The following is a 57671-nucleotide window of genomic DNA, read 5'->3' as shown; positions in this document are numbered from 1 at the left end:
GCTGGTTCATCATGGCAAGTTCATGCCAGCGCGAAAAGGCCGTGTAATATTGCCGCGGGATCGGCAGGGTCGCCCCCATCGATTTATATTCCGACCCAAAGCCCAGACGCGGCCAGACGGCCTTTTGAATGATGCGATAGTCAAACCGGTCACCCGCAATGCCAAGACCGGTATGGGCAAGCGGTTGCACGCCGCGAATACCAAGACCCGGCGTAAAGCGGATCAGCGAAAAGTCACTGGTACCACCACCAAAGTCGGCCACCAGAACGGTTTCGGGTTTATCAAGCTCGCGCCCGTAATAATAGGATGCGGCAAGCGGTTCATACACCATGGCCTCAACATCAAACCCGGCCTGCTCATAGGCACCGCGCAGGCGCATTTCGGCAAAGTCGTTGTCGGGATTATTGCCCGCAAAGGCAACCGGACGTCCGGAAATCACCCGATGCCCCAGCCAGCCAAGGCTGTGCTGCGCGAAATGATGAATTTGCGTAAGAAACGTTCCGATCAGATCTTCGATCGAATAGGTCGTCCCGAAAATATCTGTACCTTCAAAATCCTTGGTCGCCAGATAGGATTTCATCGACTGGATCAGTCGGCAATCATGGCTTTCCTTAAGATATTCGGCAATCGCAAACGGGCCGGAACAGCTTTTGGTATGGGTCGGCGCACCCGGCGCTGTCAGCTCCTGCTCTTCCCAGAAATAAAGGATGGTGCGGTATGTATCAAAGCTGTTGGCACCGACGTCAAACTTGGCTGATTGCACGTTGCCTGCGCTGTCTGCGACCGCAAGAACAGAATTGGTCGTACCGAAATCAAGGGCGATAATTTCAGACATCAGGCAGGCTCCGGCGCTAGGTCAATGAATTGGGCCGCAGGGTTTAGCGCAACGCAGACAGGTATACAAGCAGCAAACTCACATCGCCTTTGATAACCCTAAGAATTTACGCATCGTCAGCATTATTCCCAGCCCAAGGCCATACAGCAGCATCCAGTAGGCAAAACTGTTGAAAAAATACAGGGACCAAGAAAACTGAAACAGCACCTTGGTAACAAGCATGGCGAGCACCCACATCAAAACCAAATCTGCGGCGACAAAGAGTACGGTACTTATTGCAAACAGCCAAAAGTCCAGAACAGAGATAGCTATCAAAGCTATCACTACATAGGAAATCCCCAACATGACGCCTGTTGGCGCATCTGCACCGGCCAGTCCCCAAGAATAATGCGCAAAAATAATGACGCTGGGCAGGAATCTAGCCGCATGCAATGCGGACATCCCGAGATATATTGCAATCTTCGTAATCATGTCAGCACCAAAGAAAAAGTCCCCGACTGAGCGGGGACTTTAAACATAGAATATATATGCGCAACATAAACCTTTGGTTGCACAGCTTACTTGTACCAGATTTTCCGGCTGAAATCGTGCACGGCGCGGACATAGCGCACAGTACCCGACTGCGAACGCATCACGATGCTTTCGGTTTCCGCACCATTGGCGAAACGACGCACACCGCGCAGCATCGCACCATCGGTGACACCGGTTGCCGCAAACATGACATTGCCCTTGGCAAGTTCGGTCAGTTTGTATTTGCGGCTAAGATCTTCGATGCCCCATTTCTTGGCGCGGGCAACTTCGTCGTCATTACGGAAAACAAGACGCCCTTGGAACTGGCCACCAATGCAACGAAGGGCTGCTGCGGCAAGAACGCCTTCCGGTGCGCCGCCCGTCCCCATGTAAAGATCAATGCCCGAGGTTTTCTGCGAGGTCGCAATCACACCGGCAACATCCCCATCACCGATCAGCATGATGCGTGCACCTGCTTCGCGGGTTTTGGCAATGATTTCCTGGTGGCGCGGACGATCCAGAATGCAGACAACCAGATCGGCAACATCACAGCCCTTGGCAGCAGCGAGGCTTTTCAGGTTCTCAAGCGGGGTTGCGTCAAGATCAACCACATCATCGGGAAGTCCGCCGCCAACCGCGATCTTGTCCATATAGGTATCGGGCGCATTCAGGAAGCCGCCCTTTTCGGCCATGGCAACAACCGCCAAAGAGTTCGGACCACCGGTCGCACAGATGGTGGTGCCTTCAAGCGGATCAAGCGCAATGTCGATTTCCGGACCATTGCCCGAACCAACTTCTTCACCGATGAACAACATCGGTGCTTCGTCGCGTTCGCCTTCGCCGATCACGACCGTGCCCTTGATATCCATGCTGTTCAACGCATTGCGCATCGCGTCGACAGCCGCCTGGTCGGCTGCCTTTTCATCGCCACGCCCCATAAGGCCGGAGCACGCAAGTGCAGCCGCCTCGGTCACGCGAACCGTTTCAAGCGCGAGATTTCGATCCATTTTGTCTTCCTTGTCTAGTGTGCAGGGTCTGGGGGCCCTGTCTCGTTGTTGTCTTCTATTTTTTGATTTTGTTGATTTTGCGTCGAAACTTTACAACAGCGCCCCGCATCATGACAGGTGCGAGGCGCGTATATCGTGATATTCCCGTTAAGATGCGAAGCTTTCGATCCGCATCAATACCGGCGGCTGCGAGTTGCTTTCAAATGCGGCGATATCATTCACCGCCCCCGACATTGCAGCTTCGGTGGTTTCATGGGCAACAATCACCACCGGCACAACACCGCCTTCGGTTTCGGCCCGGCCATGCTGGATCATCGAGGCCATCGACACACCATGCTTGGCAAGGGTTGCGGTCACTTCGGCCATGACACCCGGGCGATCCCACACCATCAGACGCAGGTAATAGGCACCGGTATGCTTTTCGAGCGACGCACGAACGTTTTTCTTAAGTCGTTCGGCCGGCACGCCAAATACCGGCGCGCTGCGCCCGGCAGCAATATCGACGATATCGGCAACCACGGCCGACGCGGTCGGGCGTTCACCGGCACCACGGCCCTGAAGAACCACCGGACCGACATAGTCCCCTTCAAGGGCAACCGCGTTAAACACGCCTTCAACCTTGGAAATCTGTGTTGCGCGATCCACCATGACCGGGGAAACGCGCTGTTCGATGCCTTCGGGCGTCTGTTTGGCAATGCCCAGCAGCTTGATGCGATAGCCAAGTTCTTCGGCCAACTGGATATCAAGGGCGGAAACGCTGCGGATACCTTCAACCGCAACCGCATCAAAATCGACCTCGACCCCGAATGCCAGGCTGGCAAGGATTGCCAGCTTGTGCGCAGCATCAATGCCGTCAACATCAAAGGTCGGGTCTGCTTCGGCATAGCCAAGTTTCTGTGCCTCGGCCAGAACGTCGGCAAAGTCACGACCCTGTTCACGCATGGTGGTCAGGATATAGTTGCACGTACCGTTCAAAATACCGGTGACACGTGAAATCGCATTGCCGGCCAGACCTTCGCGCAATGCCTTGATCACCGGGATACCACCGGCAACGGCGGCCTCATAGGCGATGGTAACATTATTGGCATCAGCAATCTGGGCCAGTTCAACACCCTTAAGCGCGATCAGCGCCTTGTTGGCAGTCACCACATGCTTGCCATTTTCAAGGGCTGCCTTGCAGACATCATAGGCAATGCCGTCCGATCCGCCGATCAGTTCGACCAGAATGTCGATTTCATTGTCAGCAGCAAGGTCACGGGCGTCGTCGTACCAGGTCAGACCTTCGGTCGAAAAACCACGATCACGAGTTCGATCACGCGCCGATACCGCTGTGACGACGATCTGGGTGCCCGAACGGTCAGCCAGAATGTCGCGATGTTCACTCAGCAGTTTAACGGTTCCGGCACCGACCGTACCCAGGCCTGCCACACCGATTTTGACGACGTCTTTCACGATAACTCCTTAGCACGTGGTTGTTTGCGCAAGCGCGCAGATGACCGCATCCGGTCAACGCGTCCTGATAAAGCAACGCCCGGGACATGTCCCGGGCGAAACACAGAATGCTTTATCGGATATCAGAAAGATTTCTTCAACAGTTCACGTGCAGATTTTGCATCCGGACATTTGGCAAAGAACTGTTTGATGTTCCGGTTGGCCTGCCGGATGCGGTGTTTGTTTTCCACCAGCGCAATTCGAACATGGCGATCACCATATTCGCCAAAGCCAAGACCCGGCGCCACAGCCACCCCTGCTTCCTGCAAAAGAAGCTTGGAAAAATCAAGCGATCCCAGTTCGGCAAATGCGTCCGGGATCGGGGCCCAGGCAAACATGGTTGCCGCCGGACTCGGAATATTCCAGCCCGCACTTGCAGCGCCTTCGATAAAGATGTCGCGGCGTTCGCGATACAGGTTGCGGAATTCCTCGACACAATCCTGCGGACCGTTCAGGGCGGCGGTTGCCGCGACCTGAACCGGGGTAAAGGCGCCATAATCAAGATATGACTTGATCCGGGTCAGCGCGTTGATCAGCTTTTTGTTGCCGGTGGCAAACCCGATACGCCAGCCCGCCATCGAATAGGTTTTCGACAGCGAATAGAACTCGACAGCAATGTCCTTTGCCCCCTTGCACTGAAGGATAGAGGGCGGCGGGTTGCCATCAAAATAAATCTCGGAATAGGCAATATCGGACAGCACATAGATTTCATGCTTGCGGCAGAAATCCACCACTTCCTGATAAAATGCCAGATCAACCACAAGCGCAGTCGGGTTGGCCGGGAAGTTCAGGACCACCGCACTTGGTTTCGGGACCGAGTGTTTGACCGCGCGATGCAGTTGTTCCATGAAACTTTCGGTGCTGAACGTGCCCTGATCATCATGACCGATCGGAATATGACGCAGGGCTGCACCGGCAATGATGAAACCGAACGCATGGATCGGATAGGACGGGTTGGGCACCAGGAAAATGTCACCCGGACTGGTGATCGCTGCTGCCAGGTTGGCCAGACCTTCCTTGGAACCAAGGGTCACAACCGTTTCGGTTTCCGGATCGATATCCACACCGAACCGGCGGTCGTAATAGGCTGCCAGCGCCTTGCGCAGGCCCGGAATGCCGCGCGACATCGAATAGCCATGGGTGCGCGGGTTCTGAACCGTTTCGACCAGTTTATCGACAATATGCTGCGGGGTGGCCGGGTCCGGATTGCCCATGCCGAAATCGATAATGTCCTCGCCCGCTCGCCGCGCCGCCGCTTTCATCGCATTTACTTCTGCGAATACATATGGCGGGAGACGTTTTATGCGGTGGAAGTCTTGGGACATTATCCTATATCCTCATCAAATTGCCGAATTTCGAATTTTATGCGAAAAGCACATCCTCGAATTCACGAAAATTGCGTTTAGGCCATAAAAAATGGCCCTGAGCGGCGTACAATTCGAAGGATGTACCTTTTATGGAAATCAGACTCAACGAATTATTGCGCACGATCCATGGTTAATTCGCATTTGCGGCAAGCCCGCGGCGCAAATTCGGTGATTTTCCCGGAAATCAGGATTATTTGCGGATGGATGGTAACCGGGCGCGAAACCGTCTTGAAACGACAACAGCGCGAAAGGATTGCTCCCTTCGCGCTGTCTGATTAAACGATCACCCGGTTGTCCCGGGACACGTGATCAGTAATCGAGATAGATTTCAACACGGCGGTTGCCGGCCTCGCCCGCCGGAACACCTTCGTAGTAACGCGGATCAGCCGATCCGTCCGCCCCGACAAAGATTGCCTCGCGCGATACGCCAAGCGACAGCAGACGCGAAACCACGGCTGCGGCGCGACCTTCGGAAACGCGGCGGTTAACCGCCAGATGATGTTCAAGCGACATATTGCCGGTCCGCATCGACGCATGGCCGATCACGCGCAGCACACCACCGGTCTGCTGCCAGGTATTGGCAACCTGTTGCAGAACCGAATAGTCCGATCCGCCCAGATTGGTCGAACCGTGGCCAAACTGGATCTGGGCGATCTGCATGCCATTGATGGCCGGCGGCAACTGATCGACCGAACCGACACCAAGCCGGGCCGCAAGCGCCCCGTTGGTCACGGTCATATCAACCGAACCGGATTCGCCATATCCCGCCTGGCTTCCACCAAACTGGCTTTCATCAACCACAACCGATCCGTCATCGGCATAAAGCGAATAGTCAAAGCCCTGCCCGGAATCGACCACAGCAGCCGGTTCGTTGGCGAACACGCCCTGCCCTTCGGCCAGACGACGCTGATACTGATCCATCACCGGATCACCAGATGACGCCTGTGATGCTGGTGCAGACGCGGATGCCGATGCGGCTGATGAGGATGTTTCAGCACCACCGCCCTGATTGGCCTGGGCGGCTTCAAAGGCCGCAAGTTGCTGTGCCCGGGCTTCTTCAGCGGTCATGCCCGCAGCACCGCCCGCCGCGGCACCGGCAACCACCGCCGGACGTTCAGGTGCGGCTTCCGGGGTTGGTACCGGACCGGAAACCGGGGATTTGGCATTCCATTGATCGGCAATCGACGAGCCCGTTGGCGCCGACGTCACAGCCCGCGTTGTCGCAGGCGCGCTTGGTGCGGCCATTTCGCTTGCTGCAACCGGGGTGGTCGGTGCCGGTTCAATGACCGGCTGTGCGACTGGCACCTGCGGTGCGGACTGAAGCGCATTGACCGGCGGGCTGCTTTGACGACGGCCGGACTGGGTGTATTGGGCATTGGCACGATCGGCTGCAAGCCCCGCGATCAGCGCATCGCGTTCGGCATCACCGGTAACGATCGGCTTGCTCGGCGTATCGGAAAGATTCGGGTATTCCCCGTCCTCGCCCGGAATCGGTTCTTCGGATTTGGCACCGGCGGTTTCGTCGTCGCCGTCAAACATGTCACCGACCGATTTTCCCCATTCGATCGGGTTGATTGCGTCAGGAACAGAAGAACAGGCGCCCAATGCCAGCACAACCGCCAGCGCAGAGCCGGTCTGCAGAACCATCCGCAGCTTCCCCCTTGCAGTTTCCTGCCACGACCACTGCCCTGTCGTCGATTTCAGAACGCCCATTTGTTTTCGCTGCTCCAAATTCAGTTGGATGACCTTTGCGTGAAAATATCCGCAGAAACGTCACCTTATAATTCTTGTACTACCCCTTGGCGACGCGCTAGGCTAAGACCATGATAAGCTTGGGATCAAGCAGAGTTTCAACCCGGAGCGCCATTCAGATACCGAACACATAAAACGTCAAAAGTCTTGCGATATTGCAAAGAACCCAAAAACGTTTTGAAGTCACAAGGTAACTGCGGCGGTATCATAAGGGAATGCCCCATGAGCGATCAACAGGCCATCGAAACCGAAATCACGCACCCGGATCCCGAAAAACTGTCTGCAGCAATGGCAGAAATTGCCGAAAGAAGTCAACGACTTGTGTCTGACTTCCTTGCAAAACAGGCAGAAGACCCGGAAATTTCCGACCCCGACCCGCTGAATATCGGTTCTGCATTCGCCGAACTGACCACCCAGATGATGCAAAACCCGGCCAAGCTGATCGAAGCCCAGATGGAACTCTGGCAGCAATATTATACCCTTTGGCACAACACCACCTTGCGCATGCTTGGCGAAGACTCCGAGCCCGTCGTCTCCCCGCAAAAGGGCGACCGGCGCTTCCGCGACGAGGCATGGGAAAACAATGAACTGTTTGATTTCATCAAGCAGTCCTATTTGCTGTCATCGCAATGGATGCAGAACCTTGTCCATGAAGTGGACGGGCTTGATGAAAAAACCGCCCAGAAAGTCGAATTCTATACACGGCAGTTCGTCGATGCGATTTCGCCGACCAACTTCCTGATGACCAATCCCGAAGTCCTGCGCACCACGATTGAAACCGGCGGGGAAAACCTGCTTAAGGGATTGCAGAACCTTTTAAGCGACCTTGAACGCGGCAAGGGCAAATTGCAGATCCGCATGACCGATCTGGATGCCTTCAAAATCGGCGAAAATGTCGCCACCACCGAGGGATCGGTCATCGGCAGAACCCCCTTGATGGAGTTGCTGCAATATAAACCCAGCACCGATCAGGTCGCCAAGCGGCCCCTGATGATCGTGCCACCATGGATCAACAAATACTATATTCTTGATCTGCGCCCTGAAAATTCCTTTATCAAATGGGCTGTCGATCAGGGGCACACGGTCTTTGTCCTGTCCTGGGTCAACCCCGACAGCAAGCTGGCCGAAAAGTCGTTCGAAGATTACGCCAAGGAAGGCATCCTTGCCGCTCTTGATATGATCGAACAGGCCACCGGTGAAAACGAAATCAATGCGATCGGCTATTGCCTTGGCGGAACGCTTTTAAGCTCCACCCTTGCCTATATGGCCAAGGTCGGGGATGAACGGATCAAATCGGCGACCTTCTTTACCACCCTGACCGATTTTGAAAAGCCGGGCGAACTTTCGGTCTTTGTCGATGATGAACAGATCGAAAGCCTTGAACGCAACATGTCCAAGGAGGGCTATCTCGATGGCCGGGACATGTCGATGTCGTTCAACATGCTGCGCGCCAATGACCTGATCTGGTCGTTTGTGGTGTCAAACTACATGCTGGGCAAGGATCCCTTCCCGTTCGATCTTCTGTACTGGAATTCCGATTCCACTCGTATGCCCAAGGCAATGCACAGCTTCTATCTGCGCAACATGTACAACAAGAACCTGTTGCGTGAACCGGGCGGCATTTCGATCCTTGGCGAACCGATTGACCTGCGCGATATCAAAATCCCGGTCTATTTCCTGTCGACCCGCGAAGACCATATCGCGCCCTGGCAGGCGACCTATGCCGGCACACAGCTTATGTCAGGTCAGGTCAAATTCGTCTTGTCGGCATCGGGCCATATTGCCGGGGTGGTCAACCCGCCGGCGGCCAAGAAATATTGCTACTGGACCTATAACCGCACCCCGGCCAATCCCGATGACTGGATGGCAAAGGCCACTCAGCATGAAGGTTCCTGGTGGACCGACTGGCAAAACTGGATCAGCCGCCGTTCAGGCGGCAAGGTTCCCGCCCGCAAGGAAGGTGATGGCAAGCTCAAGGTGCTTGGTCCGGCACCCGGTGAATATGTGAAAGTCACCCTGTCCTGACCGGCAGATCGCACTTTGTTGAAAACGCGGTCTGTGCAATGCTAGACCGCGTTTTTTTATTCCATAACGATAAACATCAATCATTTGACGGGGAAACACCATGACCAAGACAATCGGCTTTCTGGGGGCCGGGCGCATGGCATCGGCGATGATCAAACTCCTGCTTTCAAAAGGTTACCGGATACAGGTCTGGAACCGCAGCCCGGACAAGCTTGACCCGCTTGTTGCGCTTGGGGCGGTTGCCTGTGCCACGCCGGCCAAGGCAGCATATGGTGTGGATACCGTCATCTCGTTCATGGCCGATGACAATGCTGCACGGGCCGTATGGCTTGGTGAAAATGGCGCGCTTGCGGCCATGAATGCCGGGACGGTCGCCATTGAATGTTCCACCCTTTCACATGCCTTTGTGCTTGATCTGGCCAAGGCCGTTTCGGCTGCCGGGCATACCTATATCGATGCGCCGGTTACCGGCGTTCCTTCTGATATCGAAGCGGGCAACACGATCTTTCTGATCGGGGCCGAGGCATCTGACCTTAACCGTATCCAACCGATCCTTGACGATACCGGAAAACGCACCGTGCATTTTGGTCCGGTCGGATCGGGCACGGTTTATAAGCTGATGCACAATCTTTTGGGTGCTGTTCATATCGCTGCCGCGGCCGAGCTTGTGGCTGTTGCCAGCAAAGCTGGGCTAGATGGCCCAACCGTTGCCGAAACTTTTGCAATCGGTGCCAATGCCAGTGCATCCGGGCTGATTACCATGCCCGGCATGATCAGTGGCAACCATAACGAAGGCATCCATTTCACCACCGCCCTTCGCGCCAAGGACGCATCCTATGCCCTGACCATGGCCAGGGAATTCGGCATGACCGTTCCGGTCGGACAGGCGGCGGCAAATATATTTGAAACCGCCACAAAGGATGGCCTTGGCGACCTTGCCCAAAGTGCGGTGATCGAAACGCTTAAATCCTAATTCGCGGCTTTGGCCTGCTCGGCCAGCAAGGGTTCATACCGCGCATCGGTCAGCGTTTTAAGGAAGGCAACGATGGCCTTGATCCGCTTGCTGTCAAGGGCATCGCCCTGCTCCAGCTCCTTAAGCGAAATGGTTTCGGGTACTTCCGCATCGCCCCAGGGCTGACCGGTCTCCGGGTTGGTCTGGTTGGCTTTGGCCTTGCTGTTATATTTGTTATAGAACCGCACCACGGTTTCCAGATCGGCAAACACGCCATTATGCATATAAGGCCCCGTCACCGCGACATTGCGCAGCGACGGGGTTTTGTATTTGCCGCGATAGGCCGGGTCATCAATCGCCGGATTATCCAAAAGCCCGTTATCGGTAAAACCGACATCCTTGGCATTGGCCTTGCGGGTCGCGACATTGCGCGGCACACCGATATTGTGGAACTCGTAATTGGTGAAGGTTTCGCCTTCTGCCGTCGGGCTGGTTTTCAGCATGTGGCAGGTATTGCAATTGGTAAATTGCTGCGAAAAGAACAAAACCCTGCCCAGCTCTTCTTGCGGGGTCATTTTATATTCGCCGCGCAGGAACCGGTCATATTTGGAATCGAACGGGGCGAATTCGTCCCCCTGTTCAAAGGCGGCAATCGCCTGTGTCATCGCGCCATAGGCCGTCTCGCTGTCTGACCAGACATCATCGCCAAACAATGCCTTGAAGCCCGCGACATAATCCTCATCCTCCATCAGGCGCGCAACAACACTGGCCTTGTCGGGCATGCCCATTTCAATGGGATTAAGCGGCGGCCCACCCGCCTGTTCGGCAAGGTCGGCGGCACGCCCGTCCCAGAATTGACCACCCACCGCGATACCGTCATCACGTACATGGAATGTCGGGGAAAATTTCGCATAGGCCGCCATCGGCGCATTGCGATCGCCAAGGCTTTTACCATCATCTCCCAGTGAAAAGGCTCCATTTGCCACGTCAATGCGCGGATCCTTGAATCCGGCGGACGGCTCATGACAGGTCGCACAGGCCTGCGTGCGATTGGCCGAAAGATTGGGATCGAAATAAAGCGCCTCGCCAAGTTCCGCCTTGTCCGCAAATGGGGAATTTGCTGCATTCGCAATTTCTGTCGCCCCGACATCGGATGCAGACTGCATGTTTCCCTGTGCTGCCAGACGATGCAAAAATGCATCAGGGGTTTCGGCGGCGGTCTCGGCCGGAGTCTCTGCCTGGGCCCTGGCCACCTGCAACACCGGCACAATGATACCGACACTCATCGCAGAAACGATCAATGCAAAACGAAACGAATGGCGGTTGTGGTGACGCATGGCAGGCACTTTGATCTGATCACGGAAAAGAATGTATATGACAGCCGCCCGCATGATCGCGAACGCAACGCATTTACGCCTACAGACTTGAACCCTGCCTTGATAAAAGTCAATGGCGGCCCGTAAACCGGCCGCCATTGACGATATTTGGCATCAATCCGGTGTGAGACGGATCGGTCAGATCGCCACAGACGGGCGGCGGCGCATCATTGGCAACAACTGAACCCCGATAATCGCCGCCAGAATCACACCACAACCGGCATATTCCGCCGGTGCCAAACGTTCACCAAGGAACCATGCCCCGGCAATTGCCGCAAAGACCGCCTCGGCACTCATGATGATCGCGGCATCCGATGCCTCGGTATAATTCTGGGCCACGGCCTGAAGGGTAAAGGCAATCCCGGCTGACATGATCCCGGCATACAGGATTTCAAACCCGGCATTATAGATATCGGCTAAGCTGAAGGTTTCGGTCACCGCCCCCATCGCCATGCCAAGAATGCCGGTGATAAAGAACTGGGTCGCGGCAACAAGGGCCGGTGCATTGGTGCGCGTTACCATCACCCCGATCATCACCACCTGAACCGCCCAGAAAAGCGCACTGCCCATCACCCAGAAATCACCGGTACCAAGCCCCGAAAGATCCCCGCCACTTAAAAGGTAGGTGCCATAAACACACATCGCCCCGCCCGGCCAGACGGACCAGTGCGGTCGATTGCGAAACACCACATAGGCCAGAACCGGTACTGCGGGCACATAAAATGCCGTCAGGAAGGCCGCATTGGTAACCGTGGTGCCCATGATGCCGATCTGCTGGAAGATGCTGGCAAGATACATCGAAATCCCCGTGGCAATCATGCCAAGGATATCAACCCGGTCAAGCCGACGGCCCGCACGGTCAAGTTTGCGCAACTCGCGCAAGGCAAAGGGTAATACGGCCAGTGTCCCCAGCAAAAAACGCACGCCCGTAAAATATTGCGGGCCGATATTTTCCATGCTGGTGTGCTGAACAACAAAGGTCGTGCCCCAGATCAGGGCAACGAAAACAATAACGGCATTTGCCTGCCAACGTGTCATATTCCCGGTCCATTTCCTGTGCCCGGGCGTGGTGGCGCGCGGCAGGTTGTCTGTTAAATCCGAATGTCCTGACTTGCTAAACCAAGTCCGGCTCCTTCGCAATACAGATCAATCCAACCGCGCAGTTACGAGCATCACAAACCTGTCGGTCGAAATCAATTAATTGGTGCTAACACTTTGATTTCCAAACAGGCGCTGATATCCATCAGTGGTGATTTCGCGCTCAATCGCTTCTGACAGTTTTTGCGCAAGTTCCGGGGCAATGGTCTTGGCCGAGAACATCAAACGCACCGGCTCCTTGGCCAGGATAAACGGATGTTCTTCAACACCACCGGTAAATCCAAGCTCGTCTGCCTGCGCAACATAGGCCGCCGGAATACCAAGCAACAGATCAACCCGGCGCGCCATCAAAAGCTGCATGCCATGCGGGGCCATCGATACATCCATGATGAACGGGGCATTTTCCACCTTCGCGCTGAAGGCTTTGAAATCTTCGCCGCGATAGGCCCCGCGCACATGCCCGATCACAAGGTTTTGGCGCGCAATATCATCAAGACGTTCAATCTGAATACGTCTTGCATCGCCTTTGCGAACGGTAAATCCGATGACATCATTGCGGTATGGCACGGAAAACAATCCATATTCTGCCCTTTCCGCAGTAAAGGATGCCGATGGCAGAATATCGATATCGCCATGTTCAATGGCATAAAGCGACCGTTTCCAGGGCATGAAGACAAACCGGGCATCACATCCCGTTTCACGTAAGATCCGGGTAATGAACTGGTTATCAATGCCCGTTGCCATGCCGTTCACATCTTTCATGCTGAACGGGCTATAGGTTTCCGATGCCCGGATCACCAATGGCCGCGAACATTCCGTAATTGGTTCCGCGACACTTGCCTGCATGCCGCCCAACAAGGACACAAGCAACATCGCGATGCCAGGCATCAAATGGCGAACCGCCATATCTTCCCACGCCTCTTCACGTCGCAGCATGTCCCGTTTGTTTTGTTATCGGACATGCCTTCATTTTTGATTATTGCGAACGCTTCCCCTTTTTCGCACTTGAAGGCCATGATGCAAAAAAATATTGCGCAGTCCAAGCGTCTTCACCCGGACTACGCAGAAACCCCCAGATATATCCAGACAGACATATCCGGGCAGATATTGCTGAAAATTCCCGTACCCTATTTCAGATCTTCGGGGATCGATTTGACATATTCCTGTGCCAGATCGGCATAGCGATCGGCAGACACCTTGAAGAATTCGATTTCTTCCTGTGTCAGGTCGCGCACCTTGCGCGCAGGCACACCGGCCCAAAGTTCGCCTGCCGGAATGCGTTTGCCCGGTGCGAGCAATGCATTGGCCCCCAGCATGCCGCCCTGCTCGATCACGCAACCATCCATCACGGTCGCCCCCATCCCGACAAAGCTTCGATCCTCAAGCGTGCAGGCATGAATAATCGCCGCATGCCCGATGGTCACGTCATCCCCGATATAGGTCCCGAACTTGCCCTTGGCGACATGCACCATGGTCAGATCCTGGATATTGGTGCGCGATCCGATACGGATTTCGTGAACATCCCCGCGAATGACACAGCCAAACCAGATGCCTGTCTCTGCACCGATTTCGACATCACCGATGATGGTCGCATTCGGGGCAATAAAGGCTGTTTCATCAATGGTGGGCTTTACCCCGCGATAGGACAAACGCATGGTCACATGACCTTTCGTAACTGGTGTTCACATCTCTCGAACCAACCGCAAGCAGGATACTTCCGGTACAGCATCACTTGATTTGAGAGTTTAAATTCTAACATGGATAGAAGGAAACCCCGTCGTAACAAATCTTGCTCATGATCGCATCAATCGCCCGCTCAAAAATAGCCCGGCCTGCCGCACCGCCTTTGGCGCGTGGCATGTCTGTGGCTGCGCTGTGCCTTGGGCTTTTGGTTGGCGGGGCATTATCATCTGGTGTTGCGCACGCCCATGAACGGCAATCCCAGCATACAGATAGCGGCTTGCTGATTGCGGCATTTTCGGTTTGGGAACCGTTCGTGATCGAAGATGAAGACGGTTCACGTCATGGCATTGACGTTGCCCTTCTGGCTGCGATTGCCAACCGGCTTGGCTTGCAGCTTGATCTGCATCCCTGCCCCTGGCGGCGTTGCCTTAAAAATCTTGAAGACGGGGATATCGACGTTCTGACAAGCTTTGCCTATACCGAAGAACGCGCGCAATTCGCCCACTATATCAAGCCGCCCTATAGTCAGGTCACCCCGGTCTTTTACATCAATCGCGAAAACCCGGTCCTGATCGAGGAATATAACGACCTTCGCAATCTGACGGTCGGCGCGGTTGTTGATTCGCGCTATTTCGAACCGTTTGACAGCGACACGACCCTCGACAAATTCGAAGCCGGCAGCGAAACCATTTTGCTGCGCATGCTGACCGCCAACCGGCTTGATGCAATTGTCGGCTCGGACTCCAACGCCGACTTTGAAATCCGCCGCAACCATCTCGAAGACACCATCATCAAGGCGCCGTTTCGATCAGGCCATAACAATGACATCCATTTGGCGGTTTCGCGCAAATCCCCGCTGATGTCACGCACCGATCAAATCGCCGAGATCATGCAGGACCTGCTTGATGAAGGCTTTGTCGCCAGTTTGCACAAACTCTATTGGCCAGACAAAAGCCCCGAAGACACTCCGCAATCGGCCAAATCAGACAGCCCCCAACCCAATCAGTAGGCCCCGGCCCGCAACCGGAATGCGGCGTGCTGTCCTGACATTGCGATCCGTTTCCGTCAGGCAAACCGTCGCGCACCCGCCACACATAAAACAACCGCAACCGTCACCCCGATCATCGCCGGGTTGACCGGTTCGGCCAAAATCAGTGCCGCCAATATCAAGCCCATAAAGGGCTGCAAAAGCTGTAATTGGCCGACCGTCGCAATCCCACCCAAAGCCAGACCGCGATACCAGAAGAAAAACCCGATCAGCATACTAAAGAGCGACACATAGCCAAGCCCAAGCCAGGCAGGAATTCCAATCGCCCCCATCTGTTCGGGTAACGTCACCGCGCACAAAACCGCCATTGGCACCACCGAAATCACCAGCGCCCAGCAAATAACCTGCCAGCCACCAAGCTGTCGCGACAGCTTGCCACCTTCGGCATAGCCAAGCCCGCAAACGATAATTGCTCCCAGCATATAAAGATCACCCGAAAACGCGCCCGCTTCGCTACCTGTTGCGGCAAATCCGGCCACCAGCGCGCTCCCTATAATGGAGAAAAGCCAGAAAACGGCGCGTGGTCTTTCACCACCGCGCAAAAACCCGAAAATCGCAGTTGCCAATGGCAAAAGCCCGATAAAGACAATCGATCGAGCCGAGCTGATATGTTCAAGCGCCAGTGCCGTCAAAAGCGGAAAGCCGACAACCACACCCCCGGCAACCACCAACAACGATACCCATTGCGACCGTATCGGGCGCACCGGCCTTGAAACCATCAGGATCAAAACCGCAATAATCCCGGCAATTGCCGCGCGTGCAACCGTAACAAAGACCGGATCAAAATCCATGACCGCCAACCGCGTTGCCGGTAACGACCCGCTGAAGATCACCACCCCCATCAAGCCACTGAACCAGCCCGCACGCGTTCGGGAAACCGATTGCGCTATTACCTGTGTCACAAGATCCTCCATCTGAATGATGGCGATATCTTTGTCTTGTCTTGGTCGCACTTGCCAGACACAATACAGTACAAAACTATCAAACTGTACTGGATACAAGGGCAATACAGTGACCGTTCAATCCCAACCATACATGTCTGAAATCGTGCAGGATGGCACGCTTGTTTCACAGGTAATGGCATCCATTCGCGACCGGATTTCGGCGCGCAATCTTCTTGCCGGGGACAAGCTGCCCTCTATCCGGTCCTGTGCGCGTCAGATGGGTGTTTCCAATTCAACCGTGGTCGAGGCCTACGACCGTCTGGTCGCCGACGGCACCATTCAGTCGCGCCGCGGTTCGGGGTTTTACGTTTCGGGACACACCGCCCCGCTTTCGATCGCGCGGATCGGCCCCAAACTTGACCGGGCAGTTGATCCGTTCTGGGTATCGCGACAATCGCTTGATGCCAGACCTGACATGCTCAAACCCGGCTGCGGCTGGTTGCCCGCGGACTGGATGCCCGAAACATCGATCCGGCGCGCCTTGCGTACCCTTGCACGGGCTTCTGACGATGTTCTGGTTGAATATGGCACGCCGCTTGGACTTGCGCCCTTGCGGCAATTGCTGTCCCGACGGTTGGCCGGGTATGGCATCGTGACCGACCCCGATCAGATTTTACTGACGGAATCCGGCACCCAGGCAATCGACATGTTGTGCCGCTTTCTGATTGAACCGGGTGACACGGTTCTGGTTGATGATCCGTGCTATTTCAATTTTTGTGCACTGTTGCGTGCCCATCGCGCCAATATCATAAGTGTCCCCTTCACCCCGACGGGGCCTGATATTGATACCTTTGCCCGTGTGGTTTCCGACCATAAACCGCGCCTTTATATCACCAACTCCGGCATTCATAATCCGACCGGCGCGTCCCTGTCCCCGCAAACTGCGCACCGGATTTTGACCATTGCCGACCAGCACGACCTGATCATCATCGAAGATGACATTTTCGCGGATTTCGAAACCACACCCGCGCCACGTCTGGCCGCCCTTGGCGGCATGGATCGGGTCATTCATATCGGCAGCTTTTCAAAAACCCTGTCGGCATCCCTGCGCTGTGGCTATATCGCCAGTCGCAGTGACTGGATTGACCAACTGATCGACCTTAAGGTCGCAACCGGATTTTCCGGCAGCAACCTTGCCCCCGAACTGATCCATCTGGTCTTGAAGGACGGCACCTATCGCAAGCATATGGATGGATTGCGCACCCGGCTGTCGCACGCTATGACCAGCACCGCAAAACAACTGGCATCCCTTGGCATTCGCCCGGTAATTACACCCGATGCGGGGATATTCCTGTGGTGCGCTTTGCCCGACGGGATCGATGCCGCACAAACGGCACGTAATGCCCTTGCCGATGGTGTGGTTCTGGCACCGGGCAACGTGTTCAGCATTTCGCAATCGGCTGGCAATCTGATGCGCTTTAACGTCGCGCAATGTCAGAACCCCGAAATATTCAAGGTGCTTGAACGCGCCATGCGGCCATAACCGCCCAAAGCAAAAAGGCGCACCCGAATTGATGCGCCTTTTGCAATTTCAAAGCTCGCTGGCCAGCCGTCGCTTACGGGAACAGCGGCTCGATCTCAAGACCCATGGTTTCCGGAAGACCGAGCATCACGTTCATGTTCTGCACGGCCTGCCCCGATGCGCCTTTGACCAAGTTGTCTTCGACCGCGACAATAATCACACGGCCCGGCACACGGTCCCTGACGACCCCCATCAGGACATAATTCGAACCACGCACATGGCGGGTTTGCGGCGTGACACCGAACGGCAGAACACGGACAAACGGCTCGTCGGCATAACGCTTTTCAAGGGCGGCCTGAATGTCTTCGACCGTGGTGCCATCGGTCATTTTGACATAGATGGATTCAAGGATACCGCGGCTCATCGGCATCAGGTGCGGTGAAAAGTTGACCACAACATCCTGACCCGATGCCCATGCCAGGCCCTGCTCGATTTCCGGGGCATGGCGATGCCCGCCGGTGCCATAGGCATGAATGCCTTCGGTCACCTCGGCATAAAGCGTGCCTTCCTTTGGCGAACGACCGGCACCGGTCACACCGGATTTGGCATCAATGATGATGTCATCGGCATGCACCATCTTGCCTTCAAGAAGCGGCGTCAATGCCAATTGCACCGGGGTCGGATAGCACCCCGGATTGGCAACCACACGGGCCTTTTTGATCTTGTCGCGGTGCAGTTCGGTCAGGCCATAGACCACTTCTTTCTGCAAATCCTGTGCGGCATGTTCCGCGCCATACCATTCCTTGTAGGTCGCCGGATCAAACAGACGGAAATCAGCCGAAAGATCGACCACCTTCACATGTTCCGGAAGACCGGCAATGACTTCCTGTGTCGTGCCATGGGGCAATGCACAGAAAATCATATCCACAGTCGACCAGTCTGCTTCGGCAATCGAAATCATGGTCGGCAATTTGATATGGGCAAGATGCGGGAAAACTTCCCCGAACGGACGGCCGGCGCGTCGGTCTGCGGTCAACAGGGTAATTTCCGCGGCATCGTGATGCGCAAGAATGCGAACCAGCTCTGCCCCGGTATAGCCACTGGCACCGAGAATTCCGACTTTGACCTTCTGGTCAACCGACACGTCACTCATTTAAATCTTGCTCCTAAAGCCATGCCTGCAAATGCGCAGGTATTGATAACGTGCGGATGTTGGCAAACAAGCCCATCAGATGCAAGCAATTAGGCGACAAATATCCCTGAGAAACCGCAATATTCCCATGCAGTTTTGACATGAGGGTTTGACATTAGGGGTTTTGACTTGAGGGGGTTGGCCCTGCCCTATTTCTTGCGCGCCCGACGCACTGTTGACGGACAGGCGCGTTTATCCTGCGGCAAAACGGTATAGAATTTCTCGATCTTCTCGTACCCGGTGGGTGCTGCGACCGGATAATCGGTGACAAAGCGCTGATCGGAAAGGCCAAAGTCACTGGCCTTCAATCCGGATCGTTGCAACCACATCCGTCGATGGGCGTCCGAAACAACCACCTCGGGATCATCGACCAAAAAGATCGCATCACGGGCCAGTCGGTCATTATATTTGTGATGGCTCGGAAGCCAGGCGGCAAGCTGTTTGCGCAGATTTCCGGGGCTTGGCAAATTGCGCGTGCGGGTCACAAACCTGGTCATCTGATCGACAAGCTTGCTGATATCACCGGGCGGCACCGACCCATGGGTTGCACGGTCGATGAAAAAGGCCAGATCAATCTCGGTCGGATCGCGCTTTATCACCGGTTTTATTGATTTATATAACTTGAAAAATCGCGCTATTTTCCCGCCATCGGCATTGGCCGCATCATAAACCCGATGATAGGCCGCCTGCACTTCGGGCCGCGCCCCATAGGCGGCAAAACGCCGGGTAAAATCGGCCCGCTCACGATCATTGACCCAGATCGCACATAACACATCAAACGCCGCATCATTATTGCCAAGCGCCAGTCTGTGCATATCTTCGGTAAAGGGACCAAACACATCGCGCAACAAGCCGGGATTGGCCCGTTCGGCGGCAAACAGGATCTGCTGGATTTCGGCCCCGGCCCCGGCAGTTGCCCCGCGCGGCCCCCAGGTCAGATAGGCGCGCGGATCATTGGTAAAGCAGTATGGATCCCCTTCAAGAAACCGCTTGCCGCTGCGCGGATTGGGCGACTGACAAAAATTGAACTGGATGACGTCGTAATCCGTGCCTTCCAGTGCGAATGTCAGGTGATTGGCCCGTTCGATCGCGTCCGGCGGCGCTATTTGCGACGGCATCAAAAGCCGCCACAGCCCGGTGGTAATCGCCCCGTAACTCTCCGCCCCGACCGCGGCACGCACCGCCGAATTCAGACACGGTTGCAGATCAATGATCGCCTGTCGGGTCTTTACCCCGACAATCCCGTCCGCCTTGCCATAGCTGCTGGCAGGCTTTCCCGCACAATTGGCAGCCTGGGCAAACAACCGCTGCTGAAACGTCGCCACCGACCCGTACCGGCCAAGTGTCAAAGCACGGTTTTCAAACCGGTATAACACCTGCGCCAGGTCCTGGGCCTGTGCCCTGTTCTGGACCGACAACAAAATCAAAACACCTGCCAGCAACATGATCGTCGCTGGCAGGAAGGTTTTCAAGATTGCACAAGATGTCAGCCCGCGTTTCAGAGCAAACCTCAATCCGGTTAAATGAAAGCTTTTACGCCGCCAGCTTAGCCGGGCTTTTAAGAAGCGCCAAGCGGTAGCGCCCGATTTTCTCAAATCCAAGTGCCTCATAGGCCTTTGCCGCAGCTTCGCTGTCTGTGGACAGGATGGCGCGGGTTACCCCGCGTGCCCGTGCGGCCAGAAGTGTTTTGGCAACCAGTATCCGGGCATAGCCGTTTGACCGGAATTCAGGTGGTGTCCAGACCGGGCCGACCTGTACCATGTCGGGCAGTTGGGCGTTAAAGCCCGAAAGGCTTACCGCCTTTCCTTCAACAATCAATGCCCACAGATTGCGCGCATCAAGGGACTGCACCAGGCGCGATGCGACCTTGCTGTCAAGAACCGGGGTGTCTTCGGCCCCCAATGCCTCGATCTCATAGGCCCGCAGCCAGCTTAGCAACGTGCTGCGTTCAACCTTTTCGGCATCAACCATTTGAAAGTCATCCGCCCGCGCATTGACCGGCACCACCAGATTGGCAAGATCCAGCCCATACAGAATATCCGATGCATTGATCGCAAATTCACTGCCCGCAAGGCCAAGCTGGCCCAGCATATCCGCCGCCTGATCGGCCTCGCCGAACACCCCGGCTACGGGCCGCAACGGATCGGCAAGAAAGGCTTCGGTCAGTTGGGTCGGGACCGTTTGGTTATCCGCTGCCTGGACAAAGACATTGCCATTGCCGAACTGTGCAATGATGGCCCGGATCGCACCATCATTTGCCACAGCACCGAACCAGCTTCCAGAAAGCGGATGACGGCGTCGCTCGATACCGGCAGTTCGCAGGTTCCCGCGCAGGATCATGCTGGTCGCAGCATGGTCGGCAAGAAATGCGTTTGCGGCGTCAAGATCGGCGTCGTGCAGCTTTCTGTACTGCATATCGGAGGTCCCTTTCTTTGGGGGTTAACTGGGATTTTCAGGATTTCGAATTGGCATAAAAAAAGACCGCTCTATTAGCGGCCCTTCACAAACAGCAAGGATGTCCAACAGAGTTTCAAAAAGCTATGTTTTGAAAATTCGTCGCATGTTCCCAACCATTTTGTGATCCTTTGCAAATCGGAAATTATCGTTCCTGAACTTGTTCTTATCACAAACTTCGCAATTTCCGACCCTTCTTTTTAAAATTCTTTTCCCGTGATCGCATCGCGCTGTTTCCGGCATGCGGAAATGGTCAGTAAGGAGCTGTTTTTCAATTCGGTTTGCGATAACTTGGGAAAGTGGTATTACCATTACCAAGCGCACCTTATTCGGAGTTGAACTCATGCCAGTGATTACCTGCGTCGATGACCTTAAACGTATCTATAAACGGCGCACCCCGCGCATGTTTTACGATTACGCAGAATCCGGAAGCTGGACCGAGCAGACATTCCGCGAAAACACCACCGATTTTCAGGATATCCACCTGCGTCAGCGCGTCGCAATCGACATGTCGGGCCGCACCACCAAAAGCCAGATGATCGGTCAGGACGTCTCCATGCCGGTCGCCCTTGCCCCTGTCGGACTGACCGGAATGCAGTGTGCCGATGGCGAAATCAAGGCCGCCCGTGCGGCCGAAAAGTTCGGCGTGCCCTATACCTTGTCGACCATGTCGATCTGTTCGATCGAGGATGTGGCCGAAAACACATCCAAGCCGTTCTGGTTGCAGGTTTATACGCTCAAAGATGATGACTTCATGCAGCGCCTGTTTGACCGGGCCAAGGCCGCAAAATGTTCGGCCGCCGTCATCACGGTCGATCTTCAGATGCTGGGACAGCGTCACAAGGATTTGAAAAACGGCCTGTCTGCTCCGCCCAAGCTGACCATCAAATCGGTCGCCGACATGATGACCAAGGTCCAGTGGGGTCTTGGCATGCTTGGCACCAAACGCCGTTTCTTTGGCAACATTGTCGGTCACGCCAAGGGCGTTGCCGATCCATCGTCGCTTGGTGACTGGACCGCCCAGGCATTTGATGATTCCCTTGATTGGGATCGTATTCGCGAATTCCGCAAAATGTGGGATGGCCCGCTGATCATCAAGGGGATCATTGACCCGCGTGACGCGGTCGAAGCCCTGAATGTCGGCGCCGACGCCATTATCGTTTCAAACCATGGCGGGCGTCAGCTTGACGGGGCGCTGTCTTCGATCCGCGCCTTGCCGCAAATCATGGATGCGGTCGGCGACAAGATCGAGGTTCACCTTGATAGTGGTATCCGTTCCGGTCAGGACGTGCTCAAGGCATTGGCCCTTGGCGCAAAAGGCACCTATATCGGGCGCGCCTATGTTTATGGCCTGGGGGCCATGGGCGAAGCAGGCGTCACCAAGGCGCTTGAACTGATCCATAAGGAACTTGAAGTTTCGATGGCATTCTGTGGTCACACCGACATCAACACGGTTGATCGAGACATCCTGATGGTCCCGCGCGATTTCTCGGACCGCTGGCAGTAACGCACAAGATTGTTGGGGCACGTGCCAAGCACCCCCGCCATCCACCAATAAGAAAACGGCGCCTTTCCTTGGAAAGAGCGCCGTTTTCTTTTTTGTGCCGGTTCTGGAGAGCCAATCGCATCGGCACCCTGTCCCGCAAAAGAAAAAGCGCCACTCGAAAGTGACGCTTTTCCAATACTGTATCGTACCAGATGTCTGGAAACGTATTAACGTTTCGAGAACTGGAAGCTACGACGTGCTTTGGCGCGACCGTATTTTTTACGTTCGACTGCACGCGAGTCACGGGTAAGGAACCCGCCAGCTTTGAGCGAACCACGCAGTGCCGGCTCGAACAGGGTCAGCGCACGGGAGATACCGTGACGAACCGCACCTGCCTGACCAGACAGACCGCCACCCGATACGGTGCAAACGACGTCGAACTGATCTTTACGATCGGTTACGCCGAACGGCTGGTTGATGACCATGCGCAGAACCGGACGTGCGAAGTAGTCTTCGAACTCGCGGCCATTGACGGTGACTTTACCCGAGCCCGGCTTGATCCAGACACGTGCAATTGCGTTTTTACGACGACCGGTTGCATAGGAACGGCCCTGTGCGTCGATCTTCGGTTCCGGCAGGGTGCCTTCAGCAGCAGCTGCGGTTTCGCCGCCCTGTGCCAGATCCTTGAGATCTTCAAGAGTTTTGGTGTCGGCCATTATTTGCCACTCCGCTTGTTCTTTTCGTTCATAGCCGCAACGTCGAGGACTTCCGGCTTCTGAGCTTCATGCGGGTGCTCGGTACCAGCATAGACGTGCAGTTTGGAAAGAACCTGGCTGCGCAGCGGACCACGGGACATCATACGCTCAACAGCTTTGATGATCACACGTTCCGGGTGCTCACCATTCAGGAGCTTGTCCATGGTGCGTTCTTTGATGCCGCCCGGGTAACCGGTGTGCCAGTAGAACTTCTTGTTCTGAAGTTTACGGCCGGTCAGTTTGACTTTTTCGGCATTGACGATGACGATGTGATCGCCACAGTCCATGTGCGGGGTAAACATAGCTTTGTGTTTACCACGAAGACGGTTGGCAACAACAGCAGCAAGGCGGCCAAGGACGACGTCTTCAGCGTCGACCACGAACCATTTGCGCTCGATGTCGCTCGGTGTCGCAGTGAAGGTTTTCATTATTTCAATACTCGAAAACTGGGTTTCACGGAGGGAATCTTCCCTCGTTGAAAGTCGGCGCATTATGCCAGCATTCAACAGGAAAACAACAGGAATATTTCATTGTAAATCAATGAGTTACGTAAAGAGGTATTATTTTACCACACGATTTCGCGCTATTTTTCCGCCGGCGGCATGGCATATGTCCCGATCACATGCGCACAAAGACTGTTATCAACGGCTGATCGAATATGGCATTCCGCAATCAAAAGCCGCCTGCCCGCCTTAAGGATCCTGGCCTCGGCAATCAGGTCGCCCGGCTTCGCCCCCGACAGGAAATGTACCGTCGCCTCGGTCGTTACAGCCAGATCCGCCTTGGGCACCACAAGCCAGGCCACCGCATAAAGCGCAATATCGGCCAGGGCAAAAATCGCCGGACCCGTTACCACATTGCCAGGCCGCAAATAGCGTTCCCTGAACGGCAACCGCAGGACCGCCGTGTCATTTTCAAGACTTTCCGTGATAACGCCCATATCGCCGACAAACGGCACCTTTTCGCGCATGATGGCATCAAAATCGGCCGGGGTGATCCCGGTGCGGGCGTGCGAATTGTTCATGACAGCAGACCTCCCCAGATTGCCTGTTTTGCTTTGGCATTATTGATCCAGATCGACAGCCTGACATAACGTTTACGTTAACGTCAATATTTTACGGTTTCTGCATCCCTTCCCCACCATTGGATGCGGACTGTTTGCCGTGGTCGATTTTGTCACGGTGTGTTTGTCGCCATCTGTTTATTGACGTCCCTGGATCAGGCAACAATGGCGCGCCCGCAGCAAAGCCGGTTCACACCCGGCCATATCACGGTACAGGTACGGGTTCACGATTACCGCAAAACGATCGATGCCAGATCGGTAAATGTGGCCAGAACCACACCCCCGATAACAATGGCGACAATCGCCGTCGCACCGATATGCGGCAATTTGCGTCGCATCCATTCACCCGGTGACATCGGCGGTTGCGAGGCTGCTTTATGTTTGAACCTTGCCCGGACGGGCCCGCGCGACAAATCCACAACAGGTTTGTCGACCTCATCATTGGATGCCCAATGATGGCGGTTTTCCGGAAGATAGACAGGGCGGCGGTCTTCCTGACCGGTTTCGTCACGCATCATGGCGATTTCACAGCGTCACTCGCTGCCTCCTGCAACAAGGGTATGTCGAAAATTCCGGTCATTTTCATGCTGCGATGCTGTGCATCACGAAAATGACGGCCCCCTCATTGATGGTCTGTCGCGTCTGTCCCGATGCTTTGCCTTTTCAAAGGCTGACGGTGATCCGGATGCTGTCCCCAAACAGCATACCACCGGCCGATCCCCGATTTTCAGGTGTATGGATTTGTTATCCGCAACCGGCCTGCCTGCACAAAACCTGTGGGGCAAACCGATGGGCAAAACCAGTGGGCCGGAACCGTCTGATTATCCTGATACTTATATGGGGATTACGGCAACAGTTCGACAATAGCCGACTATTTCCCCAAAATTGCCGAAAATTCGCTTACCGTCAAAACCAGCACATAGCCAATGGCAACCGCTGCAATCATATAGGCCGCAGCACGTGGCAGAAACTTGTCCCAGGTGATGGGGTCGCGTGCCTTGCGTTTTGACCGCGCGGCTTTTGCCTTGGCCTTTTCCTGTTTTTCAAGGATTTCCAGGCGCTTGCGGTCCATCTCGCCGCGCGCGGCCCAGTTGGCCGTGTTATCAGGCAAATCAATGCGTGACTGCCGGACTTCCTTTTCCTTGAAGTCATCAACACGTCCCTGAATGTCGTTGCCCGATGATGCGTCACCATCGTCTGACTGTCGCACCCGATCAAGCAATGTCGCCCCGCCATTCAGGCTGTCGACATATTCGTCATATGCCGTCTTTTCTTCGGCGAATGCAGCGGCCTGGGCGGCTTCGTGGCTGGCCTGGGCGGCCGGGTTTCCATGTAATGCTGCGGCACCGGATGCGGCGTTCTGCACATGAACATGGCGGCTGGGCTTGGGCCGTGTCGCATTTTGTGCGCGCTCGGCACTGGCGGCACTGGCTGCGGCGATTTGTTTGTCGCTGACCATCGGGGATGGCTTAGGCCCCAGCATCGCGGGCGGACGGGTTTCCGTGACCTCGACCGTTTCGAGATCGGGGGTTTCGCTGTCATCATCGATGATTTTGGGCTTGGGCATCAAAAAGGGCGGGATGTCAAAACCGTTGCGAAGCAACCGCGCACGCGCTTCGGCGCGATACCGTTCAAGATCGCGCTCCATTACGTCCTTGCGATCAAACCGTTTGATCGGCGTTTCCCGGACAGGCTTTTGCGACTTTATCGTTTCCTGCCATTTACGCGCTGAAACAAACCGGTTCGGCGCCCGACCAGGACGCCGCGTTTGACTGTCACTCATCCACAACCATGCGTTTTTCACCGTTCGGCTTATTCTTCAAACATCGAATATCCCGATGCTTGTAAACGGTTTTATTGATGACCCGATGCGTGCAATTCTACTACGATCACAAGTAGAAGAAAATCAAAAACGATGCCACGCACACGCATCAAGGAGGAACTCCATGACCACCGCCACCCCGTCATCCCCGCTGGTGACCCGCCATGATCACGACGGTTATGTCACCCTTGTCCTGTCCAACCCCGCCCGGCGCAACGCCCTGTCAGCGGCAATGATGTCCGCCCTTCAGGATGCCTTTGACGACATTGCCCAAAGCCCCGATATCCGGTGCGTTATTCTTGCCGCCGATGGGCCGGTCTTTTGTGCCGGTCACGACCTTAAGGAAATGGGTGGCATCACCGACTGTGATCAGCATGCCAGCCTGTTTGCCCAGTGCAGTCGCCTGATGATGCGGATCGTCACCCTGCCCCAGCCGGTCATTGCCCGTGTCCGCGGCATGGCAACTGCGGCTGGCTGTCAGTTGGTGGCAAGCTGCGATCTTGCCGTTGCCGCCCGTTCGGCCAAATTTGCCACCCCCGGGGTCAATATTGGCCTGTTCTGTTCGACCCCGATGGTCGCACTGAGCCGCAATATCGCGCGCAAGCACGCCATGCGCATGCTGCTGACCGGCGATCCTGTGCCGGCCGACACCGCCTTTGCGATGGGGTTGGTATCGGACGTGGTTGATGATGATGATCTTGAAACGGCAACAGATGACCTTGCCGCGGGCATTGCCGCAAGATCCGGCATGACCGTGCGCCTTGGCAAACAGGCATTTTACAAACAGATCGAAATGCCCCTGCCCGATGCATATGCCTATGCATCCGATGTCATGACCGCCAACATGCAAAAACACGACGCCCGCGAAGGCATCGGCGCCTTCGTTGAAAAGCGCCACCCGACATGGCGTCATGAATGACCGCCTGATTACGGATTGAAGGGTTGCATTCGCATCTGAACTCTGCGTTTGCTCATATATCTGCTGCCATCGCGGTTCTGCCCGGGTGCCCGGTCGGGTTTGCCCGGCATTGGTCCTGCGATGGTGGCGGCCTGTCACGCCCTGATGGAGTAACTCCGATGCCGTTTGAAATGTGGCTTGCCTTTGTCGTTGCCTGCACCGTCATTCTGATCATTCCCGGCCCGACCATCATGCTGGTGGTCAGCTACGCCTTGAGCAAAGGACGGCAAACCGCCTGGGCGACTGTTCCCGGCGTTGCCCTGGGCGATCTGACTGCAATGACCATTTCGCTGGCCGGGGCCGGTGCGCTTCTTGCCACCTCGGCCGAGGCCTTTACCATCCTGAAATTCTGCGGCGCTGCCTATCTGGTCTATCTGGGCATCAAGATGTGGCGCGATAATCCCGGCGCGTTGCAGGACAACCCGGATGCCAAACGCAACCGCCCGTCGCGCATGTTCCTTCAGGCCTATGTGGTCACCGCCCTTAATCCCAAGGGCATCGTGTTCTTCATTGCCTTTGTGCCGCAATTCATCACGGCCGGAAGCCCGGTTTTGCCGCAATTCGTCGTCATGACCGCAACCTTTGTCATTCTGGCTGCGATCAATGTCGCGATCTGGGCGGTGATGGCCGCCGCCCTGCGTGAACGGTTCCGCCATCCTGATGCCATGCGTCGTCTAACCCGGGTTGGCGGCGGGGTGATGATTGGTGCGGGCTTGCTGACTGCCCTTACCCGCCGCGCGAGTGCTGCGGTCTAGAACCGGCACCGATCAGCGCCGATAACATCGCCCGTCCCGCGCCATCGCGGCCAAACGGGTAAATCACCACCATCACAAGACCGGCCAGCAACACATTCCATGCCGGGCGCAATGGCCACATCCATTCAAGATTGGCCGCCACCACGCGCCCGGCCGGAATACCGGTCGCCAACGCGTACCAGCCATATTCAATCCCCGCTGTCGCAAGGCCTGCGATCACTGCAATCACAACAAGCGTCACGGCCGACCGCAATGACCAGCCCCGCCAATGTGCAAACCGATACAGCATCAGGGCCACAAACAAACCGGCCATCAGGGTGGCTTCGCTGACATCGACCTTGGACTGCATAAAGAAATGCAGCGCCCCCAGAACCGCAATCGGATAAACCAGCTTATGCAGTCGCGCCCATTTCGCACCAAGCCGGCGCATTGCCGCCTTGGTCGAGGTCGCGGCAAGGATCGCAAGCCCGATCAGGGCGACAAACCCGATCGTCAGATAAATCCGAAGGACGATCTCGCTTGCGATCCGCCCAAGATCAAGGTTCTGACTGATGGCATAAAGCCCAAGATGAACCACCCCGTAACAAAAGGCCGCAACACCAACCTGGCGGCGCACCTGCACCAGCTTTGAAAATCGGGTAATCCGGCGCAATGGCGTAATCAAAAGCGATATCAAAAGGATCCTGATCGTCCAGTCGCCACTTTGCAGGATGGCTTCCTTGACCGGGATCCTCGCCCCGCCCTGTGCAATCACCGGCCACAGCAAAGCCACACCGGGCACAAGCAGCGCGACAAAGACCACCAGTTTGAAAAAGGAAAACCGTCCGGACGGATCAAGCCATGGATACATGCAGTCAAGCCTATGGTGTTGTAGCGCACGCAAGCGCGCGCCAAATTCAAACACGGCATCCCGGCAAAGCCGGAAACTGCCTTAACCTACTCAAAGCGCATTTGATGTGCCGCGTCATTTAAACTCGCCATCAACTTTCCGCGAGCCCGCCATTCAACCCGTGACCCGCGCCAAACAGTTGCACAGGATCGCCGATCATATAACTATCAACCAAGAACAATTGATGGATTGAACAAAATGCCCCAGTTCGAAAACCCGGATGATGCCGCCCTTAAATCGCTTCTGGAAACGACCAGAACAATCGCCCTTGTCGGCGCCAGTCCCAAGCCTGATCGCCCGTCAAACCGGGTGATGAAATTCCTGCTTGATCGCGGATATCACGTGATCCCGGTCAATCCCGGTCAGGCAGGCGGGGAAATTCACGGTCAGACGGTGGTCGCCACCCTTGCCGACATTTCCGAACCGGTCGATATGGTCGATATCTTCCGCAATAGTGACGATGCCGCCGGTGTCGTGGATGAAGCCATCGCAATCAAGGCCAAGTCGGTCTGGATGCAGCTTGGCGTGCTGAACCCCGATGCGGCGTCCAGGGCAATCGATCATGGCATGGTTGCCGTGATGAACCGTTGCCCGGCCATCGAAATTCCCCGGCTGTTCTGATCGGGTGATTTTGCGAAATTTGCGATGGCGAGTCGCCAAAATAAAAAGGCACCGGAACCCGGTGCCTTTTGCCATTCAGTCAGACAAATGCACGATCAGCCGCGACCGCATTTTGCCATCAGTTCGGGCATCAGGCCCTGATTGCCGATAAAGACCGGCTGTACGGCACTGGTCACGCTATAGGTCGTGGTCTGTTCGTCAACGATCTGGTCATAAAGCCCCGATGTTTCGAGAACCAGCGACACCACCCCGTCCGACTTGATCCGCAATGCGGCAAAGCCGTTGGCATATTCTGTGCGGGCGCATTCACGGCCAAGGATCGTGTCAAAACGTTCCACCAGCGCGTAACGCGGATTTTCCGACAGATGATCCCGGCTGGCAACAGTGCCGGGGACGACATTGGGTTTGGGGATATATTTGCTGAACCGGGCTTGTGACTGGACGATATAGCCATCCGGGAAATAGACCGCGACATCTTCGGAAAGAAGGATGCGGTCACCAACAACCTGACCCGATCGCAACAGCGCCTTGATTCGTTTCCCCGGAATTTCCCCGGAAAACGCATTAAAGCGCAGCAACTTTCCGTCCCCCCGCTGATCAGCATAAAACTTTTCAAAAGGTACGATTGGGGTTTTATCCGCTGCCATCGCAGCCGGTGTAATTGCCGCTGACGCAATCGCCAGTGCAAGTGTCACGCCCCCCGAGCGTCGCGAAAAGACCGCCGCAATGGCCTTTAGCATATGTCCCCGCCTCTCACTGATACGTGTCGGAATACTTCGCTGAGATTATGCAGATTAATCCGAATTTCAACTGTAATTCCTGCGAAATTCTTCGGCACAGGTAAAAGCACATATAAAAACAACGAGGTGGCATAATGCCACCTCGTTGCCAAAGATTTGGTAAATGTCGAAGCTTAGTCGACAGAAATCGTCACACGACGGTTACGCGGCTCACGAACACCATCCGGAGTCGGGATGAGAAGTTCGCCTTCACCAACCGCGTCGCTCTCGATCATGTCAGCTTTGATACCACGACCGGTCAGCTGCGACAGAGCAGCCTGCGCACGACGTTCGGACAGTTTCAGGTTATAGGCTGCCGAACCCGATGCATCGGCGTGACCGACGATCGCAACATTACCCATCGAAGTTGCCCACTGTTCGGCCGCTGCATCAAGAACGCGCTCCGAAACCGGGGTAATTGCAACGCTGTCGAAATCGAAGAAGATCGTGAACAGACGTGCTTCTTTCGCAGCAACCGGTGCCGCAGCAGCCGGTGCCGGCTCTACCGCACGAAGTTCTGCCATCGCAGCTTCGAAGTCTTTCCAGCACTGGCTGATCAGCTCGGTCTGCCAGCCTTCTTCACTTTCCTCGATCCAGCAATCGAAACGGGCCTGTGCAATTGCTGCTGTGTCAGGCTTTTCTTCGCGCTTGCCATCATCAAGCAAACCGATCAGCTCGTCACGAACTGCACGTTTCTGTGCAATTTCTTCAGCCGAGAAACGCCAGTTTGCCGGATCTTCCGGAAGAATGGTTTCGTTGCTTGCTACTTTTCCGGCCTTTTTCGCAAAGAAATCGGCATCAAAGAAGTCGTACCACTCGTCGGCTTCACGCTGTGCATAAGCGATATACTCGGCTTTCAGCGCCTTGCCGAATGCGGTCGTCGGCTCGGTGCCAGAGATCGCAGATGATACAGAATTGCTGTATGTCAGCGGGTTACCGCCATACATAACCGCAGTCCCGGAATTGTCTACGCTGCTACACGCACTCAGAAGCGCAACGCCACCAAGAGCACAAAGAATAGTCGGACGAATCTGCATGTCTTACCCCTGTCTTAAGGTTGTTATTCAGCAAATACTTTATCACCAAAGATGGTGAGATTATGTCTCAAAACGACCGAAAACGCGATTTGTTCCATACGTGTAAAAAGAATTGTGTTTTGCTACACACTTTTCAAGAACACATAAACCTGTAATTCTTATTGTGTCATACTGATGTATGAGTAGCAAATAATACAACCATGACACTGAGCGCACGAGGATGAAATGATTGAAACCGATGTATCCAAGATCACACTGATGCTAAAGCAGTTCGCACTCGGCTTTGGCATGGATCTTTTAGGCGCAATTGTCATTCTAGCCGTTGGCTGGTGGCTTGCCGGACGCGCCTCGGCACTGGTACGCCACTCGCTTAAAAATGCAAAATTTGTCGATGCGACTCTCAAGCCGCTGGCAGCAAGCATTGTGCGTTATGCAATCCTGGTATTCGTCCTCGTCGCGGTTCTTTCGAACTTTGGTGTGGAAACAACCAGCATCATTGCTGTCCTCGGTGCTGCCGGTCTGGCAATCGGTCTTGCACTGCAAGGCACGCTGTCAAACATCGCTGCCGGTGTCATGATCCTGATCCTGCGTCCGCTCAAGATTGACGAATTCGTCGAAGCCGGTTCGATTTCCGGTACCGTCGTTGAAATCACCCTGTTCACCACCCTGCTCAAGACGCCGGACGGTGTTTTCATTTCTGCCCCGAACTCGCAGATCTGGAACAGCGCGATCAAAAACTATTCGCGCAACCCGACCCGTCGTCTCGATATCAAGGTCGGCATTGCCTATGACGATGATGTTGATGCGGCACTTGATTTCCTGAAAAACCTGGTGGCATCCGATCCGCGCGTTCTCAAGGACCCGGAACCGATGAGCTTCGTCGCGACCCTTGGCGAGAGCTCGGTCGATCTGACCGCACGCGGCTGGGTGGCAACGTCCGAATTCTGGCCGACCTTCTTTGATCTGACACGCAAATCGAAAACCGAACTGGAAGCTGCCGGCTTCTCGATTCCGTTCCCGCAACGTGACCTGCACATCATCGAATCTTCGGAAACCGCAAGCACCGCGACCAAAACAGCAGCCAAACCGGCTGCAAAGGCACCGGCCAAGAAACCGGCCACCCGTTCGCGTTCAACCGCTGCAAAATCGACCACCAAAACCACGGCGGCCAAAACCACCGCTGCGAAAAAGGCACCCGAAAGCAAAAGCTGACCGGTTCCTGATCCTTGATCACATGAAAGAGGCCCCGATAACGGGCCTCTTTTTTTATGGCAATTTTCAAGGCCGGGGCCGATGCACCGCCCGTTGCCTAGAACACTGGTTACAGAGCACAAGGCACAGGCACAGGCACAGGCACAGGCACAGGCACAGGCACAGGCACAGGCACAGGCACAGGCACAGGCACAGGCACAGGAAGGAACACCACGCACCACGCCTGTCAAATGCCATGCCATCCCCCTGCCAGCTCGACCGCAAACGCGCATACCTGGCCCTTCCTTGCGCCCCTGCTCTTTCCCTCGGCACTCCTGTGGCAATCCCACGGCCCGCTATATATCCCCGCCAAACATCCCACGGCCTTTGCACCGGGCATGTAGTAGCCCGCTGTTACCCGCCCGGCCACATGCAGGCGTATGATTTCCATCCCTCAACGACAATCACAACACGCCCGGGAGGATATAAACGATGTCTGCCAAAAAGATTTTGATGATCACCGGTGATTTCGCCGAAGATTACGAAACCATGGTGCCGTTCCAGACCCTGCTTGCGGTCGGGCACAAAGTCGATGCCGTCTGCCCCGACAAGAAGGCTGGCGATACCGTGGCAACCGCCATTCACGATTTCGAAGGCGATCAGACCTATAGCGAAAAGCGCGGTCATAACTTTGCACTGAATGCCGATTTCGCTTCAGCGCGTGCTGAAAACTATGACGCCCTTCTGATCCCCGGTGGCCGTGCGCCGGAATATCTTCGCCTGAACGAAGACGTCATTCGACTGGTGCGCGATTTCAACGATGCCGGCAAACCGATTGCTGCTGTTTGTCATGGCGCACAGCTTCTGGCGGCTGCTGATATCATCAAGGGCCGCAAGGTTTCCGCCTATCCGGCCTGCGCCCCCGAAGTCAAACTTGGCGGCGGGATTTATGCCGATATCGCAATTGATGATGCCTGCACGGATGGCAACCTTGTTACCGCACCGGCCTGGCCGGCCCACCCCAAATGGCTCGCAGCTTTCCTTGCCGTCCTCGGGACCGACATAAAATTGTGATGATCAATCGCCCATTCGCCGATTGCGCTTGGGCGATTTTTCCCTGACCATGCACTGACGGGTCTGCGCAGACTTGGCAACAGGCCCGGACCATAAGCTGCCCGGCACCTTTTCGCGGGACGCAAAACGGGCAGCATTGCAGGAAAGGCCGTCCTCATGTGTCAAATCTATTCCGGTACCGAACCCGAACTCTATCAATGTGTCAGCCGGTCCGTGCGGATCAATGGCGTTGTCACCAGTCTGCGTCTTGAATTGCGCTTCTGGCAGATTCTTGATGAAATTTCGGCGGGCGAAGGCTTCAGCACCCCGCAATTTCTGGGCAAGATTTATGACGAGGTTGTCGCGCAGCGTGGCGACATCCCTAATTTTGCTTCCCTGCTACGGGTCATTTGCACGGTCTATCTGGAAAAGCAGATCGGACTGCACACCACACTTAACGAAGCCCAGACACGCTCGCGCCTGGTCAGCTAGACCAAAAGACCCGGGACTTTTAAAATAAACACACCCGCCCGCCTGAACGTCACATCGCGTGACTTCGGCCATCTATCGGGATGGGATTTTGCGTGGATGTGGGGGTAAGCCTGGTCTTGGCTAGTTCAGCCAGGACGAAAGTTCGCGCGTGCTGAACCCGCCGCTGCGCATGATTGACGGGTTGGCATTGCGTCGCAGGGTCGGCTCGGCCGGCTTTATGATGCTGTTGCGCTGATGCATGCCCGCAGCTGCACCGAAATCGATCTGGGATCGCGCCACAAGATCGGCAGCACTGGGCTGCGGCTTGCTGGCATTGATCGGTTGCGGGGTTTGCTGTTTCTGCTTGGTCTCGTAGATCCAGCGCAGTTCCTGTTTCAGGGTCTGATATTCCGGCGTATCGGGTGCAGAGTTAACCTCGTTAACAATCTGCAACTTCACCATCTGCGGGAACCGGTCAAGGCGTTCCAGCAACATGAATTTCACGCTCGGACGTACCGCATCGGACCGCATAAGCTTCATCACCAGACGGCGATAGATATCAATACGCAGATTTCCGTTCGATGCCAGTTCGATGAATTCTTCGACAAATTCGCGCGCTGCCATCTTGCCATCCAGTAGCGCACGCAGATTGTCGGCCATCGCCCGGCGATATGCTTCGCGAATTTCGACAACATGGTTGGATGCGCGGGTCCGCACCAGATGGAATGCTTCGGGGCTGAACGCATTCTTGGTCAGAAGCTTGGCGCAATCGGCCACCAGTTCGTGTTTGGTGGCATCCGAGACCACTTCAAACACGCCGGTAATCAGTTCCTTGCATTTTGCATGCGGCCCCATGCGGATCGCCGCGGCCAGTGCCATCGGGCTTTCCGGATCGCGGGTCGCGATAACAGCAAGCGCCAGCGGGTCATCATATTGCATCAAGGCCAGATCATTGCTCAGCAAATGTTCGGGCATCAAAAGACGTTGTTGCTTCGCCGCCCCGGTCACTGTCAGCGGCTCGCCACTCTGATAGCTTTCCTTGATGGTCAGCGCGTATTTCAACGCGTCATATGAGATGCCGTGATTGCTGCTCATGGCACTCAGTCCCCTTTGGGCCCCTTGCTGAGCCGCCTGTCAGAGACCAGCCCTTCAAGGCCGCCATTGTTGCGGCCTGCCCGTGGGCGAATATTCGGGTTCGGATTGCGTTTGTTCGACGCAGCCGGTGCTTGCGCACTCTCCTTTTCGGCCCGCGGGCGTGATGCCGATGCGGCGGGCTTGGTATCGTTAAAGAAGTCGATATACCAATCCATATCCGTCGATGCCATGGCATAACGTCCCCCTGCGGCCGGGCTTTCGATATTGGCTTCGGGGATACCATTGCTGATCTGAAGCACGACCGATGACGGGGCGGTCATGCCCGCACGCCATGCCAGTGCCGTGATCGCACGCGCGCTTCCGGAATCAAGGATTTTGGAAACCGCACTGATCGGGATTTGCGCATAATGGGCCAGCGACTGCACAACCAGCGCATCTTCATTCCGCGAAACCGCGTCCAGAATATACTGGTCGATCGTCATCTTCTGGTTCGATGCCGTTTCATGATCGTGATCAAGCATCACGTCATCGGCAATCTCGACCGGCATCCCGGCATCAGCCGGATGCAGCGGCATGCGGTTTTCAAACCGTGCCTTTTCAATCCGCTGGCGAACCGACTGGCGCAAGGCGCGGGCAACTTCAGTGCGCATACGCCCCTGTTCAACCAGGGTATCAAACAGCGATGCCATGATGAAATGAGCGATACGGCGCTGGGCCTGACGCGAAATGCGGCTCTGCCCGCCCAAAAGATCCCCTTCCGGCGATTTGGGTTTGGCAACCTTGCGTTCTGTGAAATGCGGCGTCATCGCAACAACGTTGCGCGGCGCGTCATCAGATGACAGCAACCGGTTCAAAAGACTGCTTTTTTCTTTTTCGGCCTGCTGTTCGATCAGGCGCGCCTTGGCCGCGGCTTCCTGTTCTTCGCGTGCGCGTTCTGCGGCGGTCTGAACAAATTCACCGCGCCCGCGCATGATATCAAGGAAGTCGGAATCACTCAGAAGTTCGATATATTCGCCAATCGACACGCGGCCAATCGCCTGAATATCCTGACGCAGACGGCTTGCCGCCTGACGGGTCATATAGGGCGTATGTCCCAGTTCCTGCTCGATCAGATTGATGACCTGCGGACGATAGCAATCACCCATATTGGCAATGGCAGCGACAAACTCCTCGACCATTTCAAGGCGTTCGGACGGGCTGACATCATTAAGATGACGGCGCAAACGGCGGGCAACATCCATACGGACATCGCTGTCAAAATCCGGTGCGTCTTCGTCTTCTTCGGCATAGGCCATTTCGTTCGACAAACGGGCCGCATGCTCAAGAGCAGTCTGTTCTGAAATTTCTTCGCTGGAATTCTTGCGCGGGATCGACCGCCCACGTGCGTTTCCTGCATCAGCCGAAAAAGCATCGGGTGCGACTGTACGGACAGTGTCAGCAAGATCACGCAGCTTCGCCGTGGCTTTATCGTCAAGCCCCCCGTCGCCGGTGTTTTTCTGCCGATTGAACATCCAACTCAGCATTATCGCAGCAATTCCCCTGGTCCCTTGCCTGGCGGCAGATCGGGCATCAATTAGTGCAGATACCCGTCGTTTTTATGTTTTGTCAGAACAGTTTAACCAGAACTGACCGTGATAAACAACCAGACAAGACGTCTAAATTTAAATCCCCAACGTCAAGGACCGATGCCATCAGACACAGCCTTGATTACCTCTAGACTATCGGCGGAAAGACTCAAAAAAACATTAACAATACAGCGCCCTAAACAAACCGCTGATATTCGCCCCCGATCATCGCCCGGAAGTCGCCCGGAAGTTACTTGAAAGTTATCCAGTTTGGTCACCTCCCCGGTCCGCTTGGCCCCATTTGCTCACTGCCCCGGTTTCGCGGTTTTTCCAGTTCCGGGCCAAGCCCCTGAATGCAACACGTTTGGAAATTTCGGGCATAAAAAAACGGGCGACCGTTCTGGCCGCCCGTTTTTGATATCCGTTGCCGGATCAAATCATATCAGATCAGTTGCTGACCCATGCGATACGCAGGATGTTGGTCGCCCCCGGAGTACCGAACGGAACACCGGCGGTAATCACCAGCGAATCACCCGGTCCGGCGAATTCTTCGCGCTGGGCAACTTCACAGGCAATGCCGACCATTTCGGCAAAGTTGGTCGCATCGCGGGTAAAGACCGGATGCACACCCCAGCAAAGCGCCAGACGACGTGCGGTCTGAATCCGCGGCGTCAGGCCAAGGATCTGCACTTCCGGACGCTCACGCGCGGCACGGAATGCGGTTGAACCCGACGTGGTATAGTTGACAACTGCCTTGGACCCGATGGTTTTTGCCACCTGACGGGCCGCCGCACTGATCGCATCCGGTGCGTTATGTTCCGGATCCGGGCGGTTGGCGTCACGCATGCGGAAATACAGCTCGTCCTGTTCCACACGCACCAGAATACGGTCCATGATCGAAACGGTTTCAAGCGGGTATTTACCAACCGCACTTTCTGCTGACAGCATCACGGCATCGGCACCGTCATAGATCGCGGTGGCAACGTCGGATGCTTCGGCACGGGTCGGTGCCGGGTTGGATACCATCGAATCAAGCATCTGGGTTGCGACAATCACCGGCTTGCCGGCCTCGCGGCAGGCCTTGATGATGCGTTTCTGCAGAATCGGCACATCTTCGGGCGGGCATTCAACGCCCAGGTCACCACGGGCGACCATCACCATGTCAGACAGATCGACGATCTCGTCAAGATGCTCGATCGCCTGCGGCTTTTCGAGCTTGGAAACGATGGCGGCACGACCCTGAATGATCTTGCGGGCTTCGGCGACATCTTCCGGGCGCTGCACGAATGACAGGGCGACAAAATCAACGCCCATCTCAAGACCATACACCAGATCGGCACGGTCCTTTTCGGTCAGCGGCGACAATGGCAGCATCACATCGGGAAGATTGACACCCTTGCGGTTCGACAGCGGACCACCGGTGATCACGGTACATTCGGCTGACTTGTCATCGCATTTTTCAACGCGCATGCGCAGCTTGCCATCATCAAGCAACAGGTTCGCACCCGGCTTCAATGCGGCATAGACCTCGGAATGCGGCAAGGAGACGCGCTTATTGGTGCCCGGGGTCTTGTCCATATCAAAGGTGAAGGTATCGCCGGCTTCGAGTTCGACCTTTTCATCGGCAAAGGTGCCAACACGGATCTTCGGCCCCTGAAGGTCCATCAGAATTCCGATCGGACGGCCGAGCTTTTCTTCGACCGCGCGGATGGCTTCGAACCGGGCCAGATGTTCAGCGTGTTCCCCGTGCGAAAAGTTCAGGCGAAATACATCGACGCCCGACTTTACGATTTTCTCAAGGATTTCTGGCTTGGAACTCGCCGGCCCCAGGGTCGCGATGATTTTCGCCTTACGTTGACGGCGCATCGGCTACTACCTCTTGTTATTTGGTTTACACGTGAGCCCTGCCGCTTCGGCCTGCATCTGCGGCGAGGCGTCAAGGCGTCCTGATCTTTTTCTGGGGGTAACCCCTTAATAGTCAATCAGCCCCTATTTGAACAGGGGCTTTTCATTAAATGCCTTTACAAAAATGTGATTTTTCACTGGACAATTACAAGAAGCCCCCTCTTAAAAGGTAACCGGACACGCATCCGGGCAATGGGCAATCGCCTGTCGATTGCCGCTTTTCAGTGACGCAAACAGGGCTTCTTTCGATGAGCAAATGGCACCACCGTTTTCTGGGCCTCGCCGCCCACATCGCAGACTGGTCAAAAGACCGCAGCACCCAGGTCGGTGCGGTTGTCATCGGCCCGAAAAAGGAAATCCGCGCAGTCGGCTATAACGGATTCCCGCGCGGCGTCGATGACGAAGTCGAAAGCCGCCATCAGCGTCCTGAAAAATACGCCTATACCGAACATGCCGAACGCAATGCCATTTATAATGCAAGTTATACCGGCACATCCCTTGATGGCTGTTCGCTGTATGTGACCCATTTTCCATGCTGCGACTGTGCGCGCGCGATTATCCAGGCCGGCATCGCCGAGGTTTTCGTCGATAAAACCAAACTGACCGCCGATTTTCTGGAACGCTGGGAACAGGATATGAAAATCTCGACCGAGATGTTCGAGGAATCCGGCGTTGCCGTGCAAGTCATTGATGATGATGGCACAACCGAACCGATGAAATAATCTATCAGCCCCTTTACTATTGCCCAAAGCCCCCAATATGGTGGGCGTGCAACTCGGGTACGAGCACCAATAAAAAAAAGACTATCGCGCTTTCTGTTCACAACCAGCGGCTGGTCCGGCGTCAGTATTTGTCAGATTCTCGGGGCTTCTCACGGGCGGTTTGACCTTGCTGGAAACCAGACAAAGGTATAAGGGTTTATACAACAGCAACCGAAATGATTTGCTGCTGTTGGTCCCTGAACAGCGACGCATTTCGTGATGATGCTCAGGAAACGAGGCCGGATGAACGCGAAAATCGACTTTAGTAAAATCAGTTTTCTGATCGTTGACGGGGACAAGATTTCAGCTCAAGTAGTGTACGACACGCTGGCCTATCTCGGCGCCAGTCACATTCAGCGCGTAAAGACACCGAATGACGCGTTTGATGTTCTGCGCAGTGAAAAGATTGATATCGTTGTGTGCGAATGGCGACTCCGGGGCATGGATGGCCTTGAATTCCTTGACGTCATGCGCAATTCGACCAATTCACCCAACAGGTTCATTCCTGTGATTATGCTGACTGCACATTCGGAACACCGTTACGTGACCACTGCACGTGACCTTGGCATTACGGAATTTCTTGCCAAGCCTTTCAATGCCAAGGCACTTTATAGCCGACTGGTGTCGGTCATCGCGCGGCCCAGACGTTTCATCAATACCGGAACGTATTTCGGCCCCGACCGTCGCCGCAGACAGGTCCAGTTCGACGGCCCTGACCGAAGGAGCCTTGACGAATGACCCATTATGACTGGGGAAGCGGAGCAATCGTGAAACCGGAAGAGCCTATGAAAAAGAAGAATGTTCAGATCATCCCCGCACAGACTGACCTGAAGCGGCGGGCTGTCAACTTCGTCAAGGGCTTTGACATCAGTCTGTCGCCTGAACAGCTCGAAGAGCTGGAAAAAGTCGTTCAGCGCAGCTCGGAAACCTTTGTGCGTGATATCGGCAAGGATCTAATGGATTGCCGCCGCATGATCATTCAGGCGCTCGGCGACAAAACCAAACGCCAGGATGCGGTTGCGACCAGCTCCGACCTTGCCTATTCGGTCAAGGCCCTTGGCGGTACCTTCCAGTATCCGCTGATGACGCAGATCGCCAAATCGATGGAAAACTTCGTGGCGGACCGCACCACCGCCAATGAAAAACAGCTGCTGGTCATCCAGCTGCATATCGACTCACTCTATGTCATTCTTGCGGGCCGCGTGACCGGCTTTGGCTCGACCGTTGAACAGGCAACTGTTGCGGCCCTGACCAAACTTGCCGAACGCTACGAACAGCCCCGCGAATAGGCTTCTGGAAACGCAATCACCATGTTTGCGTTTCCGCCTTTCTGATCCCGATCCGAATATCCCTGCCTGATCCCGTCCGTTGCGCCCCATATCGCAGCACCACGACGTCTGGCTGCATGCCGGAATGCCCGATGCAACGGAACCCTGACGCTTCTCAATCACGGCGGGTTTCTACCCACAGAAGAAACGGCAAAGAAATTTGAAATTCCGGTCAAAAACCGCTTGCGCCCCCATGGGGTGGCTGCTAAAAACCGCGCCACACACCATGCGGGTGTAGCTCAGTTGGTTAGAGCGCCGGCCTGTCACGCCGGAGGCCGCGGGTTCAAGTCCCGTCACTCGCGCCATTCCCTCCCAATGGGAATGACATTCAAAAAAGCACCACGGTTTATCCGCTGGTGCTTTTTTGTTTTTATCCCCGATACAAACGCGCTGCTCCCACCTCCTCTTACCATCCGGCGGTCAGACCAGTGGCAATTTCCCGCCGCCATCACGATCATCAATCTTGATTTTTCCGGCCCCGGGTTTGTTTTGGCCAACTTTTCGGGCTTGGCCCTGGCACTGCGCGTTGATCGGGTCTGGGCCCAGTACAGACGGCCACCATCGGTCATATGAACAGGCATCTGACGGGGCTGACAAAACCGCGCACAACCTTTTGATATCTGGCATTTTTTCCCGATCGGGATCGCCGGTCTTATACGACTGTCCTTTTTTTGCAAAAAAGCCCTTGCCAGACTGAACCGCCCCTTATATAAACCGCGCCACACACCATGCGGGTGTAGCTCAGTTGGTTAGAGCGCCGGCCTGTCACGCCGGAGGCCGCGGGTTCAAGTCCCGTCACTCGCGCCATTCCCTCCCGATGGGAATGACATTCAAAAAAGCACCACGGTTCATCCGCTGGTGCTTTTTTGTTTTCGGCTCAAAGCCGCGCCAAAACGGCACTTTCCGGTGGCATTATTTTTCTTTGAAAAATCTGACAAAAAGCCCTTGCCAGACCGGACCACCCCTTATATAAACCGCGCCACACACCATGCGGGTGTAGCTCAGTTGGTTAGAGCGCCGGCCTGTCACGCCGGAGGCCGCGGGTTCAAGTCCCGTCACTCGCGCCATTCCCTCCCAATGGGAATGACATTCAAAAAAGCACCACGGTTTATCCGCTGGTGCTTTTTTGTTTTATTCTTCTTTGTTCTCTCCGTCTTTGCTTTCACCGTTCGGTCACACCGCATCGCAGGCAAAACCACCTCCCCGACGCCATCCTGACGGTTACAACCACATTTACGTGTAGCAACTGCGCAATAATTCAACCTTTATACGAAAATCCCGCAACAAATTTCGGAATTGATCAGTTTTGGGGCAATCCTGACCGTCTGGTCATTGATTAATCGTATAAATTATGCTCAGCTTCGCAGGCATTTAGCGAAAAACTTGCAGGCCGCCCCACTTTGGGCTTGTAGGCATTGACCGCGATCCGTCGCGCTGACCCATTGGCGTCTCGCCAGCGGATTGTTGTTTGATTGTCTATCGGTCTTCGCCTTGGCCTGCAGTCCCACAACAACAAAACGGGAGGCGCATCATGCGCAAACTAATCGCAGGGCTGGTCATGGGGACCGCGCTCGCTACCATGCCGTTGGCGGCACAGGCTGAAACGCCGAAAAACGCACTTGTGATGGCAAACGCCATCGACGACATGATCACACTCGATCCTGCCGGTATGTTCGAGTTTTCTGCCCTTGAATATGAAGGCAACACCTATGACCGTCTGATTACCTTTGACAACGAAGACGTTTCAAAGATTTCCGGTCAGGTCGCAGAAAGCTGGGACATTTCGGAAGACGGCAAAACCTTCACCTTCCACATCCGCAAAGGCATCAAATTCGCGTCGGGCAATGACCTGACCGCAGAAGACGCTGCCTTCTCGCTTCAGCGCGTGATCCTGATTGACGGTTCACCGGCATTCATTCTTGGCCAGTTCGGCCTGACGCCTGAAAACGTCAAGGACAAGATCCGCGTCATTGATGACTACACCTTCTCGATGGAAGTCGATCAGCCATACGCGCCGAGCTTCGTTCTCTACTGCCTGACCGCTGGCGTTGGTGCAGTTGTCGACAAGAAACTCGTCCTCGAACATGAAGTCGATGGCGACCTTGGCGCAGAATGGATGAAAACCAACTATGCCGGTTCCGGTCCGTTCAAGCTGAACAAATGGACCCCGGGCGAAACACTTAGCCTGACCGCCAACGAAGATTACTGGGACGGCGCGCCAGCAATGAAGCGCGTCATCATCCGTAACGTCAAGGAAGCCGCCTCCCAGCAGCTCCTGCTTGAAAAAGGCGACATTGATATCGCCCGCAACCTTGAAGCTGACCAGATTGCGGCCATTTCCGGCAACGCAGATCTGAAAGTCATGCCGAAGGGCAAAGGCGCTCTGTGGTATCTCGGCCTGTCCCAGAAAAACGAATATCTGTCCAAGCCGAAAGTCCGCGAAGCTCTGAAATACCTCGTCGATTACAAGGGTATTTCCGAAACCATCATGGCTGGTCGCGCTCAGACCCATCAGGCATTCCTGCCCGAAGGTTTCCTTGGCGCCTATAATGAGAACCCCTACAGCCTCGATATCGAAAAAGCCAAATCGCTTCTTGCCGAAGCAGGCCTTGCTGACGGTTTTTCCGTAACCATGGACACCCGCAACACGACCGCTGTTATGGCGATGGCCCAGTCGATCCAGGCCACCTGGTCGCAGGCTGGCATCAATCTGGAAATCATTCCGGGTGACAACAAACAGACCCTGACCAAATACCGCGCCCGCCAGCACGATATCTATATCGGTCGCTGGGGCCCGGATTATCAGGATCCGCACACCAACGCATCCACCTTTGCCTGGAACCCGGACAATTCCGACGATGCATCGGCCAAGCCGCTGGCATGGCGTAACTCTTGGAACCCCGGCAGCCTGACCGAAGAAACAGATGCCGCGATCCTTGAGCGTGACAACGCGAAACGCGAAGCGATGTATATCGAACTTCAGAAAAAAGTTCTGGCTGATGGTCCGTTCGTGATCATGTTCCAGGAAACTGAAATTGCGTCCATGCGCGGTAACGTGAACAACTTCGTTCTCGGCCCGTCATTCGACACCAACTACTATCGTTTTGTCACCAAGGACTAAGGAGACAACGGTCGTAATGTCCGCTGTTACACGCAAACAACGGGACGGGCGCAAACGCGCCCGTCTCATTTCAGGCAAGGCAGGAAGCCTCCTGCGGATTGTCTTCTCGCTCGCCATCACCTTTTTCGGCCTGCTGCTTGTCACCTTCCTGATCGGTCGCGTTTTGCCCATCGATCCGGTTCTGGCTGCAGTCGGCGATCGCGCCCCCCAGGAAGTCTATGACCGCGTCCGCGAAGAAATGGGCCTCAATCTGCCGCTTTGGCAGCAATTCTTTATGTATATTGCGAATGTCCTGCAGGGGGATTTCGGCAAATCGGTTTTGACATCGAATGCCGTCCTTGATGACATTAAACGTGTTTTCCCGGCGACCCTGGAACTGGCAACCATTGCCACCGTCATTGGTGTTACCCTTGGCATTCCCGCGGGCGTTTTCGCCGCAATCAACAAGGGGAAATGGCCCGACCATGTCGTACGCGTGATCGGTCTTGCCGGGTATTCAATGCCGATCTTCTGGCTCGGTCTGATGGGGCTTCTGGTCTTTTACATGAAGCTCGACTGGGTCGCAGGCCCCGGACGTCTGGACGCCTTTTATATCGACTTTATCGAACCAACTACCGGCCTGATGCTGATTGATACCCTGATCGAAGGCGACATGGACCTGTTCTGGAATGCGGTATCCCACATCATTCTGCCCGCATCGATCCTTGCCTATTTCTCGCTGGCCTATATTGCCCGCATGACCCGTTCTTTCATGCTCGAACAGCTTAGTCAGGAATATATCCTCACCGCCCGGGTCAAAGGCATTTCCGAACATCGCATCATCTGGCGTCACGCGCTTGGCAATGTCATGGTGCCCCTGGTGACCGTGATTGCGCTGTCCTATGCCAACCTGCTCGAAGGTTCGGTTCTGACCGAAATCATCTTTGCCTGGCCGGGACTTGGTCTTTACATCACCAACTCGCTGCTCAATGCCGATATGAACGCGGTTCTTGGCGGCACGGTTGTCGTTGGTGCGGTCTTTATCGGCGTGAACATGCTGTCTGACGTGCTTTACCGCCTGCTCGATCCCAGAGCGCGGAGATAATCATGAATACACAAACAACCATCTCCAAACCGGGCCTGAAACAGTGGCTGACTTCCGACACCCCCCGCTCGCGGCTTCAGGCAAAATGCGGCCGCGCCTGGCTGGGCTGGATCAAATTCACCGAAAACAAGCTGGCCATGATCGGGCTTTCGATTGTCATCGGCCTGATCCTTGTCACCATTTTTGCGCCCCTTCTGGCCCCCTATGATCCGCTTGCCGCCGACCTTGCCAACCGCATTCAGCCCCCCGGGGCCGATCACTGGTTCGGCACCGATCAGCTGGGCCGTGATATTCTGTCACGACTGATTTACGGCGCGCAATATACCCTGCTGATTGTCGGGCTTGTTGCCATTACCGCCGCCCCGCTTGGCCTTCTGGTCGGCACCGCAGCCGGTTTCTTTGGCGGCTGGGTTGATGCGACATTGATGCGCATCACCGATATCTTTCTGGCCTTCCCGAAACTGATCCTGGCACTGGCCTTTGTCTCGGCCCTTGGCCCGGGGCTTGAAAATGCCATTCTGGCAATTGCGAGTACCGCCTGGCCGCCCTATGCCCGTATCGCACGTGCTGAAACCATCACGGTGCGCAAATCCGACTTCATCGAAGCCGCCCGCCTTCAGGGCACCTCGAATATGGGTCTGATCATCGGCCATATCATGCCGATGTGCATGAGCTCGCTGGTCGTCCGCGTTACCCTTGATATGGCGGGCATGATCCTGATTGCCGCCGGTCTTGGCTTCCTTGGTCTTGGGGCACAGCCGCCAATGCCCGAATGGGGTGCCATGGTGTCCGATGGTCGTCAGTTCCTGCTCGAACAATGGTGGGTTGCCACGGTTCCCGGTATTGCCATTTTCGTCGTCAGCCTTGGCTTCAACCTTCTGGGTGATGGCCTGCGTGATGTTCTTGATCCGCGTGGAGGGGATTGATCATGTCAAACGAACCCCTTTTGAACGTCAAAAACCTCAAGGTCACCTTCAACACCCCCAAGGGTGAGGTCAATGCCGTGCGCGGTGTGTCCTTCAGCCTCGGGCGGGAACGCCTCGGGATTGTCGGGGAATCCGGTTCGGGCAAATCCCAGACCGGGCGGGCCATTCTTGGCCTGACGGCGGCAAATGGTCGCATCACCGCAGACGAGCTTAAATTCCACGATGTCGATCTGGCCAACCTGACGCCCAAACAATGGCGCAAGGTGCGGGGCGCGCGTATTTCCATGATCATGCAGGATCCGAAATACTCGCTCAACCCGGTCATGACCATTGGCGATCAGATCATCGAGGCCTATCGCGAACACCACAAGGTCAACGCCAGGGAAGCCCGTCATCGCGCCATTGATATGCTCGAAGCGGTCAAAATCCGTGACCCCGAACGCGTCTTCAATTCCTATCCGCACGAAGTTTCGGGCGGCATGGGACAGCGCGTGATGATCGCCATGATGCTGATCCCCGAACCCGAACTGATCATTGCCGATGAACCGACATCGGCCCTTGATGTCACGGTTCAGCTTCAGGTGATGGCAATCCTTGACGATCTGGTGCGCGATCGCGGAATGGCGCTGATTTTCATCAGCCATGACCTGCATCTGGTCTCAAGCTTCTGCGACCGGGTTCTGGTCATGTATCAGGGCCACGTGGTCGAAGAACTGGCCGCCTCTGCCCTGCACGAAGCCAAACATCCCTACACCAAGGGCCTTTTGAACTGCTTGCCGAAAATGGATGGCGATCATTCCGATCTGCCAATCCTTGAACGCGAAGCAAGCTGGGCAGAAGGATAAGAACCACAATGATTGAAATCAGCAAACTCAACGCATGGTTCGATGATCATCACGTTCTCAAGGACGTCGATATCTCTGTGCCTGCAAACGGATCATTCGGTCTGGTCGGGGAATCCGGATCGGGCAAATCAACGGTCCTGCGTACCATTACCGGCCTTGTTGACGACTGGGAAGGCAACATTCTGGTCAATAACAAGGAACTGGGCACCACCCGCGACAAGGCCTTTTATCGTCTTGTCCAGATGGTGTTTCAGGACCCGTTCGGATCGCTCCATCCCCGTCATACCATTGACCGCATCCTGACCGAACCGGTCAATATCCACGGCCTTGGCAATTCCGATAGCCGCGTGGTCGAGGCCCTTAAACAGGTCGGTCTGGATAACTCCTTCCGGTTCCGTTACCCGCATCAGCTTTCCGGTGGTCAGCGTCAGCGCGTGGCAATTGCCCGCGCGCTGATCCTCGAACCCAAGGTGCTGTTGCTTGATGAACCGACATCGGCCCTCGATGTATCCATTCAGGCCGAAGTGCTTAACCTTCTCAGCCGTTTGCGCCGGGATCTGGGCCTGACCTACATCATGGTCAGCCACGATCTCGCGGTTGTGGCCCATATGTGTGACGATATTGCCATCATGAACCATGGTCGCATTGTCGAACGCGCCACCGCCGGTCAACTTGCCGAAGGGTCACTTGAACACCCCTACTCCCAACAGCTTTACAAGGCTGCTGGCGGCTATGACCGTGCTGTGGTTGACAGTTTCGTCGATTGGGATTGATCCGCCATTTCACGTCGCCACACCAAACGAAGAAACGGGAACCTGTTTGAATGACGATTGCCACCAACCCATCGCGCCCGGCAACCTATCGCCCCAGCTTTACCTGGGATGCACATGCCTGCCTGCCTTTGGATGAAAAAACACCCGAAAGCCTTCTGGACGAATATGTGAAGGGCAATGTGGATTATGTCTGTGTCAATGTCGGCATGGACATGAACACCATCCCCCACATCCTGCGCGTCATTGCCGCCTTCCGCGCCAAGATCGCCGCCCATCCCGACAAATACATGCAGATCGACAGCTTTGACGATCTTGCCATCGCCAAGCAAAAAGGCCTGCTGGGCGTCGGCTTCGATCTGGAAGGCTCGGTCATGTTGCAAGACATGCCCGAAATGATCCCGGTCTTTGCCAGACTGGGGGTCAAGCAGATCCACTTTGCCTATAACCGCAACAATTCGGTCGCGGGCGGCTGTCACGATGTTGATATGCCCCTGACCGATCTTGGGGTGGAAATGGTCAAATCTGTCAATGCCAATGGCATGATCATGGATTGTTCCCATACCGGACGGCAAAGCTCGCTTGATATCATGCGGGTATCATCCAAACCCGTCGTCTTCAGCCACGCCAATCCCAAGGTTCTGGGCGGTCATGAACGCTGCGTTGATGATGAACAGATCAAGGCCTGCGCCGATACCGGCGGCGTTATCGGCATTTGCGGCTTCCAGCGTTTCATCAAATCGCCCAACGCCCCCGAAGTCCCCGATATGATCCGCCACATCAAATATGCGGTCGATCTGGTCGGTGTTGATCATGTCGGCATCGGACTTGATACCATGCCCGAAGTTGCCGGCTGCAACGACTTCCCCGATGGCGTTGACCGTTCCTATTACTGGCCTGTCGCCAGCGGCTATGGCCCGGGTGCGGGCGGGGCCGCGGTATTTGACCCGAAAAAACTCCCCGCCCTCGCCGACGCCCTGATCGCCACCGGCTATTCAACCGACGACGTCGACAAAATCATGGGCGAAAACTTCATCCGGGTTGCCAAGGCAAGCTGGTAGCAGCCTTCGCGACCCTGTCAGTCGCCACAAATGACAAAGCCCCGCCCGAGTATCTCAGGCGGGGCCTTTGTTTTCTGAAATGCGCGCTTTGGCTCAGACCTTGGCTTCGTCGGAGCGCACCGGACGCGGGCGGCCTTCGGCGTCGATGGCAACAAAGGTAAAGGTGGCCTCGGTGACCTTGATGCGCGGCGGCTGATTGCGGCGCAGCACCCAGGCTTCGAGATGCAGAACGATTGATGTATTGCCGATCCGTTCGATATCGCCATACACGCAAACCGTATCACCGACATAAACCGGACGCAGGAAGGTCATGCCGTCAACCGCGACGGTTGCAATACGGCCTTCGGCGATCTGGCTTGCCAGAACACCCCCGGCAATATCCATCTGCGACATCAGCCAGCCGCCAAAGATGTCCCCGCTCGGGTTCGTATCGGCGGGCATTGCCAATGTCCGGGTACAAAGATCGCCACGCGGCATCGTATTGTCGCTGACGTGTGTTTGCTCATTCTCTGTCGCCATCGGGCTCACTCCTGTTTCGGGCACGTTGAAAAAAGACGTGCATATTTTTTTATTGGACCTCCCGGTCTCGGTTTTCTGCGCCGCAGCTTTAAAAATGTGATCTTTGGCAAAGACCACCACTTGCATTGGACTTGAAAACACATTTTTATGGTCCGTGCTAACCGACATGTGGCACGAACCATCGAACATATGGTACTCGTTTAGCGCCGAGGCATCCAACGCTCAATATCGATCAACAGATATGCGTTGTTGGACCTTGTTTTAACACAATAAAAGAAGTTGCGTTCCGGGGCATGACCGACCTTTTTGAAGATTCAAACCAATCCACAGACAAAGCCTATTCCGCCAAGGACATCGAGGTTCTCGAAGGCCTGGAGCCTGTGCGTCGCCGCCCCGGTATGTATATCGGCGGCACCGATGATGCGGCCCTGCACCATCTGGTCGCAGAGATCCTGGATAACTCCATGGACGAAGCGGTCGCTGGCCACGCGGACTGGATCGAACTGGAACTGAAACCGGACAATACAGTACTTGTCCGCGATAACGGCCGCGGTATTCCGACCGATCCGCATCCGAAATTCCCCGACAAATCCGCCCTTGAAGTCATTCTGACCACCCTGCATTCGGGTGGTAAGTTTTCGGGCAAGGCCTATGAGACATCGGGCGGTTTGCACGGTGTGGGGATGTCTGTCGTGAACGCCCTGACCGAAAAATTCCGGGTCGAGGTCTGCCGCGATCGCAAAATGGTATTCCAGGAATATTCGCGCGGTGTGCCGCAAATGCCGCTTCAGGATGGCGGTGCGATCAATAACCGCCGCGGCACCACGGTCATTTTCAAACCCGATCCCGAGATTTTTGGCGCCCGCGCCAAACTCAAACCGGGCACCATTTTCCGCATGGCGCGGTCCAAGGCCTATCTCTATAAGGGCGTTGAAATCCGCTGGTCGGTTGATCCGTCGCTTTTGACAAGTGATGACCCGACCCCGCAGCAGGAAGTCCTGAAATTCCCGAACGGGATTCTCGACTATCTGGAAATGACGCTTGAGGGCCGCGAACTCGTCACCGAACGCCCGTTCGCCGGCGAAGCCAAGTTTTCCGACAGTCCCGGTCGCGTTGAATGGGCAATCGGCTGGCCCGAAAGCGGCGAAGGCTATTTCCATTCATACTGTAACACCGTCCCGACCCCGCTTGGCGGCACGCACGAAGCCGGTTTCCGCTATGCCCTGACCAAGGCAATCAAAGCCTATGGTGACATGGTCGGTCAGAAAAAGGCCGCAGCCATCACCGCCGAAGACGTGTTTGGCGGCGGCTGCATCATGCTGTCGGTCTTTATTCCCGATCCGCAGTTCCAGGGTCAGACCAAGGAAAAGCTCGGCACCCAGAATGCCACCAAACTGGTTGAAACCGCAGTCCGCGACCATTTCGACCACTGGCTGACAGGGGACACCGAAAACGCCAAGCGTCTGCTCGAACGCATCATCCTGCGCGCCGAGGAACGTCAGCGCCGCAAGGAGAAAAAGGAAACCAAGCGTCAGTCGGCGACCCGCCGCCTGCGTCTTCCGGGTAAACTTGCCGACTGCTCGCGCTCAATTGCCGCTGGCACTGAAATCTTCCTGGTCGAGGGTGACTCGGCAGGTGGTTCTGCCAAGCAGGCCCGTGACCGTGAAACCCAGGCCGTCCTGCCGCTGCGCGGTAAAATCCTGAACGTGGCCTCGGCCACCCGTGAAAAGATGATGGCCAACCAGGAAATCAAGGACATGATCGAAGCCTTTGGCTGCGGTTCCGGGTCCGATTTCCGCCTCAATGACCTGCGTTACGAACGCATCATCATCATGACCGATGCTGACGTCGATGGTGCGCATATCGCATCGCTTCTGATGACCTTCTTCTATCAGGAAATGCCCGGTCTGATCGAAAGCGGCCATCTCTATCTGGCGATGCCGCCGCTTTATCGTCTGACCCAGGGTGGCAAATCGATCTATGCGATGGATGACGCCGAAAAGGAAGTCATCCTGAGCACCGAGTTCAAGAACCCGAACAAGGTCGAGATTTCCCGATTTAAGGGTCTGGGTGAAATGCCCCCGCAACAGCTGCGTGAAACCACGATGGCGCATAAAAAGCGGACATTGCTGCGTGTCACCCTGCCCGATGCGGCCGAACCCGATGAACGCGGCCAGACCAAGGACCTGGTCACCCGCCTGATGGGCAAGAAACCGGAACTGCGTTTCCAGTTCATTCAGGAACATGCCCGCTTCGTCGAAGATATCGACGTCTGATCGGCAAACCGATTGCGAAAAACCCGGCCAGTGTGCCGGGTTTTTTATTGGTCCCGCCACAGCATCGCCGCAAAAGCGCGCCTTAATGACCGTCATATCTTTCAGACCGGGTGATCACGCCTGCAATGTGATAGGCTATCTTGCCCGATAAGCTGTCAAAGGACTTGTCCAATGAACATGCGCGCATTTTCCCGTTTTTTGCCGATTGTAACCGGCACGGCGTTGCTTTTGCTTGGCGGGTGCAGTGCCGCCCTGATCGAAGCGCCCAATTACAAGGTCACCGAAGTCCAAAGCTTCAAGACCACCGGCGCCCCAAGTCAGGTCATGCTGCTTGAAATCGTTGATCCGGCCAACAGCCTTCCGGCCAAAACATGGACCGATGCGCTTTCCAATCACGGCTTTGCGCCGCGTCTGCGCTTTGTCACCGATCCCGCCGACATTGCGGCAAATGAAACAATCAAACCGGAAAACCGGTTGGTGGCTGTGGTCAACCCGTCACAAAACACCTTTGGCGATGCGATCTGCACCAACCCGCAAACCGGCGGCATGGAACACATTTCTGATCGCCTGATCGTGCGGTTCGGCTTTTGCTCCGGCGATAATGTCATCTCTGAAACCCGGGCACGTTTTGTGCCTGAAAACTTTGAAAGCCAGCTGTTTGCCAATGCCGACACGCTAAGCTACCAACTGTTCCCGCGCCATATCCGCAACAATGACGATGACCGTTTCTGCAGCCCGTTCCAGACGGTTTGCTGATCCGGGCTGCCTAAACGATCAGTCAGCGATCAACATGTTGGCGAGAACCGGTAATGCAAACGCACGCATCCGCGATCAAGCATTTGCGTACTGATCAATGTCGGACTGCTGCGAAAACCGGTCTGGGGGAAAAGCGGTTTTCCCCCACCCAGAATTTCGGGCATGACGTAAATTTCAATTTCGTCAAGCGCACCTCGTTCTATGAACGCCATTTGCAGCTTTCCACCGCCCAGCATCCAGACATCCCCATCATCAAAAGCACGAAGTTCGGCAATCAATGCGTCAACGTCACTTCGCACGTCAATATCCGCGACAGGATTATCAATCGGACGGGATGTAACAACAATTACCCGCTTTCCGTGATAAGGCCATTCCGATGGTTGGCTTGCAACAAAGTCGTAGGTTGCCCGCCCCATCACCAGGGTTTGAATGCGCTTGATGAACTTGTTGTAATCGTATTCACCAAGATCCATCCCGTCATATGCAAACAACCAATCGAGATTGTCATTTCTGTCCGCGATCATCCCGTCAAGACTGGTTGCGATATACCCAAGAATTCTTGCCATGACCAAATCTCCATTGATTTATAAATGAATATACGTTTATAAATAATCATGGCAAGAAACAAGACAATTCCCGACGATCAGGTGCTCGACACCATCTTTGAAACCGTGCTTGAAACCGGACCGTCAAACCTGACATTTGCCCGGGCATCAAAAGCCTGCGGTCTCTCACCGGCGACACTTGTGCAACGCTATGGCACGCGTGATGCTCTGCTCGTTGCAACATTGCTCCGGGCTTGGGACCGCCTAGATGCTGAAACGCATGTTGCGGATCAGGAAGAAGCACTTGATCCGAATGGCGCAATCGAAATTCTGCTGCGCCTGATGCCCCCGGAAACGGCAGACCGGGACAGCACCAACGGCTTGCTGGTTCTGCATGAAGACATTTGCAACCCGCAACTTCGCGCACGCGGCGCGGCTTGGGGACATCACCTTGCCGCAATCCTTGGCCGCCGCCTGTCAGACCACCCCGAAGAGGGAAAAAAGCTTGGCTGGCAAATGGCCAGCATATGGCAAGGGGCACATATATGGTGGGCTTTCACCCGTGAACAGCCAGCCGATCAGTCGATCCGGGCAACGCTCGAAGAATGGGTTGCTCGTAACATATAAAAATGCCGCCCTACCGTAAAAGAAGGTCAATCAAAGCACGGGCAAAAATCGCGGGCTGTTCAAGCGGTACATAATGCCCTGCCCCGGCGACCTCGTGATAATGTGCGCCAGCAATCAAGTTGGCCATATCCCGGTGGCTTTCCGGGCTGATCACCTGATCGGCTTCGCCCGACATCACACAGCACGGGATATCAATCCTGGCAAGCGTCCCCTGACTGTCGGGACGATGGGCAACGGCAATGCTTTGACGCAGAAAGACCTCCGCACCGGCCTGCTCGGCCATATCGCCCAGAAGCCGGATCAAGGCGTCATTGCTGCGATTATCGGGATGGATCATCTCGTCAAGCAACGTGTCATTGATCCCGACAAAATGCTGCGCGCGCCCGGCAATCCGGGCAAGAAGGACACGACGGCGTTTGACTGCCTCTGTATCGGCTGTTGCCCGGGTATTAACCAGCATCAGATGACTGACGCGTGCTGCTGCCTGACGCAGGATTTCAAAGGCGACATAGCCGCCCATCGACATCCCCACCAGCGCAAACCGGGCTGGCGCGGCATCAAGAACCGCACGCGCCATCGCCGCCACACTGTCCTGATCAAACAGATCGAAATGAACCGGACGGATCGCAGGTTTGCCGTCCATTTCAACCTGGCCATAGGCCGCAATTGCCGGTTCCCACATCCGCTGATCGGCCAGCATTCCTGACAAAAACACAACGGGCACGCCATCCATGCCGGCGTGCCCGCAATCCTGATCTGGTCCGGATGTCATTTGATCAGCGCACTCAATTCCTTGAATTCCGGGGTGCCGGCAACGCGCAGCCATTCGAACATCACGCTTTCGCGGGTCACGATCTTTGCCCCGGCATCGCGCATGCGTTCAAGCCCGAAAATCTTGTCCTGGGTGCTGCGCGATGTCACCGCATCGGCAACCACATAGACCTCGCGTCCGCGTTCAAGAAGCTCCAGCACCGTCTGAAGCACACAAACATGGGTTTCCATGCCGATCACCACCACCTGGTCACGGCCCGGATTTTCTTCCATTTTTTCGATAAAGCCGTCTGCCGGGATTGCCGAAAACGCCACCTTGGCAACCACATTGCCGCCATCGGCAACATCACCGGGTTTTTCCACCAGGTCCAGAATGGGCTTCGCCGTATGGCCAAGCCCCTTGGGATATTGTTCGGTGACGATCACGGGCACGCCAAGCCGGTTGGCACATTTGATCAGGAAACAGCAATTGGCAATGATCTGTTCGGGCTCATGACAAGCCGGATAAAGCTTTTCCTGAACATCGATAACCAGCAAACTTGCGCGTGTCGCATCCATCAGCACGGCTTTTCTCCCATGTGTGATTGTTATTTTGACAGGTTACGCTGCCAAATTGTTGCAAACAAGCCTCTCAACAGGGTGTTTATCGGTTTTCGAAGCGAATTTTGCGGCGTTTTTCTTGACTTAATTCAGGGTTAGCTTTACGACCCAAACTGATTTTTGCATATCCGCTTCACTTAACGCATTCTATTGCGGGAAAACGAACCATATGAATTTCGCCGATCTCGGTCTGAGCGAAGATATCCTCAAAGCCGTTGCAGACGCCGGCTACGACACCCCAACCCCGATCCAGGCTCAAGCTATCCCGTCGGTGCTGATGGCACGCGACATTCTGGGCTGTGCACAGACGGGCACGGGTAAAACGGCCAGCTTCACCCTGCCGATGCTTGATATCCTGCATCACGGCCGCGCGCGTATGCGTATGCCGCGTTCCATCATTCTGGAACCGACCCGCGAACTTGCGACCCAGGTTGCGGCAAACTTCGACACCTATGGCAAATACATGTCCCTGTCGAAGGCATTGATCATCGGGGGCGAGTCCGCCGCCGAACAGGGCAAAATCCTGGAAAAGGGCGCAGATGTCATCATCGCGACGCCGGGCCGCCTGATCGATACCTTTGAACGTGGCAAGCTGCTTCTGTCTGACTGCAAATTGCTGGTGATTGACGAAGCCGACCGTATGCTCGACATGGGCTTCATCCCCGACATCGAAAAGATCGTCAATATGCTGCCCAAGCAGCGCCAGACGCTTTTCTTCTCGGCGACCATGCCCAAGGAAATCCGTCGCCTTGCCGACAAGTTCCTGTCCAATCCCAAGGAAATCACCGTCGCCCCGCCATCCAGCATGGCTGCAACGGTTGAACACAAACTTCTGGTCCTTGATGACTTTGACAAGCGCGAAGCACTTCGTCAGCTGATCCGCCAGGAAAATGTCAAAAACGCCTTTGTGTTCTGCAACCGCAAAAAAGACGTTGATATCCTTTACAAGTCGCTGACCAAGCACGGCTTCAATGCCGGGCGCATGCATGGCGACATGGCACAAAGCGAACGTACCGAAACGCTGGCAAAGTTCAAATCGGGCGAGATCACCCTGCTGGTCTGCTCTGACGTTGCTGCGCGCGGGATCGATATCGCCGATGTTTCGCACGTCTTTAACTTCGACGTTCCGTTCAACGCCGAAGATTACGTCCACCGTACCGGCCGTACCGGTCGTGCGGGCCGCGATGGCAAGGCCTTCACCCTTGCAGTGCCCGAAGACGGCAAACTGGTCGCAGCCATCCACAAGACGATCAACAAAGACATTCCGCTGACCGAACTTGATGGCATTGAAACGCTTGAGCTGGACTTTACCGGCAAAAAACGGCGTAACAAGAAAAGCCGCAAGTCCAATACGCGTGATGACAAACCGGCCCGTTCGGCGAAATCAAATGACCGTGGCAATGGCGACACCGCCAAGGCACAGCCGGAAACCACGGCCCAGCCCGCCGCCGCCAAGGATGCCGATCAGAACAAGGCCCCTGCCCGCGACACCCGGGGCAGCAATGAGCGATTTGATCGCAATGACCGAAACGATCGCAGTGACCGCAATGATCGCAACAATAACCGCAACCACCGGCGCGATCGCGATGACCGCGATGACAAGCCGGTCATCGGTTTTGGCGATCATGTTCCGTCCTTCCTGTTGACGGCGGTTCCGGCTTCAAGCCTTGGCAAAAAGCCTGAGGCAGAAGAAGAAGCACCGAAAAAGACCACCAAACGCAAAACCGCGACGAAATCGGCCGCCAAGTCTGACGCCAAGTCGGAAAAGACCACGCGCGCCAAATCGCCGCGTCGTAGTGCGAAAAAGAAAACCGATGACAAGCCGGCAGAAGAAGCTGCACCAACCGCGGTTGATGCACCAATCGACGCCCCGGCAGAGGCCAAAGCTGACGCCAAGACCGAAACCCCGGTCGAAGCAGATGTCGCACCGGCCCCGGCCAAGACCGCGGAAAAGAAACGCAGCCCGCGTCGTCCGCGCAAAAAAGCAGCCCCCAAGGCCGCCAGCAGCGACACCGCCGAAAGCACCGCGCCAGCAGCAGAACCCGCTGCCCCGGCCACCAGCGAAGGCTAGGCTTGCGACATCCCCAAACAAAAGGCCGTCAGAACATTCTGACGGCCTTTTTTCTGTCTGCAAACGGTGCCCGGCTTCTGTAATCAGACCGCGCGGAACAATCCGGTTGATGTCGGCTTTTCCGGGCGACGCTTGCGCATCAGTTTGAGCATGGTTTCGATCGTGATCGACAACAGCGTCGCGTGGGTGATTTCCTCGATCTCGTCCATCACCAGCGACAGCGCCGCCCCGGCATTGGTATTTTGCACAATGCTGTTGGACGGGCCGGTGCCGACCTCCTCAAACAGCTGCACCACGTCAAGAAGCGTCGTGCGCTTGGCATTGCCACAAAAACGATATCCGCCCCCGGCACCACGCACCGATTCAACAAGCCCCGCCCGGCCAAGATCACGCAGAACCTTTGCCAGATGGTTGGTGGAAATATTGTACCGTTCGGCAATTTCGGACGCCGAAAGCTGACGGTCGGTATCTTCGGCCAGTTCAAGCACGGCATAGAGGGCAAACAAGGTTGCCTTTTGCAAGGACATCATGGCTTAGGCCCCCTCTTCCATATCGGTCTCAAGCTGGATGAACGGTCCGGCCATCATGCCCTGGGATCGGAAGAATGACATCAGGTCGGTGGCATCGCGCGGGATCATGGTGCGGACCTTGGTCACACCGGCCTTGCGGAAACACCGGCAGATTTCCTTATAAAGAATGGTGCCGATCCCGCCCATGCGCAGATCCGGCTCGACACTGACGGTACCGACCCAGCCACACGGCACGGAATTGAATTCCCACGACCGCACTTCACCGAAAATACAGCCCAGAAGCGTGCTGCCTTCTTCTGCAATCAGGAAAAACCGGGAATCCTTGCGGTTGCCATACCGGGTAAACAGATCGTCCCAATAATCAGGCTTGCGCAAACCTGTTGTCCGGTCATCCAGATCGACAACATTTGGCAGATCTTCAAGGACTGCCGGACGGATA

The 57671-nt window shown here is 55.5% G+C and carries 54 protein-coding genes, 3 tRNA genes and 1 pseudogene (2 of these 58 running past the window's edge); 27 read left to right on the top strand and 31 right to left on the bottom strand.

From position 1 onward, the window contains the following. From M9H61_RS02515 to M9H61_RS02490, 6 genes are all read right to left on the bottom strand, one after another. Window positions 1–835: the 5' portion of an Hsp70 family protein gene (locus M9H61_RS02515; RefSeq protein ID WP_250283191.1), read on the bottom strand. Its footprint begins 458 nt before the window's first position; only the first 835 of its 1293 coding nucleotides appear in the window; its start codon is at window positions 833–835; the stop codon falls past the left edge of the window. A gap of 78 nt (window positions 836–913) precedes the next feature. Next, on the bottom strand, window positions 914–1306 hold the full coding sequence (locus M9H61_RS02510; protein WP_250283188.1) for a hypothetical protein: 393 nt from the start codon (window positions 1304–1306) through the stop codon (window positions 914–916). An 86-nt stretch (window positions 1307–1392) separates the two neighbouring features. Continuing rightward, complete coding sequence (gene glpX, locus M9H61_RS02505) at window positions 1393–2352, bottom strand: class II fructose-bisphosphatase (protein WP_068519258.1); 960 nt, start codon at window positions 2350–2352, stop codon at window positions 1393–1395. Window positions 2353–2499: 147 nt separating this feature from the next. Then, entirely contained in the window at window positions 2500–3804 is a 1305-nt protein-coding gene (locus tag M9H61_RS02500; protein ID WP_101246019.1) for a homoserine dehydrogenase, read from the bottom strand. Window positions 3805–3926: 122 nt separating this feature from the next. Further along, window positions 3927–5168: an LL-diaminopimelate aminotransferase gene (locus tag M9H61_RS02495; RefSeq protein WP_068519256.1), complete on the bottom strand. Its 1242-nt coding sequence runs from the start codon at window positions 5166–5168 to the stop codon at window positions 3927–3929. A gap of 351 nt (window positions 5169–5519) precedes the next feature. Further along, complete coding sequence (locus tag M9H61_RS02490; protein WP_250283187.1) at window positions 5520–6857, bottom strand: OmpA family protein; 1338 nt, start codon at window positions 6855–6857, stop codon at window positions 5520–5522. Window positions 6858–7184: 327 nt separating this feature from the next. Here M9H61_RS02490 and M9H61_RS02485 point away from each other — a divergent pair, with 327 nt between their 5' ends. Together M9H61_RS02485 and M9H61_RS02480 are read left to right on the top strand one after the other, a co-directional pair. Further along, window positions 7185–8987 (top strand): alpha/beta hydrolase, encoded by a 1803-nt coding sequence (locus tag M9H61_RS02485; protein WP_250283185.1) that lies wholly within the window; start codon window positions 7185–7187, stop codon window positions 8985–8987. Between the two features lie 100 nt (window positions 8988–9087). Next, window positions 9088–9960: an NAD(P)-dependent oxidoreductase gene (locus M9H61_RS02480; protein ID WP_250283183.1), complete on the top strand. Its 873-nt coding sequence runs from the start codon at window positions 9088–9090 to the stop codon at window positions 9958–9960. Here M9H61_RS02480 and M9H61_RS02475 read toward each other — a convergent pair. The 4 genes from M9H61_RS02475 to M9H61_RS02460 all read right to left on the bottom strand — a co-directional run bounded on the left by M9H61_RS02475 (window position 9957) and on the right by M9H61_RS02460 (window position 14068). Further along, entirely contained in the window at window positions 9957–11276 is a 1320-nt protein-coding gene (locus M9H61_RS02475) for a cytochrome-c peroxidase (protein WP_250283181.1), read from the bottom strand. The genes M9H61_RS02480 and M9H61_RS02475 overlap by 4 nt on opposite strands. A 177-nt stretch (window positions 11277–11453) precedes the next feature. Next, entirely contained in the window at window positions 11454–12353 is a 900-nt protein-coding gene (locus tag M9H61_RS02470) for a DMT family transporter (protein WP_250283178.1), read from the bottom strand. Window positions 12354–12512: 159 nt separating this feature from the next. Beyond that, window positions 12513–13349 carry an ABC transporter substrate-binding protein gene (locus M9H61_RS02465; protein WP_250283176.1) on the bottom strand — a complete coding sequence of 279 codons (837 nt, stop codon included), beginning with the start codon at window positions 13347–13349 and terminating at the stop codon, window positions 12513–12515. A gap of 191 nt (window positions 13350–13540) precedes the next feature. Continuing rightward, entirely contained in the window at window positions 13541–14068 is a 528-nt protein-coding gene (locus tag M9H61_RS02460) for a gamma carbonic anhydrase family protein (protein ID WP_068519250.1), read from the bottom strand. 203 nt (window positions 14069–14271) lie between these two features. Between M9H61_RS02460 and M9H61_RS02455 the strand changes: the two genes are divergently transcribed. Then, window positions 14272–15105 carry an ABC transporter substrate-binding protein gene (locus M9H61_RS02455; protein ID WP_250283173.1) on the top strand — a complete coding sequence of 278 codons (834 nt, stop codon included), beginning with the start codon at window positions 14272–14274 and terminating at the stop codon, window positions 15103–15105. Between the two features lie 56 nt (window positions 15106–15161). Here M9H61_RS02455 and M9H61_RS02450 read toward each other — a convergent pair whose 3' ends face one another. After that, a complete protein-coding gene (locus tag M9H61_RS02450; protein ID WP_371922223.1) occupies window positions 15162–16058 on the bottom strand; it encodes a DMT family transporter in 897 nt (298 codons plus the stop codon). A 121-nt stretch (window positions 16059–16179) separates the two neighbouring features. Here M9H61_RS02450 and M9H61_RS02445 point away from each other — a divergent pair, with 121 nt between their 5' ends. Next, a complete protein-coding gene (locus M9H61_RS02445) occupies window positions 16180–17571 on the top strand; it encodes a PLP-dependent aminotransferase family protein (RefSeq protein WP_250285009.1) in 1392 nt (463 codons plus the stop codon). Between the two features lie 73 nt (window positions 17572–17644). On the opposite strand, the gene argC is transcribed toward M9H61_RS02445, so the two are convergent. The 3 genes from argC to M9H61_RS02430 form a co-directional block, all read right to left on the bottom strand. Further along, complete coding sequence (gene argC / locus M9H61_RS02440; protein ID WP_250283172.1) at window positions 17645–18703, bottom strand: N-acetyl-gamma-glutamyl-phosphate reductase; 1059 nt, start codon at window positions 18701–18703, stop codon at window positions 17645–17647. Between the two features lie 188 nt (window positions 18704–18891). Next, window positions 18892–20214 (bottom strand): hypothetical protein, encoded by a 1323-nt coding sequence (locus tag M9H61_RS02435; RefSeq protein ID WP_250283168.1) that lies wholly within the window; start codon window positions 20212–20214, stop codon window positions 18892–18894. A 61-nt stretch (window positions 20215–20275) separates the two neighbouring features. Then, a complete protein-coding gene (locus M9H61_RS02430) occupies window positions 20276–21157 on the bottom strand; it encodes a GNAT family N-acetyltransferase (protein ID WP_250283166.1) in 882 nt (293 codons plus the stop codon). 382 nt (window positions 21158–21539) lie between these two features. Between M9H61_RS02430 and M9H61_RS02425 the strand changes: the two genes are divergently transcribed. Continuing rightward, entirely contained in the window at window positions 21540–22703 is a 1164-nt protein-coding gene (locus M9H61_RS02425) for an alpha-hydroxy acid oxidase (protein WP_101246005.1), read from the top strand. A 206-nt stretch (window positions 22704–22909) separates the two neighbouring features. On the opposite strand, the gene rpsI is transcribed toward M9H61_RS02425, so the two are convergent. The 5 genes from rpsI to M9H61_RS02400 form a co-directional block, all read right to left on the bottom strand. Next, window positions 22910–23401 carry a 30S ribosomal protein S9 gene (rpsI, locus tag M9H61_RS02420; protein WP_101246004.1) on the bottom strand — a complete coding sequence of 164 codons (492 nt, stop codon included), beginning with the start codon at window positions 23399–23401 and terminating at the stop codon, window positions 22910–22912. Next, on the bottom strand, window positions 23398–23865 hold the full coding sequence (rplM, locus tag M9H61_RS02415) for a 50S ribosomal protein L13 (protein ID WP_008890948.1): 468 nt from the start codon (window positions 23863–23865) through the stop codon (window positions 23398–23400). The genes rpsI and rplM overlap by 4 nt, the downstream gene beginning before the upstream one ends. Window positions 23866–24020: 155 nt before the next feature. Continuing rightward, window positions 24021–24461: a PaaI family thioesterase gene (locus tag M9H61_RS02410; protein WP_068519241.1), complete on the bottom strand. Its 441-nt coding sequence runs from the start codon at window positions 24459–24461 to the stop codon at window positions 24021–24023. Between the two features lie 269 nt (window positions 24462–24730). Beyond that, window positions 24731–25018 carry a hypothetical protein gene (locus M9H61_RS02405; protein ID WP_250283164.1) on the bottom strand — a complete coding sequence of 96 codons (288 nt, stop codon included), beginning with the start codon at window positions 25016–25018 and terminating at the stop codon, window positions 24731–24733. Between the two features lie 353 nt (window positions 25019–25371). Further along, a complete protein-coding gene (locus tag M9H61_RS02400) occupies window positions 25372–26283 on the bottom strand; it encodes a hypothetical protein (protein WP_250283160.1) in 912 nt (303 codons plus the stop codon). 163 nt (window positions 26284–26446) lie between these two features. Here M9H61_RS02400 and M9H61_RS02395 point away from each other — a divergent pair, with 163 nt between their 5' ends. Together M9H61_RS02395 and M9H61_RS02390 are read left to right on the top strand one after the other, a co-directional pair. Next, window positions 26447–27241, top strand: a complete 795-nt coding sequence (locus M9H61_RS02395; RefSeq protein ID WP_114112544.1) for an enoyl-CoA hydratase — start codon at window positions 26447–26449, stop codon at window positions 27239–27241. A gap of 158 nt (window positions 27242–27399) precedes the next feature. Further along, the gene (locus tag M9H61_RS02390; RefSeq protein WP_114112545.1) at window positions 27400–28035 is read left to right on the top strand and encodes a LysE family translocator; all 636 of its coding nucleotides are present in this window, start codon (window positions 27400–27402) and stop codon (window positions 28033–28035) included. On the opposite strand, the gene M9H61_RS02385 is transcribed toward M9H61_RS02390, so the two are convergent. Continuing rightward, entirely contained in the window at window positions 28007–28885 is an 879-nt protein-coding gene (locus M9H61_RS02385; RefSeq protein WP_250283158.1) for a sulfite oxidase heme-binding subunit YedZ, read from the bottom strand. The genes M9H61_RS02390 and M9H61_RS02385 overlap by 29 nt on opposite strands. A 237-nt stretch (window positions 28886–29122) precedes the next feature. Here M9H61_RS02385 and M9H61_RS02380 point away from each other — a divergent pair, with 237 nt between their 5' ends. Further along, the gene (locus M9H61_RS02380; protein ID WP_101245999.1) at window positions 29123–29545 is read left to right on the top strand and encodes a CoA-binding protein; all 423 of its coding nucleotides are present in this window, start codon (window positions 29123–29125) and stop codon (window positions 29543–29545) included. Window positions 29546–29640: 95 nt separating this feature from the next. Here the strand turns inward: M9H61_RS02380 and M9H61_RS02375 are convergent, their stop codons facing one another. Beyond that, window positions 29641–30285 (bottom strand): hypothetical protein, encoded by a 645-nt coding sequence (locus M9H61_RS02375; RefSeq protein ID WP_068519234.1) that lies wholly within the window; start codon window positions 30283–30285, stop codon window positions 29641–29643. 173 nt (window positions 30286–30458) lie between these two features. Then, window positions 30459–31361 (bottom strand): OmpA family protein, encoded by a 903-nt coding sequence (locus tag M9H61_RS02370; RefSeq protein ID WP_101245998.1) that lies wholly within the window; start codon window positions 31359–31361, stop codon window positions 30459–30461. Window positions 31362–31586: 225 nt separating this feature from the next. On the opposite strand from M9H61_RS02370, the gene M9H61_RS02365 reads away from it, so the two are divergent. The 3 genes from M9H61_RS02365 to M9H61_RS02355 all read left to right on the top strand — a co-directional run bounded on the left by M9H61_RS02365 (window position 31587) and on the right by M9H61_RS02355 (window position 34097). Beyond that, on the top strand, window positions 31587–32573 hold the full coding sequence (locus M9H61_RS02365; protein WP_068519232.1) for a mechanosensitive ion channel family protein: 987 nt from the start codon (window positions 31587–31589) through the stop codon (window positions 32571–32573). A gap of 471 nt (window positions 32574–33044) precedes the next feature. After that, a complete protein-coding gene (locus tag M9H61_RS02360) occupies window positions 33045–33626 on the top strand; it encodes a DJ-1/PfpI family protein (RefSeq protein ID WP_068519231.1) in 582 nt (193 codons plus the stop codon). 156 nt (window positions 33627–33782) lie between these two features. Then, complete coding sequence (locus M9H61_RS02355; RefSeq protein ID WP_068519399.1) at window positions 33783–34097, top strand: ribbon-helix-helix domain-containing protein; 315 nt, start codon at window positions 33783–33785, stop codon at window positions 34095–34097. 120 nt (window positions 34098–34217) lie between these two features. Here M9H61_RS02355 and M9H61_RS02350 read toward each other — a convergent pair whose 3' ends face one another. The 3 genes from M9H61_RS02350 to pyk all read right to left on the bottom strand — a co-directional run bounded on the left by M9H61_RS02350 (window position 34218) and on the right by pyk (window position 38602). Then, entirely contained in the window at window positions 34218–35171 is a 954-nt protein-coding gene (locus M9H61_RS02350) for a hypothetical protein (RefSeq protein ID WP_068519230.1), read from the bottom strand. A 5-nt stretch (window positions 35172–35176) separates the two neighbouring features. Beyond that, complete coding sequence (locus M9H61_RS02345) at window positions 35177–36694, bottom strand: hypothetical protein (protein WP_068519229.1); 1518 nt, start codon at window positions 36692–36694, stop codon at window positions 35177–35179. A 489-nt stretch (window positions 36695–37183) separates the two neighbouring features. Continuing rightward, window positions 37184–38602, bottom strand: coding sequence for a pyruvate kinase (gene pyk, locus M9H61_RS02340; RefSeq protein WP_250283156.1), 1419 nt, complete (start codon window positions 38600–38602; stop codon window positions 37184–37186). Between the two features lie 287 nt (window positions 38603–38889). Between pyk and M9H61_RS02335 the strand changes: the two genes are divergently transcribed. From M9H61_RS02335 to M9H61_RS02280, 12 genes are all read left to right on the top strand, one after another. Then, window positions 38890–39363, top strand: coding sequence for a dCMP deaminase family protein (locus M9H61_RS02335; RefSeq protein WP_068519227.1), 474 nt, complete (start codon window positions 38890–38892; stop codon window positions 39361–39363). 282 nt (window positions 39364–39645) lie between these two features. Next, the gene (locus M9H61_RS02330) at window positions 39646–40140 is read left to right on the top strand and encodes a response regulator (RefSeq protein WP_068519226.1); all 495 of its coding nucleotides are present in this window, start codon (window positions 39646–39648) and stop codon (window positions 40138–40140) included. Between the two features lie 47 nt (window positions 40141–40187). After that, a complete protein-coding gene (locus M9H61_RS02325; RefSeq protein ID WP_250283153.1) occupies window positions 40188–40691 on the top strand; it encodes a transcriptional regulator in 504 nt (167 codons plus the stop codon). A gap of 267 nt (window positions 40692–40958) precedes the next feature. Beyond that, window positions 40959–41035, top strand: a tRNA-Asp gene (locus M9H61_RS02320). 425 nt (window positions 41036–41460) lie between these two features. Further along, window positions 41461–41537 (top strand) — tRNA-Asp (locus tag M9H61_RS02315). Window positions 41538–41720: 183 nt separating this feature from the next. Beyond that, window positions 41721–41797, top strand: a tRNA-Asp gene (locus M9H61_RS02310). A 464-nt stretch (window positions 41798–42261) separates the two neighbouring features. Continuing rightward, window positions 42262–43851 carry an ABC transporter substrate-binding protein gene (locus M9H61_RS02305; RefSeq protein WP_250283151.1) on the top strand — a complete coding sequence of 530 codons (1590 nt, stop codon included), beginning with the start codon at window positions 42262–42264 and terminating at the stop codon, window positions 43849–43851. Window positions 43852–43867: 16 nt separating this feature from the next. Then, window positions 43868–44935: an ABC transporter permease gene (locus M9H61_RS02300; protein WP_250283149.1), complete on the top strand. Its 1068-nt coding sequence runs from the start codon at window positions 43868–43870 to the stop codon at window positions 44933–44935. A 2-nt stretch (window positions 44936–44937) separates the two neighbouring features. Further along, window positions 44938–45861, top strand: coding sequence for a nickel transporter permease (gene nikC, locus M9H61_RS02295; RefSeq protein WP_250283147.1), 924 nt, complete (start codon window positions 44938–44940; stop codon window positions 45859–45861). A gap of 2 nt (window positions 45862–45863) precedes the next feature. Then, on the top strand, window positions 45864–46706 hold the full coding sequence (locus M9H61_RS02290) for an ABC transporter ATP-binding protein (RefSeq protein WP_206927409.1): 843 nt from the start codon (window positions 45864–45866) through the stop codon (window positions 46704–46706). Window positions 46707–46714: 8 nt separating this feature from the next. After that, window positions 46715–47479, top strand: coding sequence for an ABC transporter ATP-binding protein (locus M9H61_RS02285; protein WP_068518415.1), 765 nt, complete (start codon window positions 46715–46717; stop codon window positions 47477–47479). A gap of 50 nt (window positions 47480–47529) precedes the next feature. After that, entirely contained in the window at window positions 47530–48537 is a 1008-nt protein-coding gene (locus tag M9H61_RS02280; RefSeq protein ID WP_250283146.1) for a dipeptidase, read from the top strand. A gap of 93 nt (window positions 48538–48630) precedes the next feature. On the opposite strand, the gene M9H61_RS02275 is transcribed toward M9H61_RS02280, so the two are convergent. Continuing rightward, on the bottom strand, window positions 48631–49056 hold the full coding sequence (locus tag M9H61_RS02275; protein WP_068518417.1) for an acyl-CoA thioesterase: 426 nt from the start codon (window positions 49054–49056) through the stop codon (window positions 48631–48633). Between the two features lie 293 nt (window positions 49057–49349). Between M9H61_RS02275 and parE the strand changes: the two genes are divergently transcribed. After that, window positions 49350–51332, top strand: coding sequence for a DNA topoisomerase IV subunit B (parE, locus tag M9H61_RS02270; protein ID WP_101245992.1), 1983 nt, complete (start codon window positions 49350–49352; stop codon window positions 51330–51332). A 171-nt stretch (window positions 51333–51503) separates the two neighbouring features. After that, complete coding sequence (locus M9H61_RS02265; RefSeq protein ID WP_250283144.1) at window positions 51504–52088, top strand: hypothetical protein; 585 nt, start codon at window positions 51504–51506, stop codon at window positions 52086–52088. A gap of 143 nt (window positions 52089–52231) precedes the next feature. On the opposite strand, the pseudogene M9H61_RS02260 reads toward M9H61_RS02265, so the two are convergent. Then, window positions 52232–52612 (bottom strand): annotated as a pseudogene (locus M9H61_RS02260) (dihydrofolate reductase family protein); the annotation flags it as partial. Between the two features lie 90 nt (window positions 52613–52702). On the opposite strand from M9H61_RS02260, the gene M9H61_RS02255 reads away from it, so the two are divergent. Beyond that, window positions 52703–53260: a TetR/AcrR family transcriptional regulator gene (locus M9H61_RS02255; RefSeq protein WP_114112555.1), complete on the top strand. Its 558-nt coding sequence runs from the start codon at window positions 52703–52705 to the stop codon at window positions 53258–53260. Window positions 53261–53270: 10 nt separating this feature from the next. Here the strand turns inward: M9H61_RS02255 and M9H61_RS02250 are convergent, their stop codons facing one another. Continuing rightward, window positions 53271–54032, bottom strand: coding sequence for an alpha/beta fold hydrolase (locus tag M9H61_RS02250; RefSeq protein ID WP_250283141.1), 762 nt, complete (start codon window positions 54030–54032; stop codon window positions 53271–53273). Continuing rightward, window positions 54029–54589, bottom strand: coding sequence for a hydrolase (locus M9H61_RS02245; protein ID WP_250283139.1), 561 nt, complete (start codon window positions 54587–54589; stop codon window positions 54029–54031). Before M9H61_RS02245 ends, M9H61_RS02250 begins: the two co-directional genes overlap by 4 nt. 211 nt (window positions 54590–54800) lie before the next feature. On the opposite strand from M9H61_RS02245, the gene M9H61_RS02240 reads away from it, so the two are divergent. Further along, window positions 54801–56702 carry a DEAD/DEAH box helicase gene (locus M9H61_RS02240; RefSeq protein WP_250283137.1) on the top strand — a complete coding sequence of 634 codons (1902 nt, stop codon included), beginning with the start codon at window positions 54801–54803 and terminating at the stop codon, window positions 56700–56702. Window positions 56703–56785: 83 nt separating this feature from the next. Here M9H61_RS02240 and M9H61_RS02235 read toward each other — a convergent pair whose 3' ends face one another. Together M9H61_RS02235 and M9H61_RS02230 are read right to left on the bottom strand one after the other, a co-directional pair. Then, complete coding sequence (locus tag M9H61_RS02235) at window positions 56786–57232, bottom strand: Rrf2 family transcriptional regulator (protein WP_068518425.1); 447 nt, start codon at window positions 57230–57232, stop codon at window positions 56786–56788. 3 nt (window positions 57233–57235) lie between these two features. Beyond that, window positions 57236–57671, bottom strand: partial view of a GNAT family N-acetyltransferase gene (locus M9H61_RS02230; RefSeq protein WP_082817773.1) — the 3' portion only. The gene runs 62 nt beyond the window's last position; only the last 436 of its 498 coding nucleotides appear in the window; its start codon lies off the right edge, out of view; the stop codon is at window positions 57236–57238.

The organism is Thalassospira sp. GO-4 (genome assembly GCF_023588965.1).
GTDB lineage: Bacteria > Pseudomonadota > Alphaproteobacteria > Rhodospirillales > Thalassospiraceae > Thalassospira > Thalassospira povalilytica.
The sequence above is the reverse complement of the archived record's forward strand: the minus strand, read 5'-3'. Positions and strand labels throughout refer to the sequence as shown.

Excerpts from the sequence above, each read along its gene's own strand:
- M9H61_RS02395 (WP_114112544.1), top strand. The coding sequence starts at position 26,447 with ATGACCACCGCCACCCCGTCATCCCCGCTGGTGACCCGCCATGATCAC.
- M9H61_RS02235 (WP_068518425.1), bottom strand. The coding sequence starts at position 57,232 with ATGATGTCCTTGCAAAAGGCAACCTTGTTTGCCCTCTATGCCGTGCTT.
- M9H61_RS02305 (WP_250283151.1), top strand. The coding sequence starts at position 42,262 with ATGCGCAAACTAATCGCAGGGCTGGTCATGGGGACCGCGCTCGCTACC.
- M9H61_RS02345 (WP_068519229.1), bottom strand. The coding sequence starts at position 36,694 with ATGCTGAGTTGGATGTTCAATCGGCAGAAAAACACCGGCGACGGGGGG.
- M9H61_RS02360 (WP_068519231.1), top strand. The coding sequence starts at position 33,045 with ATGTCTGCCAAAAAGATTTTGATGATCACCGGTGATTTCGCCGAAGAT.
- M9H61_RS02245 (WP_250283139.1), bottom strand. The coding sequence starts at position 54,589 with ATGGATGCGACACGCGCAAGTTTGCTGGTTATCGATGTTCAGGAAAAG.
- M9H61_RS02480 (WP_250283183.1), top strand. The coding sequence starts at position 9,088 with ATGACCAAGACAATCGGCTTTCTGGGGGCCGGGCGCATGGCATCGGCG.
- glpX (WP_068519258.1), bottom strand. The coding sequence starts at position 2,352 with ATGGATCGAAATCTCGCGCTTGAAACGGTTCGCGTGACCGAGGCGGCT.
- M9H61_RS02240 (WP_250283137.1), top strand. The coding sequence starts at position 54,801 with ATGAATTTCGCCGATCTCGGTCTGAGCGAAGATATCCTCAAAGCCGTT.
- M9H61_RS02425 (WP_101246005.1), top strand. The coding sequence starts at position 21,540 with ATGCCAGTGATTACCTGCGTCGATGACCTTAAACGTATCTATAAACGG.
- M9H61_RS02325 (WP_250283153.1), top strand. The coding sequence starts at position 40,188 with ATGAAAAAGAAGAATGTTCAGATCATCCCCGCACAGACTGACCTGAAG.
- M9H61_RS02250 (WP_250283141.1), bottom strand. The coding sequence starts at position 54,032 with ATGACATCCGGACCAGATCAGGATTGCGGGCACGCCGGCATGGATGGC.
- M9H61_RS02330 (WP_068519226.1), top strand. The coding sequence starts at position 39,646 with ATGAACGCGAAAATCGACTTTAGTAAAATCAGTTTTCTGATCGTTGAC.
- M9H61_RS02450 (WP_371922223.1), bottom strand. The coding sequence starts at position 16,058 with ATGGAGGATCTTGTGACACAGGTAATAGCGCAATCGGTTTCCCGAACG.
- M9H61_RS02400 (WP_250283160.1), bottom strand. The coding sequence starts at position 26,283 with ATGAGTGACAGTCAAACGCGGCGTCCTGGTCGGGCGCCGAACCGGTTT.
- M9H61_RS02290 (WP_206927409.1), top strand. The coding sequence starts at position 45,864 with ATGTCAAACGAACCCCTTTTGAACGTCAAAAACCTCAAGGTCACCTTC.
- M9H61_RS02470 (WP_250283178.1), bottom strand. The coding sequence starts at position 12,353 with ATGACACGTTGGCAGGCAAATGCCGTTATTGTTTTCGTTGCCCTGATC.
- M9H61_RS02455 (WP_250283173.1), top strand. The coding sequence starts at position 14,272 with ATGTCTGTGGCTGCGCTGTGCCTTGGGCTTTTGGTTGGCGGGGCATTA.
- M9H61_RS02275 (WP_068518417.1), bottom strand. The coding sequence starts at position 49,056 with ATGGCGACAGAGAATGAGCAAACACACGTCAGCGACAATACGATGCCG.
- M9H61_RS02380 (WP_101245999.1), top strand. The coding sequence starts at position 29,123 with ATGCCCCAGTTCGAAAACCCGGATGATGCCGCCCTTAAATCGCTTCTG.
- argC (WP_250283172.1), bottom strand. The coding sequence starts at position 18,703 with ATGAGTGACGTGTCGGTTGACCAGAAGGTCAAAGTCGGAATTCTCGGT.
- parE (WP_101245992.1), top strand. The coding sequence starts at position 49,350 with ATGACCGACCTTTTTGAAGATTCAAACCAATCCACAGACAAAGCCTAT.
- M9H61_RS02460 (WP_068519250.1), bottom strand. The coding sequence starts at position 14,068 with ATGCGTTTGTCCTATCGCGGGGTAAAGCCCACCATTGATGAAACAGCC.
- M9H61_RS02285 (WP_068518415.1), top strand. The coding sequence starts at position 46,715 with ATGATTGAAATCAGCAAACTCAACGCATGGTTCGATGATCATCACGTT.
- M9H61_RS02430 (WP_250283166.1), bottom strand. The coding sequence starts at position 21,157 with ATGCAGTACAGAAAGCTGCACGACGCCGATCTTGACGCCGCAAACGCA.
- M9H61_RS02410 (WP_068519241.1), bottom strand. The coding sequence starts at position 24,461 with ATGAACAATTCGCACGCCCGCACCGGGATCACCCCGGCCGATTTTGAT.
- M9H61_RS02510 (WP_250283188.1), bottom strand. The coding sequence starts at position 1,306 with ATGATTACGAAGATTGCAATATATCTCGGGATGTCCGCATTGCATGCG.
- M9H61_RS02390 (WP_114112545.1), top strand. The coding sequence starts at position 27,400 with ATGCCGTTTGAAATGTGGCTTGCCTTTGTCGTTGCCTGCACCGTCATT.
- M9H61_RS02490 (WP_250283187.1), bottom strand. The coding sequence starts at position 6,857 with ATGGTTCTGCAGACCGGCTCTGCGCTGGCGGTTGTGCTGGCATTGGGC.
- M9H61_RS02335 (WP_068519227.1), top strand. The coding sequence starts at position 38,890 with ATGAGCAAATGGCACCACCGTTTTCTGGGCCTCGCCGCCCACATCGCA.
- nikC (WP_250283147.1), top strand. The coding sequence starts at position 44,938 with ATGAATACACAAACAACCATCTCCAAACCGGGCCTGAAACAGTGGCTG.
- M9H61_RS02385 (WP_250283158.1), bottom strand. The coding sequence starts at position 28,885 with ATGTATCCATGGCTTGATCCGTCCGGACGGTTTTCCTTTTTCAAACTG.
- pyk (WP_250283156.1), bottom strand. The coding sequence starts at position 38,602 with ATGCGCCGTCAACGTAAGGCGAAAATCATCGCGACCCTGGGGCCGGCG.
- M9H61_RS02365 (WP_068519232.1), top strand. The coding sequence starts at position 31,587 with ATGATTGAAACCGATGTATCCAAGATCACACTGATGCTAAAGCAGTTC.
- rplM (WP_008890948.1), bottom strand. The coding sequence starts at position 23,865 with ATGAAAACCTTCACTGCGACACCGAGCGACATCGAGCGCAAATGGTTC.
- M9H61_RS02255 (WP_114112555.1), top strand. The coding sequence starts at position 52,703 with ATGGCAAGAAACAAGACAATTCCCGACGATCAGGTGCTCGACACCATC.
- M9H61_RS02405 (WP_250283164.1), bottom strand. The coding sequence starts at position 25,018 with ATGATGCGTGACGAAACCGGTCAGGAAGACCGCCGCCCTGTCTATCTT.
- M9H61_RS02350 (WP_068519230.1), bottom strand. The coding sequence starts at position 35,171 with ATGAGCAGCAATCACGGCATCTCATATGACGCGTTGAAATACGCGCTG.
- M9H61_RS02370 (WP_101245998.1), bottom strand. The coding sequence starts at position 31,361 with ATGCAGATTCGTCCGACTATTCTTTGTGCTCTTGGTGGCGTTGCGCTT.
- M9H61_RS02300 (WP_250283149.1), top strand. The coding sequence starts at position 43,868 with ATGTCCGCTGTTACACGCAAACAACGGGACGGGCGCAAACGCGCCCGT.
- M9H61_RS02465 (WP_250283176.1), bottom strand. The coding sequence starts at position 13,349 with ATGCTGCGACGTGAAGAGGCGTGGGAAGATATGGCGGTTCGCCATTTG.
- M9H61_RS02485 (WP_250283185.1), top strand. The coding sequence starts at position 7,185 with ATGAGCGATCAACAGGCCATCGAAACCGAAATCACGCACCCGGATCCC.
- M9H61_RS02265 (WP_250283144.1), top strand. The coding sequence starts at position 51,504 with ATGAACATGCGCGCATTTTCCCGTTTTTTGCCGATTGTAACCGGCACG.
- M9H61_RS02280 (WP_250283146.1), top strand. The coding sequence starts at position 47,530 with ATGACGATTGCCACCAACCCATCGCGCCCGGCAACCTATCGCCCCAGC.
- M9H61_RS02375 (WP_068519234.1), bottom strand. The coding sequence starts at position 30,285 with ATGCTAAAGGCCATTGCGGCGGTCTTTTCGCGACGCTCGGGGGGCGTG.
- M9H61_RS02355 (WP_068519399.1), top strand. The coding sequence starts at position 33,783 with ATGTGTCAAATCTATTCCGGTACCGAACCCGAACTCTATCAATGTGTC.
- M9H61_RS02475 (WP_250283181.1), bottom strand. The coding sequence starts at position 11,276 with ATGCGTCACCACAACCGCCATTCGTTTCGTTTTGCATTGATCGTTTCT.
- M9H61_RS02495 (WP_068519256.1), bottom strand. The coding sequence starts at position 5,168 with ATGTCCCAAGACTTCCACCGCATAAAACGTCTCCCGCCATATGTATTC.
- M9H61_RS02445 (WP_250285009.1), top strand. The coding sequence starts at position 16,180 with ATGTCTGAAATCGTGCAGGATGGCACGCTTGTTTCACAGGTAATGGCA.